Source organism: Sphingopyxis indica (assembly GCF_900188185.1).
GTDB lineage: Bacteria > Pseudomonadota > Alphaproteobacteria > Sphingomonadales > Sphingomonadaceae > Sphingopyxis > Sphingopyxis indica.
This window is the reverse complement of record NZ_FZPA01000010.1, coordinates 53930-111600: the sequence shown is the minus strand read 5'-3', so window position 1 is coordinate 111600 and position 57671 is coordinate 53930. Positions and strand designations below refer to the sequence as shown.

Annotated in this window: 45 protein-coding genes (1 of these 45 cut by a window edge); 19 read left to right on the top strand and 26 right to left on the bottom strand. The window is 67.9% G+C overall.

The window, feature by feature from the left end; translation table 11 throughout:
- From CHB69_RS13820 to CHB69_RS13810, 3 genes are all read left to right on the top strand, one after another.
- Positions 1-24: the 3' portion of a phosphoribosyltransferase gene (locus CHB69_RS13820; protein ID WP_089216602.1), read on the top strand. It extends 555 nt beyond the left edge of the window; 24 of the gene's 579 nt are visible here — the last part of the coding sequence; its start codon lies beyond the left edge, outside the window; it ends in the stop codon at positions 22-24.
- Positions 17-1042, top strand: coding sequence for an adenosine deaminase (locus CHB69_RS13815; RefSeq protein ID WP_089216601.1), 1026 nt, complete (start codon positions 17-19; stop codon positions 1040-1042). Before CHB69_RS13820 ends, CHB69_RS13815 begins: the two co-directional genes overlap by 8 nt.
- Positions 1043-1302: 260 nt before the next feature.
- Positions 1303-2775 carry a peroxidase family protein gene (locus CHB69_RS13810; protein ID WP_089216600.1) on the top strand — a complete coding sequence of 491 codons (1473 nt, stop codon included), beginning with the start codon at positions 1303-1305 and terminating at the stop codon, positions 2773-2775.
- A 78-nt stretch (positions 2776-2853) separates the two neighbouring features.
- Here CHB69_RS13810 and CHB69_RS13805 read toward each other — a convergent pair whose 3' ends face one another.
- From CHB69_RS13805 to ung, 8 genes are all read right to left on the bottom strand, one after another.
- Positions 2854-4941: a TonB-dependent receptor plug domain-containing protein gene (locus CHB69_RS13805; RefSeq protein ID WP_089216599.1), complete on the bottom strand. Its 2088-nt coding sequence runs from the start codon at positions 4939-4941 to the stop codon at positions 2854-2856.
- Positions 4938-5684: a hypothetical protein gene (locus CHB69_RS13800; protein WP_141133990.1), complete on the bottom strand. Its 747-nt coding sequence runs from the start codon at positions 5682-5684 to the stop codon at positions 4938-4940. Before CHB69_RS13800 ends, CHB69_RS13805 begins: the two co-directional genes overlap by 4 nt.
- Positions 5685-5806: 122 nt before the next feature.
- Positions 5807-7540 (bottom strand): M56 family metallopeptidase, encoded by a 1734-nt coding sequence (locus CHB69_RS13795; RefSeq protein WP_089216597.1) that lies wholly within the window; start codon positions 7538-7540, stop codon positions 5807-5809.
- Positions 7537-7914: a BlaI/MecI/CopY family transcriptional regulator gene (locus tag CHB69_RS13790; protein ID WP_089216596.1), complete on the bottom strand. Its 378-nt coding sequence runs from the start codon at positions 7912-7914 to the stop codon at positions 7537-7539. Before CHB69_RS13790 ends, CHB69_RS13795 begins: the two co-directional genes overlap by 4 nt.
- 184 nt (positions 7915-8098) lie before the next feature.
- On the bottom strand, positions 8099-8389 hold the full coding sequence (locus CHB69_RS13785; RefSeq protein ID WP_089216595.1) for a hypothetical protein: 291 nt from the start codon (positions 8387-8389) through the stop codon (positions 8099-8101).
- 46 nt (positions 8390-8435) lie between these two features.
- Positions 8436-8897: a YaiI/YqxD family protein gene (locus CHB69_RS13780; protein WP_089216594.1), complete on the bottom strand. Its 462-nt coding sequence runs from the start codon at positions 8895-8897 to the stop codon at positions 8436-8438.
- A complete protein-coding gene (locus CHB69_RS13775; RefSeq protein WP_089216593.1) occupies positions 8894-9652 on the bottom strand; it encodes a sulfite exporter TauE/SafE family protein in 759 nt (252 codons plus the stop codon). The genes CHB69_RS13780 and CHB69_RS13775 overlap by 4 nt, the downstream gene beginning before the upstream one ends.
- Positions 9649-10362: a uracil-DNA glycosylase gene (gene ung / locus CHB69_RS13770; protein ID WP_089216592.1), complete on the bottom strand. Its 714-nt coding sequence runs from the start codon at positions 10360-10362 to the stop codon at positions 9649-9651. Before ung ends, CHB69_RS13775 begins: the two co-directional genes overlap by 4 nt.
- 230 nt (positions 10363-10592) lie before the next feature.
- Between ung and CHB69_RS13765 the strand changes: the two genes are divergently transcribed.
- The 5 genes from CHB69_RS13765 to CHB69_RS13745 all read left to right on the top strand — a co-directional run bounded on the left by CHB69_RS13765 (position 10593) and on the right by CHB69_RS13745 (position 21171).
- Positions 10593-10913: a phosphoribosyl-ATP diphosphatase gene (locus CHB69_RS13765; RefSeq protein ID WP_170935568.1), complete on the top strand. Its 321-nt coding sequence runs from the start codon at positions 10593-10595 to the stop codon at positions 10911-10913.
- Between the two features lie 8 nt (positions 10914-10921).
- Positions 10922-11299 carry a histidine triad nucleotide-binding protein gene (locus tag CHB69_RS13760; protein WP_089216590.1) on the top strand — a complete coding sequence of 126 codons (378 nt, stop codon included), beginning with the start codon at positions 10922-10924 and terminating at the stop codon, positions 11297-11299.
- Positions 11300-11377: 78 nt separating this feature from the next.
- Positions 11378-17218, top strand: coding sequence for an alpha-2-macroglobulin family protein (locus CHB69_RS13755; protein ID WP_089216589.1), 5841 nt, complete (start codon positions 11378-11380; stop codon positions 17216-17218).
- A 165-nt stretch (positions 17219-17383) separates the two neighbouring features.
- Positions 17384-19510: a penicillin-binding protein 1C gene (pbpC, locus tag CHB69_RS13750; protein WP_089216588.1), complete on the top strand. Its 2127-nt coding sequence runs from the start codon at positions 17384-17386 to the stop codon at positions 19508-19510.
- Positions 19511-19617: 107 nt separating this feature from the next.
- On the top strand, positions 19618-21171 hold the full coding sequence (locus CHB69_RS13745; protein WP_089216587.1) for an amino acid permease: 1554 nt from the start codon (positions 19618-19620) through the stop codon (positions 21169-21171).
- Positions 21172-21476: 305 nt separating this feature from the next.
- Here the strand turns inward: CHB69_RS13745 and CHB69_RS13740 are convergent, their stop codons facing one another.
- From CHB69_RS13740 to CHB69_RS13710, 7 genes are all read right to left on the bottom strand, one after another.
- The gene (locus tag CHB69_RS13740) at positions 21477-24761 is read right to left on the bottom strand and encodes an error-prone DNA polymerase (RefSeq protein WP_089216586.1); all 3285 of its coding nucleotides are present in this window, start codon (positions 24759-24761) and stop codon (positions 21477-21479) included.
- The gene (locus CHB69_RS13735; RefSeq protein ID WP_089216585.1) at positions 24758-26296 is read right to left on the bottom strand and encodes a Y-family DNA polymerase; all 1539 of its coding nucleotides are present in this window, start codon (positions 26294-26296) and stop codon (positions 24758-24760) included. Before CHB69_RS13735 ends, CHB69_RS13740 begins: the two co-directional genes overlap by 4 nt.
- Positions 26199-26987 (bottom strand): ImuA family protein, encoded by a 789-nt coding sequence (locus CHB69_RS13730; protein ID WP_089216584.1) that lies wholly within the window; start codon positions 26985-26987, stop codon positions 26199-26201. The genes CHB69_RS13735 and CHB69_RS13730 overlap by 98 nt, the downstream gene beginning before the upstream one ends.
- A 277-nt stretch (positions 26988-27264) precedes the next feature.
- Complete coding sequence (locus CHB69_RS13725) at positions 27265-28659, bottom strand: efflux transporter outer membrane subunit (protein ID WP_089216583.1); 1395 nt, start codon at positions 28657-28659, stop codon at positions 27265-27267.
- Complete coding sequence (locus CHB69_RS13720; RefSeq protein WP_089216582.1) at positions 28656-31850, bottom strand: efflux RND transporter permease subunit; 3195 nt, start codon at positions 31848-31850, stop codon at positions 28656-28658. Before CHB69_RS13720 ends, CHB69_RS13725 begins: the two co-directional genes overlap by 4 nt.
- 6 nt (positions 31851-31856) lie before the next feature.
- Positions 31857-33032, bottom strand: a complete 1176-nt coding sequence (locus tag CHB69_RS13715) for an efflux RND transporter periplasmic adaptor subunit (RefSeq protein WP_089216581.1) — start codon at positions 33030-33032, stop codon at positions 31857-31859.
- A 116-nt stretch (positions 33033-33148) separates the two neighbouring features.
- The gene (locus CHB69_RS13710) at positions 33149-34036 is read right to left on the bottom strand and encodes a LysR family transcriptional regulator (RefSeq protein WP_089216580.1); all 888 of its coding nucleotides are present in this window, start codon (positions 34034-34036) and stop codon (positions 33149-33151) included.
- A 104-nt stretch (positions 34037-34140) separates the two neighbouring features.
- Between CHB69_RS13710 and CHB69_RS13705 the strand changes: the two genes are divergently transcribed.
- The 8 genes from CHB69_RS13705 to mmsB all read left to right on the top strand — a co-directional run bounded on the left by CHB69_RS13705 (position 34141) and on the right by mmsB (position 41275).
- Positions 34141-35634, top strand: coding sequence for a CoA-acylating methylmalonate-semialdehyde dehydrogenase (locus CHB69_RS13705; RefSeq protein WP_089216579.1), 1494 nt, complete (start codon positions 34141-34143; stop codon positions 35632-35634).
- 195 nt (positions 35635-35829) lie between these two features.
- Positions 35830-36354 (top strand): hypothetical protein, encoded by a 525-nt coding sequence (locus CHB69_RS13700; protein WP_089216578.1) that lies wholly within the window; start codon positions 35830-35832, stop codon positions 36352-36354.
- A 29-nt stretch (positions 36355-36383) separates the two neighbouring features.
- The gene (locus tag CHB69_RS13695) at positions 36384-36689 is read left to right on the top strand and encodes an I78 family peptidase inhibitor (RefSeq protein WP_089216577.1); all 306 of its coding nucleotides are present in this window, start codon (positions 36384-36386) and stop codon (positions 36687-36689) included.
- Positions 36682-37077, top strand: coding sequence for a RidA family protein (locus CHB69_RS13690; protein WP_245836797.1), 396 nt, complete (start codon positions 36682-36684; stop codon positions 37075-37077). Before CHB69_RS13695 ends, CHB69_RS13690 begins: the two co-directional genes overlap by 8 nt.
- Positions 37074-38243 (top strand): acyl-CoA dehydrogenase family protein, encoded by a 1170-nt coding sequence (locus CHB69_RS13685; protein ID WP_089216575.1) that lies wholly within the window; start codon positions 37074-37076, stop codon positions 38241-38243. The genes CHB69_RS13690 and CHB69_RS13685 overlap by 4 nt, the downstream gene beginning before the upstream one ends.
- A gap of 133 nt (positions 38244-38376) precedes the next feature.
- Complete coding sequence (locus CHB69_RS13680) at positions 38377-39423, top strand: enoyl-CoA hydratase/isomerase family protein (RefSeq protein ID WP_089216574.1); 1047 nt, start codon at positions 38377-38379, stop codon at positions 39421-39423.
- A 72-nt stretch (positions 39424-39495) separates the two neighbouring features.
- Positions 39496-40278, top strand: a complete 783-nt coding sequence (locus CHB69_RS13675; RefSeq protein WP_089216573.1) for an enoyl-CoA hydratase-related protein — start codon at positions 39496-39498, stop codon at positions 40276-40278.
- A 121-nt stretch (positions 40279-40399) separates the two neighbouring features.
- Entirely contained in the window at positions 40400-41275 is an 876-nt protein-coding gene (gene mmsB, locus CHB69_RS13670; protein ID WP_089216572.1) for a 3-hydroxyisobutyrate dehydrogenase, read from the top strand.
- A gap of 164 nt (positions 41276-41439) precedes the next feature.
- On the opposite strand, the gene CHB69_RS13665 is transcribed toward mmsB, so the two are convergent.
- From CHB69_RS13665 to CHB69_RS13615, 11 genes are all read right to left on the bottom strand, one after another.
- Complete coding sequence (locus CHB69_RS13665) at positions 41440-41673, bottom strand: hypothetical protein (RefSeq protein WP_089216571.1); 234 nt, start codon at positions 41671-41673, stop codon at positions 41440-41442.
- Positions 41674-41825: 152 nt separating this feature from the next.
- Entirely contained in the window at positions 41826-43859 is a 2034-nt protein-coding gene (locus CHB69_RS13660; RefSeq protein ID WP_089216570.1) for a 3-hydroxyacyl-CoA dehydrogenase NAD-binding domain-containing protein, read from the bottom strand.
- A 24-nt stretch (positions 43860-43883) separates the two neighbouring features.
- Entirely contained in the window at positions 43884-45086 is a 1203-nt protein-coding gene (locus tag CHB69_RS13655) for a serine hydrolase domain-containing protein (protein ID WP_089216569.1), read from the bottom strand.
- Between the two features lie 107 nt (positions 45087-45193).
- Positions 45194-45997 (bottom strand): SDR family NAD(P)-dependent oxidoreductase, encoded by an 804-nt coding sequence (locus CHB69_RS13650; protein WP_089216568.1) that lies wholly within the window; start codon positions 45995-45997, stop codon positions 45194-45196.
- Positions 45997-46773: an SDR family NAD(P)-dependent oxidoreductase gene (locus CHB69_RS13645; RefSeq protein ID WP_089216567.1), complete on the bottom strand. Its 777-nt coding sequence runs from the start codon at positions 46771-46773 to the stop codon at positions 45997-45999. The genes CHB69_RS13650 and CHB69_RS13645 overlap by 1 nt, the downstream gene beginning before the upstream one ends.
- Entirely contained in the window at positions 46770-47837 is a 1068-nt protein-coding gene (locus CHB69_RS13640; RefSeq protein ID WP_089216566.1) for a phosphotransferase family protein, read from the bottom strand. The genes CHB69_RS13645 and CHB69_RS13640 overlap by 4 nt, the downstream gene beginning before the upstream one ends.
- Positions 47834-48925, bottom strand: coding sequence for a Zn-dependent alcohol dehydrogenase (locus tag CHB69_RS13635; protein ID WP_089216565.1), 1092 nt, complete (start codon positions 48923-48925; stop codon positions 47834-47836). Before CHB69_RS13635 ends, CHB69_RS13640 begins: the two co-directional genes overlap by 4 nt.
- 111 nt (positions 48926-49036) lie before the next feature.
- On the bottom strand, positions 49037-50329 hold the full coding sequence (locus tag CHB69_RS13630) for an acyl-CoA dehydrogenase family protein (protein WP_089216564.1): 1293 nt from the start codon (positions 50327-50329) through the stop codon (positions 49037-49039).
- Positions 50330-50441: 112 nt separating this feature from the next.
- Positions 50442-51899, bottom strand: a complete 1458-nt coding sequence (locus tag CHB69_RS13625) for an MFS transporter (RefSeq protein ID WP_089216563.1) — start codon at positions 51897-51899, stop codon at positions 50442-50444.
- A complete protein-coding gene (locus CHB69_RS13620; protein ID WP_170935562.1) occupies positions 51896-53347 on the bottom strand; it encodes an MFS transporter in 1452 nt (483 codons plus the stop codon). The genes CHB69_RS13625 and CHB69_RS13620 overlap by 4 nt, the downstream gene beginning before the upstream one ends.
- Entirely contained in the window at positions 53344-54201 is an 858-nt protein-coding gene (locus CHB69_RS13615) for an SDR family NAD(P)-dependent oxidoreductase (protein WP_089216561.1), read from the bottom strand. Before CHB69_RS13615 ends, CHB69_RS13620 begins: the two co-directional genes overlap by 4 nt.
- A gap of 171 nt (positions 54202-54372) precedes the next feature.
- Here CHB69_RS13615 and CHB69_RS13610 point away from each other — a divergent pair, with 171 nt between their 5' ends.
- The 3 genes from CHB69_RS13610 to CHB69_RS13600 all read left to right on the top strand — a co-directional run bounded on the left by CHB69_RS13610 (position 54373) and on the right by CHB69_RS13600 (position 57665).
- Positions 54373-55554, top strand: a complete 1182-nt coding sequence (locus tag CHB69_RS13610) for an acyl-CoA dehydrogenase family protein (RefSeq protein ID WP_089216560.1) — start codon at positions 54373-54375, stop codon at positions 55552-55554.
- A 137-nt stretch (positions 55555-55691) separates the two neighbouring features.
- Positions 55692-56810 carry an acyl-CoA dehydrogenase family protein gene (locus CHB69_RS13605; protein WP_089216559.1) on the top strand — a complete coding sequence of 373 codons (1119 nt, stop codon included), beginning with the start codon at positions 55692-55694 and terminating at the stop codon, positions 56808-56810.
- A 51-nt stretch (positions 56811-56861) separates the two neighbouring features.
- Positions 56862-57665 carry an SDR family oxidoreductase gene (locus tag CHB69_RS13600; RefSeq protein WP_089216558.1) on the top strand — a complete coding sequence of 268 codons (804 nt, stop codon included), beginning with the start codon at positions 56862-56864 and terminating at the stop codon, positions 57663-57665.
- Positions 57666-57671: the final 6 nt, after the last annotated feature.

Genomic DNA, 57671 nt, shown 5'->3' with positions numbered 1-57671 from the left:
GAGGCGGCGCGCACCGATGGCTGACGGCTTCGCCTCGCCCGCCGAGCGCGCCGCCTTCATCGCCGCGCTCCCCAAGGCCGAGCTGCACCTTCATATCGAAGGCTCGCTCGAGCCCGAGCTGATGTTCGCGCTTGCGCGCCGCAACGGCGTCGCCATCCCCTTCGCCTCGGTCGAGGAGGTGCGCGCCGCCTATGCCTTTTCGAACCTCCAGGATTTCCTCGACATCTATTATCAGGGGATGGGCGTCCTCCAGACCGAGCAGGATTTCCACGACCTCACCGCCGCCTATCTCGACCGCGCCCGCGCCGACAATGTCCGCCACGCCGAAATCTTCTTCGACCCGCAGGGTCACACCGCGCGCGGCGTCGCCTTCGGCACCGTCATCGCGGGCATCACCCGCGCGCTCGACGACGCGCGCGAACGCCACGGCATCACGTCGAAGCTCATCCTCTGCTTCCTCCGCCATCTGAGCGAAGAAGAGGCCGAAGCGACGCTCGACGAAGCGCTGCCATGGCTCGACCGCATCGCCGGCGTCGGGCTCGATTCGTCCGAAGTCGGTCATCCGCCGTCGAAATTCGCGCGCGTCTTCGCGCGCGCCCGCAGCCTCGGGCTCAAACTCGTCGCGCACGCAGGCGAGGAAGGCCCGCCCGAATACGTCCGCGAAGCGCTCGACGTGCTGAAGGTCGACCGCATCGACCATGGCAACCGCAGCCTCGAAGACCCCGCGCTCGTCGCGCGCCTCGCGTCCGAAGGGGTGTGCCTCACCGTCTGCCCGCTCTCGAACGTCAGGCTCTGCGTCGTCGGCGCCATCGCCGACCATCCCCTGAGGGCGATGCTCGACGCCGGCCTCCACGCCACCGTCAACTCCGACGATCCCAGCTATTTCGGCGGTTACGTAAACGCCAATTACCAGGCGGTCGCCGACGCGCTCGACCTGTCGCGCGCCGAGTTGGTCGAGCTCGCGTGCAACGGCTTCACCGGTTCCTTCCTCGACGCCGAAGAACAGGCGCCGCACCTCGCCGCAATCGACGCTCTCGCCTGAGGGGCGCCGCGCCTTCGCTAAGGCGAATTTAACCTGTCGAGCCGTGCGAACGCTGCGGCAAACCGCAGCGTGATGACGCATTGATGCTATCCGGGCCGCCGGACGCGGCGTAATTTTCCGCCCCAGGGTTTGCCAAAAAATCGGCATCGTCTTTCCGCCCGGCCCGCGAACGGTCGCCGGCGGCCGACCGGTGCTGCGCCTGTGTCCGTTTCAACCCGACAAGCCGCCCGCGGATCAGCGTCCGCGGCGAAGGAGAAGCCATGCCTACGCATCATGGAATGAAGCACTTCACCGGGCTGCACCATCTGTGCGAGCACAGCGTCAACCGCGCCGACCGCTTCGGGCGGATGTTCCCCCACGCGCCGCCGCTCTATGTCGATCCGCGCGACCTTGCGGCGATCGCCGACAAGAACGGCCCGATGAAATCGACCGGCCCGGCGAAGAAGACGAGCGGCATTCCCGTCGGTCACATCTTCTTCGGCCAGTTCATCGACCACGACATCACGCTCGACCTGACGAGCAGCTTCGCCCGGCTCGATCCGGCCGAGGCGACGATCAATTTCCGCACCCCGACGCTCGACCTCGACAGCATCTACGGCGACGGCCCCGACGGCTCGCCCTATCTCTACCACAATGTCGCGGGGGGCGGCGCGGGCAGCGAATATAATGGGGTCAAGATCCTCACCGGCGCCGACATGCCCGGCGCCACGGCGCTTGCCGCGCAGGATCTCGCGCGCTCGGCGCACGGCCGCGCGATCATCGGCGATCCGCGCAACGACGAGAACCGCGTCATCTCGCAGATGCAGCTCGGATTCATCCGCTTCCACAACCGCGTCGCCGAAACGCTCCATGCCAAGGGGCTCGCGGGGCACGATCTGTTCGAGCAATGCCGCCGCACGGTGACGTGGCATTATCACTGGGTCGTGGTGAATGATTTTCTGCGCGCGATGGTCGGCGCGCCGCTGCTCGCCGACATTTTTGCGGGCGGCCGCAAAATCTATCGCCCCGACGATTGTCCTTTCGGAGAGGAGGCCGGGCCCGACCCCTTCATCCCCGTCGAATTCGCGGTCGCGGGCTTCCGCTTCGGCCATTCGATGATCCCGCAGCGGATTCAGGTCCAGGCCGGCAAGCCCGCGCTCGACGTCTTCGGCGCGACGCTCGGCTTCGGCTTCAGCCCACTCGGCGACGCCAAGGCGGTGGTCGAATGGCCGCAGCTGCTCGATCTCGGCAGCGCCAGCACCGACCGCGCCGACAAGCTCGATACCAAGCTCGCCGCCGACCTGCTCGACCTGCCCTTCGTCGGCGCCGGCGACGTCAAGTCGCTCGCGCTGCGCAACCTCTTGCGTGGACAGGCCTTCCGCCTGCCGTCGGGCGAATATGTCGCGCACGCATGCGACCGGCCGGCGAACGAGATCGCCAAGGTGACGAACAAGGCGCAGGCGCTTGCCGCCGCGGCGAGCCCGCCGGCGACGCTGGCGGGCGCGACGCCGCTCTGGCTCTATATCCTGACCGAAGCCGCCGAGATCGGACGCGAGACGAGCCCGGGCACTTTCGACAAGGGCGAGGGGCTCGGCCCCGTCGGCGGGCGCATCGTCGCCGAAACGATCATCGGGCTGCTCGAACTCGACGACCGCGCGTGGCTCGGCAGCAACCGCGCCTGGTCGCCCGCGCTCGCCGACGACAAGCTCGGTCCGAACGGCGTCTTCACCCTGCTCGACCTGCTGACCTTCTAAGGGGGCGGTCAACGCCGCCCCGCCGGGCCTTTCGGCCCCGGCGGGGCGTGCGCGCCCGTCGCCCTTGGGGTCAGGACCCTAGAATTTCCCTCGCACCGAAAAGGCGAAGATCGGCCCGATCAGCCGGTCGCGGCTTTCGTGGAACAGCACCGCACTCGCGCCGCGCACCCCTTCGTAAACCGTCCGCTCGCGCCGCGACCGCGCATTGATCGCATTGGCGAAGGTCGCGCGCACCGTCAGCCCCATCACATCCTTGTTCTCGACGAAAATCGAAGCAAAAACAGGTCCTTCCCACGTCCGGTTGGCTTCGTTGCGGCGATAGTTCGGCTGATAATGGCCGTAATCGGCCGCGACGCCCCACGCCCAGTCGCTCGCGGGAATGTCGTGCCGCAACGAGAAGTTGGCCGACTGGTCCTCGAATCCGCTCCACGACCTTTTCTCGCCCGTGAAGGGGTCGATCAGGCTCGATGTCTCCAGATCGACGCTCGCGTCGATCTTCATTCCCTTCAGCCCGGCGGGGTCGAGGTTGATCGTCGCCGACACCACGACCGCCGCCGCCGACGCCTTGGGGATATTGCCGACCGATTCGCCGCCCGCCACCGGCACGATATCGACGAAATCCTCGGCATCGACATAGACGAGCTGGACCTTGGTCGACCCCCATTTGCCGAGCGACATGTTCGCCTCGAACTCATAGCGCCAGTCCTGCTGCGGCCTCAGCTCGTTGTTGCCGCTGTTGTTGTTGCCGTCGCCCAGAAAGGCGCGCGCGAGAAAGTCGTAGAAATCGAGCTGCTGCACCTCGCGCTTGATCTTCAGCGACAGGTCGATCCCCGTCTCGGGCGTCCACGCGAGCGTCAGCGATCCCTTGGGCCGGAAGAAGCTGCGTTCGAGCCCGTTCATGCCGGTCTGGGTCAGCGTCGAATATTCGGCGCCGCCGACCAGCTGGACCGACAGGTTCGGCGCGAGCGTGCGCCCGAAGCTCAACAGCGATTCATAGCGATCCTCGCTCACCCCGCCGGTGCCCTCGGGGAAAGGCAGCTCGACGAAATCGCCCGCGGGGTCCAGCGTATAGAGCCGCGCGACATTGCCCAGCCTGTTGAACGCCGCCTCGGCGGACCATTGCCAGTCGCCGCCCAGCATCTTCCACTGATATTCGCCGCGCCCGATCGTCTCGCCGACGTCGCCGACCTGCGTAAAGCGGTCGCCGGTCGCTGGCGAGCCGTCGACGGGCGCGAGCACCACTTCCTGCGAATAGGGCTCGTGGCTGAAGCTGCGCAAGGCGATCAGCTTCAGCTTGCCGGGGCCGAGCGCGAACTGGAAATCGCCGCTCAGCTCGTAATTCCATGTATCCTCGGTCGTGCGGATCGTGCGGACGCGGTCGGGACCCGTGGGCGACGTCCAATAGCCATCCTCGTCATAATGATACCATTCACGCTGATAATGCGCCCCCAGATGGCCGATCGCCGCGCCCGCCGGGTCCCAGGTCAGCCGCCCCGACAGCTTGGGGGTGTCGTAATGCGTGTTCCAGATATCCTTGCGCCGCTCGATGACGGTCCCCGCGCCATCGGTGATCACCGTGCCCCCGCCCGCGCCGCTGCGCGAGCTGTTGTCGTTGCTCAGCCCCACCTCATATTCGATGTCGCCCTTGCGCCCCGAAACCGAAATGTCGCCGCGGGTGAAAAGCGGATCGGTATAGTGCGGGCGGAACTCGGGCTTCCACGAAAACTGGCCGGAGAAATTGTCGGCGCGAAAGACCACATTCGCGACCTGCCCCGACAATCCCGGCAGATCGAGCGTCGCGCCGTCGACGATCTCGATCCGCTCGACCGCCGTCGCGGGGATGCGCGTCAGCAGCGTGTCGATGCTGTCGGCCTTGGTCGAAGGGCGCGCGCCATTGAACAGCACATTGCCCGTCGCCTGCCCCAGCCCGCGCACTTCGTCGCTGTCGCGGATCGAAAAGCCGGGCACCTGCACCAGCATGTCGCGCGCGTTCTTGGGCGCATAGCGCGCGAAATCGGCGGGAACATAGACCTGCCCCCTCGCGCCGGTCGTCGTCGCGGCCTCGCCGTCCGAGGGCGGCGGCGCGTCGCCCGTCGATTCCTGGGCAAGGAGGGGAGCGGCCGAAAGCGAAAGGGCAATCGCGATCAGGCTGGCGGCTCGCTTCACCGGCCGCCCTCCGACGCTTCGTTCATCCGCCGCGCATAGTCGCCGGTGACGCCGAGCGCCTTCATCGCGACAATGTCCTCGGCCGACAGGTCGTCATAGCCCGCATCCGCAAGCTCGCGGACATAGGCGGGGTCGATCCCGAGCGCGCGGCACGCGACCGCGTCGTCGATCGACGCGAGCGTCATCGGCGCCGCGCGCAACGCGCGGACATAGGCGGGCGTCACGTTTAGCGCTGCGGCTGCAATCAGATCGTCGCCCTCCTCGGGCCGCACCCCCGCCGCAGTCAGCCCGTCGGCAAGCTCGATCGTCGCATCGACGAGCAGCATCGCGAGCAGGTCGCGGCGCCGCTCGGGCGCCAGTCCGCGCGCCGCAAGCGCCTTCTCGAAACCGGGATCGGAGGTGAAGCGGCAATCGCCGTCGCCCTCGTAGCGCCGCGACAGGCGGCCACTGCAATCGAGCGTCCCCGCTTCGTGCATGACCGCAAAGGAAACCGGGCCGGCGCCGCCGCCGAGCAGCTGCTTCGCGGCGTCGGTTTCGGGCCGCGACCCGTCGAGCGCCAATGTGCTGCTCGAATTCTCGCGGCGCACCCGCAACCGCGGCTCGTCGCCCGCGCCGCGATCGGGCGGCAATATGTCCCAGCGGATATCGGTGAGCGTCAGCGGCGCGCCGGCCGGCTGCATCGGCGCGGCGGTGGCGAGGGCGGACAACATTGCCAGGCCAGTGGTTACGATCAGGGCTTTCATGGCATATCTCCTCGGGGCCGCGGAGCACGGGCGAGCGCCATCGCTCGCCGCCTCGCGCGGCGTTTCGGTTCATTCGTCAGGCTTGGGTGGCGGCGCGTCCGGTCAGGCCGGGCGCACCGGCGTCAATCGTTCGTCGCTTCGGGCGGCGCGGGTGGCAGCGGCGGGCCGGGCGGCGCGGCCGTCGCGGGGCTCGCGGGCGGCTTCACCGAATAGCGGGTCATCCTGCCGTCGGGTCCGCGCATCTCGATCACCGTATCCTCGCCGACGCCCAGCGAGGCGGCGCCGGTCGCCACGCCCACCGCACCCGACACCGTCCGCGCGATATCGAGCCCGCCGCCGACCGCGCGATGCGCGATCGCATCGTCGGGGTCGTCGAGGCGGATTCCTGCCTTGCGCATCTCGCGGACATAATCGCCGGTCACCCCGACCGCGCGCAGCCCGCTCAGATCGTCGATCGTCACATCGGGGAAATAGCGCTTCATCTCGCGCGCATAGCCGGTGTCGATCCCCATCGCCGAGGCGCCGATCAGATCGTCCATGCTGGCATCGGGAAACACCGCGCGCATCCGGTTGAGATAGGCGGGGCTCGCCCCGACCGCCTTCGCAGCGATCGCCGTGTCGGCGTCGATGTCCTGGCCGCCCTTGCGCATCTCGCGCACGTCGTCGGGCGTCACCCCCATCGCCTTCATCCCGACCAGCGTATCGACCGGCAGCTTGCCCTTGCCGGCAGCGGCAGCCGATGCAGGCCCGGCGGCGGCATCGCGGGCCGCCGCCGGCGCGAGCGCGGCCACCGGGGACGGGCCATGCTCGCGAATTTCGTCCAAAGGCCGCGAGGCGGTCGCCGAAAAGGCGGCGAGCGGCAAGGTGACGCCGGCGAGGAAGGCGAGCGTCAGCGCGATCCAGCCCGGCCCCGCCGGCCCGCGCTTCGCCCGCGCGTCGAGCACGCGGGTGATCCGCCGCTTCAGACTGTCCTTGCCCGGCGCGACCCCATGCGCGGCGATCAGCGCCCCCTTGTTGTCGTGGCGCGCCGCGCCGACGAGCAGGCTCGCATAATCGGGGCCGTCAATATCGGCGAGCAGCACTGCATCGTCGGCGGCTTCCTCGCGCAGCTGGTGGCTTTCGCGCGCCAGCAACCACACCAGCGGATTGAACCAGAAGAGCGCGCAGGCGAGCCGCGCGCCGAGCAGCTTCGCCCAGTCGAGCCGCGCGACATGCGCCAGCTCGTGCGCGATGATCGCCTCGGCCTCGCCGACCGCCTGCACCGCGTGCGGGCTCAGCACGATCGTCGGGCGGATCACGCCCCAGCTGATCGGCGAGCGCAGTTCGTCGCTGACGAGCAGCGCGGTGCCATGCTTGAACCCCATGCGCCGCTGCGCCTCGGCGAGCGCCGACAGCCACGACGGCTGCACCAGCACCTCGGCGCGCCCGCGCATCGCGAACAGCCGGACGACCGCGATCAGCATCGTCAGAAACAACAGCGCGAGCGGCAGCGCATAGACCCATGGCGCGAGTTCGGACGCCGACGGCAGCGACGCCCAAAGGGACGGCCGCGCCACCTCGCCGGCCGCCGGCGCCGACGCCGCAGCCGCATCGACCGTCGCCGCGACACTCGTATCCGCGGCCGCCACAACCGCCGGCGCCGTGCCGGCGACCCACGCCGCGGGCAGCGGCGTCCATTGGGGCAGCAGCAGCGTCGCCGCGGGAAGCGTGAGCAAGGCCGCGAGCCCGACATGCGCGATCATCGACCGCTCGGCCGCCGAGCGCGAGCGCGCAAGCCGCAGCAGCGCCAGGGCGAGGCTCGCGACCAGCACCGACTTCCAGGCGAGGCCAAGCAGCAAGGATGTCGTGATCGTCATTTCGTCCTCCCTTCGCGCGCTTCGGCGATCAGTCGCTCGATCTCGTCGAGTTCCTTGTCGCTCATCTTGTCCTGCATCCCGAGCAGCGCCGCCGCGGCGCTCGTCGCCGATCCGTTGAAAAAGACGCGCACGACCTGGCCCAATGCCGATTTGCTCGCGGTCTTCTCCTCGACGCTCGGCGCATAGAGAAAGCCGCGCTCGGACGCCTCGCGCGCCACGAAGCCCTTGCCCTCGAGCCGCTTGAGCATCGCGCGGATCGCCGATCCCGACAGCTCGTCGCTCAGCGACGCCGCGATCTCGGCGACGGTCGACGCGCCTCTTTCATACAAGATATCGACGATTTCGCGCTCGCGCGGCGGCAGACTGGACAGCATCGAATCACTCCATGCGCTACATTTGTAGCCTAGCTACATTTGTAGCGCATGGATGGCAAGCAGTTTTATTCGGCTGATACGGCGTCCGCTGCGACACGCAGCAAAAGACCCTCCCGCCGAGGGTCGCAAACGGCGGGAGGGTCCGCCGGACCGCGGGAAACGGCCCGGAAAGAAATGGTGAGAATCAGGCCGCTTCGCGCACCTTCTGCACCGCAGGGAGCAGCAGGCCGATCAGGATGGCGATCGGGTTGGTCGTGATCGACATCGAGCCCGCCTGCGTCGGCGTCGTCGACTGCGCCATGGCGGGGGTCGCCGACAGCGCGATCGTCAGGGCCATGGCGGGGGCAAGGATCAGCTTCTTGGTCATCGTTTCTTCCTCTCGAAAATCATTGGGGTCATTCAAAAGCCGGATCGGGTCGGTCCCGATGCCCGCCTTTTGCCGCAGCGCGCGCGGCATTGCGGTGATCGCGATCACTGGCGCGCAGAAAATCCACAAAATAATGAAAAGAAAGGAAAAAAATTTACGCCTGGCGCTTGAGCCGCACCAGCGCGGCATCGAGCGCTTGCAGGAAGCGCGAGCGATCGGCCTTCGAAAAAGGCGGCGGGCCTCCGATTCCATCGCTCATCCCCGAACGCAAATCAGCCATGATCGCGCGCGTCGCGATCGCGGGACCGATCGAGGCGGCGGTGAAGGGCTTGCCCGTCGGCGCAAGCACCGTCGCCCCCGCTTTCAGCGCGCGGTCGGCGAGCAATATGTCGGCGGTGACGACGATGCTGCACGGCGTCGCGGCATCGGCGATCCAGTCGTCGGCGGCATCGAAACCGTCCGAGACCAGCACCCGCTCGACGAGCGGATGGTCGGGGACGCGCAGCCGGCTGTTGCTGACGATCTTCACCGGCACGTCATGGCGCCACGCGACGCGATAGATTTCGTCCTTCACCGGGCAGGCGTCGGCATCGACGAGGATCACCGGCACCGTCATCGGCCAAGCCCGTCCCACAAGAGCTTCGCGCCAAGCAGCACCATCAGCGCATAGATCAGGACATAGAAGCGCTCGGGATTCATCGCCTTCATCCAGCGCACCGTCAGCAAGGTCGAGACGATCGCGAGCGGCATCAAGAGCAGCGCCGCGACCACGACCTCGCGCGGAAAGGCACCGAGCGCCAGATAGGCGGGCACCTTCATCCAGTTGACGATCGCGAACAGGATCGCGCTCGTCCCGATGAAGGCGAGATGCGGCAGCTTGCGCGGCGTCACCCACATCTGGAACGGCGGCCCGCCGGCGTGCGCGATCTGGCTGGTCAGCCCCATGATCGCGCCGAAGATCGTCCCGACCCAGCCCGGCGAGCGCGACGCCGCGACGATCCGCCCGCCGCGCTCGACCCACAGGCGATAGAGGCCGAAAGCGAGGGTGATCGCGCCCAATGCCGCCATCAGCTGCGCTTCGTTCACCCGCTCGGCATAGACCCAGCCCGCCGCGACGCCGGCCGCGGCGCCGGGCAGCATCCAGCCGATAATCCAGCCGTCCCACGTCTTGCGGAACGCCCAGACGCTGATCACGTCCTGCACGATCAATATCGGCAGCAGCAGCGCCGCCGCGGTCGCGGGCGGCAGCACGAGCGCCGCGAGCGGCGTCGCGAGCGCGCCGACCCCAGCGAGCCCGCCCTTCGCCATGCCGAGCAGAATCACCGCCGCGATGAGCACCGCGAGCGTCACCGGGTCGGCGAGGATGTTCATGTAGCGGCGGTCTCGGGAGTCTCGGGGAGCCGCCAGTCGATCGCACCGCGTCCGTTCGCGGTCAGGAAATCATTGGCCTGGCTGAACGGCCGCGAGCCGAAAAATCCATTATGCGCCGACAGCGGCGAGGGGTGCGGCGCGCGCAGGATCAGGTGCGGGGTTCCGGGTCCGAGCGCGGGGACATTCGCCGCCTTGCGCTGGGCATGGCTGCCCCACAGGATGAAGACCTTGGGCGCCGGATCGGCGGCGACCGCCGCGACCGCGGCGTCGGTGAAGCGCTCCCAGCCCTTGCCCTGGTGCGACGCGGCCATCCCCGCCTCGACGGTCAGGCAATTGTTGAGCAGCAGCACGCCCTGGTCGGCCCAGCTCTTCAGATAGCCGTGCCGCGCCGGCGGAATGCCCAGGTCGCTCTGCATTTCCTTGTAGATGTTGACGAGGCTCGGAGGGGTGCGCACGCCGGGCTGGACCGAAAAGCACAGCCCGTGCGCCTGCCCGGGGCCATGATAGGGGTCCTGCCCCAGAATCACGACGCGCACCTCCTGCGGCGGCGTCGCGTCGAGCGCCGCGAACCAGTCGCGCGGGCGCGGATAGATGCGCTTGCCCTTCGCGCGCTCGGCCGCGAGGAACGCCTTCAGATCGGCCATATAGGGCTGTTCGAACTCGCCGCCGATCGCGGCGAGCCAGTCGGGATGGAGCTTGACCTCGGCCATGCGGCTTTCGACCAGAGCCGCGCGGCCTTGTCCAGTGGCTTGTCGGCGGCTAGGTCATCCCCGAAGAGGCGGACTTCAGGCTCCGTTCGTCCTGAGGAGCCATTGAGCTTGTCGACATGGCGTCTCGAAGGACCGCAGCGCGGCGCCGGGTCCTTCGAGTCGGGTCTTCGCCACGCTCAGCCCCTCCTCAGGACGAACGGGAATCCGGTTGAGGAGCGGCAATAATGACTATAGGCCCGACGTTGATGCAGCTCGAAACGGTGGTGAAAGACCGCCTCGCCGCCGCCGACGCGGGCGCCTCCTATGTCGCGAGCCTTGCTGCGAAAGGGCGCGGCAAGATCGCGCAGAAGCTAGGCGAGGAAGCGGTCGAGACCGTGATCGCCGCGCTGACCGAGGATGATGCGGCGCTCACCGGCGAGGCCGCCGACCTGATCTTCCACCTGACCGTGCTGCTGTCGGAGCGCGGGATCGGCTGGGACGCAGTCGCCGCCGAACTCGCGCGGCGCCACGGCACTTCGGGCCACGCCGAAAAAGCCGCCCGCAACGACTAGGAGAGCCCATGCCGATCGACGCCACCCTTCCCTATGACGACAGCAACATCTTCGCGCGCATCCTGCGCGGCGAGCTGCCGTGCAGGAAAGTCTATGAGGACGAGCATGTCCTCGCCTTCCACGACATCAACCCGCAGGCGCCGGTCCATATCCTCGTCATTCCCAAGGGCGCCTATGTCAGCTGGGACGATTTTTCGGAACGCGGCAGCGACGAAGAAATTGCCGCGCTGATCCGCGCGGTCGGCAAGATCGCGCGCGATCAGGGGCTCGTCGCGCCGGGTTATCGCGTGCTCGCCAACGTCGGGCTCGACAGCCACCAGGAAATCGCGCATCTTCACATACATATCTTCGCGGGCCGGCCGCTCGGACCGATGCTTGCGCGTTGACAAGCGAACGACGAACCGTGCATAAATAGCGGCGAAATACAGACTCTCGGGTCGCGCGAAGCCAGGGAGACGCCAGCGATGAGGAACAGGGGACGCGCGCTCGTGGGCGCATTGGCCGGGCGGCTGCGGCTTGCGCTGCTGTTGCCGCTGATGGTCGCGGTCGCCGCGGCGGGCAGCGACAGCGTGCCGCAGGTGACGCTCGCGACCCCCGGCAGCTCGGGCAGCGGCGACGGCACGATCACGCGCTTCACCCTGCGCTTTTCCGAAGACATGGTCCCGCTCGGCGACCCGCGCGCGCGCGCGCCCGCCACCAACGACTGCAAGGTCGCCGAGACGAGCCGCTGGGTCGACACGCGCACCTGGGTGCTCGAATTCGACGCGCCGCTCCCCGGCGGCAAACGCTGCCATGTCGAGCTGCGCCCCGACCTCGTGACGGCGCGCGGCGTGTCGGTGGTCGGCAACGACCGTTTCGCGATCGACACCGGCGGCCCGTCGGCGCGCGCCGTGCTCGCCGGCGGCACCTATGAAGGGATCGAGGAGGACCAGATCTTCCTCGTCGCGACCAACGTCGCCGCCGACCGCGCCTCGGTCGGCCGCTACGCCTATTGCGCGGTCGACGGCATCGGTGAGAAGATCCCGGTCGACGTGCTGCCGCGCGAGACCGCGACGCAAATCCTGACCGGCCTCGGCGAAAACGACTGGAAGCGCCGGTCCTTCGCCTATGACGCCGGCCTGCCCGACCGCCTGCCCGCCGCGGGTGCCGACCGCGACGCCGCGCTCGACCGCATCGTTCCGCTGAAATGCCGCCGCCCGCTGCCGCCGGGGCGCGAGATGGCGCTCGTCTGGGACGCGCGCATCCAGCAAGCGGGGGTCCCCGGCCGCACCGCGGGGCGCGACCAGCGCTTCGACTATGACGTGCGCCCCGCCTTCACCGCCAAGATGGCGTGCAACCGCGTCAACGCACAGGCGGGCTGCAATCCGATCGAGGACGTCCGCCTCTCCTTCGCCTCGCCCGTTGCGCGCAACACCGCGCTCGCCGCGGTGCTCACCACCGCCGACGGCAAGCGCCTGACCCCGCAGGCGAGCGACGACGACAAGAACGATCCCTGGCTCACCGAAGTCCGCTTCGCCGGCCCGCTGCCCCAGAATGTCGACGCGACGCTGAGCCTGCCCGCGGGCGTTCGCGACCAGAGCGGCCGCACCCTCGCCAACGCCGCCAACTTCCCGCTGACCTTCCGCATCGACCGCGCCCCGCCGCTCGTCAAATTCGCCGCGCCCTTCGGCATTTTGGAGGCGAGCGAGGGCGGCGTGCTGCCCGTCACCGTGCGCGGGGTCGAAGCCTCGCTGGTGCAGAAGAACCTCCAGATGCCCGCGCGCACGCTGCGCGTCGGCGACGACGATGCCGCGATCGCGCGCTGGCTGAAGCGCGTCGACGACGCGGGCGACAGCGACTATCGCCGCGAGCCCGGCCCGGACGGCACCGAAATCACGGTCAATTACACCGGCAGCGAATCGGTGTTCGGCGATGGCGCCCCGGCGGGCGGCACCCGCCGCGACCTCACCCTCACCCCGCCCGGCGGCGGCAAGGCGTTCGAGGTCGTCGGCATCCCGCTCGCGCAAAAGGGCTTCCATATCGTCGAGATCGCGAGCCCCGAACTCGGCGCCGCGCTGCTGGGGCGCAAGGCGACGCGCTATGTCGCGACCGCCGCGCTCGTCACCGACATGGCGGTGCATTTCAAATGGGGCCGCGAAAATTCGCTCGCCTGGGTGACCCATCTCGCGAGCGGCAAGCCCGTCGCGGGGGCGGAGATTCGCGTCACCGACAGCTGCACGGGGCGCCTGCTCGCCAGCGGCACCGCCGACGAGGCCGGCCGCCTCGCCTTCCCCAAGGGGCTGCCCGAGCCCGAGACCTATTCGAGCTGCGAGGACGACCCCGACCCGATGGACAGCGAGGGCCATGCGCTGATGGTCACCGCGCGCGCGGGCGATGATTTCAGCTTCACCCTCACCGACTGGGGCAAGGGTATCCGCCCCTATGACTTCGACCTGCCCTATGGCTGGTCGGAACGCGAGGACATCGTCCACACCGTCTTCGACCGCGCGCTCGTCAAGGCGGGCGAGACGGTGCATATGAAGCATATCCTGCGCCGTCCGGTCGGCACCGGCTTCAAGATTCCCGAAGCGATGGCGGGGACGCTGCGCCTGCGCCACCGCGGTTCGGATACCGAGTTCGAAATGCCCTTCGCGATTGCCGCGAGCGGCAGCGGCGAAACGGCGTGGGACGTCCCCAAATCGGCGCCGATGGGCGATTACGACCTCGTTTTCGTCACCAAGGACAAGAAGGGCGAGGAACAGACGCGCTGGAGCGACCAGTCGATCCGCGTCGACGAATATCGCCTGCCGACGATGAAGGCCGAGGTCACAGGGCCAAAGGCGCCGCCGGTGCGCCCGGCGAGCGTGCCCTTGTCGCTGTTCGCCGGCTATCTGTCGGGCGGCCCCGCCCCCGGCCTGCCGGTCGAGCTCAGGACCAATTTCTATCCGAGCTGGTCGCCGCCGGAGGATTATGAGGGCTGGGATTTCGACGGCCAGCCGGTGAAGGAAGGTATCGTGCGCCTCGACGACGACGGCGACGTGCCGCGCGCCGACATGCCGCTCGCGCGTTCGGTGCCGCTGACCTTGGGCGCCGATGGCACCGCGAGGACCAATGTCGTCGTCGACGAACCGATCGGCGAGCCGACGGTGATGGCGGTCGAAATGGATTATGCCGACGCCAATGGCGAGACGCTGACCGCGAGCCGCCGCATCACCCTTTATCCCTCGGCGGTGCGGCTCGGGCTCAAGACCGACGGCTGGCTGATGCGCGACGACGATCTGCGGCTCAAATTCGTCGCGCTCGACCTTGCCGGCAAGCCGATCCGCGGCCAGCGCATCGACGTCGCGCTCTACAGCCGCGAGGTCATCACCGCGCGGCGCCGTCTGATCGGCGGCTTCTACGCCTATGACAACCAGATGCGCACGACGAAGCTCGCCGCGCGATGCAGCACCTCGACCGACAGGCTCGGCCGCGCGAGCTGCGCGATGGCGCCCGGCGTCTCGGGCGAGGTCACGGTGGTCGCGACGACGAGCGACGCCGACGGCAACGAAGCGCGCGCGGTGCGCTCGGTGTGGCTCGCGGGCGACGACGACTGGTGGTTCGGCGGCGACAATGGCGACCGCATGGACGTGATCCCCGAACGGCCGCGCTACGCCGCGGGCGACACCGCGCGTTTCCAGGTCCGCATGCCCTTCCGCGAGGCGACCGCGCTCGTCACCGTCGAACGCGAAGGCGTGCTGTCGAGCTTCGTCACCCCGCTTTCGGGCACCGACCCGGTGGTCAAGGTCAAGCTGCCCGCGACCTATGCCCCCGACGTCTACGTCTCGGTGATGGCGGTGCGCGGGCGCGTGACCGGCGAGGAAAGCTGGCTGCGCAAGATGAAGCGCGCGGTCGGCTTCGAAATCGAAAAGAGCGAGAACGCCCCCCCGACCGCGCTCGTCGACCTCGCCAAGCCGAGCTACCGGCTCGGCATCGCGCGGATCAAGGTCGGCTGGGAGGGCCACCAGCTCGCCGTCAAGGTCAGGACCGACAAGCCAAGCTATGCCGTGCGCGACACCGCGAAGGCGAGCATCGAGGTCAGGACGCCGGACGGCAAGCCCGCGAAGGACGCCGACGTCGCTTTCGTCGCGGTCGACGAGGCGCTGCTCCAGCTCGCCCCCAATGAAAGCTGGAAGCTGCTCGACGCGATGATGGGCGCGCGCACGCTCGACGTCCTCACCTCGACCGCGCAGATGCAGGTCGTCGGCAAGCGCCATTACGGCCGCAAGGCGCTCGAACCCGGCGGCGGCGGCGGCGGCGATCTTTCGGGGCTGACGCGCGAGGATTTCCGCCCGGTCCTGCTCTGGAAAGGCCATGTCGCGCTCGATGCCAAGGGGCGCGCGCGCGTCGACGTCCCGCTCTCCGACAATCTTTCGGCCTTCCGCCTCGTCGCGATCGCGACCGGCGGGGCGCAATATTTCGGCACCGGCGAGGCGAGCGTGCGCACCGTGCAGGATCTCGGCCTTTTCGCGGGGCTCCCCGAGCTGGTGCGCACCGGCGACCTGTACGATGCGCGCTTCACGCTCAGGAACGGCACCGACAAGGCGATGACGGTCACCGCGACCCCGTCGCTCAGCCCCGCGATCGCGACCGGCGAACCGCTCACCGTCACCATTCCCGCGGGCGGCGCGGTGCCGATCAGCTGGACGATGAAAGCGCCCGATGCGCCCGGCAAGCTCATATGGACGATCGAAGCCGCGTCGAAGGACGGCAAGCAGCGCGACCGCCTCGTCTTCGACCAGATGATCGAGCCCGCGGTGCCGATCGAGACCTGGGCCGCGAGCCTGCTCCATGTCGGCGCCGACACCGGCCTGCCGATCGCACCGCCCGCGGGCGCGCTGGCGGGCGGCACTGTCGACATTGCGCTCTCCGATACGCTCGCGCCGCCGCTCGCGGGGGTGCGCGCCTATATGGCGGCCTATCCCTATGACTGTTTCGAGCAGGCGACCTCGCGCGCCGTCGCGCTCGGCGACCTGGGACGCTGGCAGGCGCTCGCGGGCGCGATGCCGACCTATCTCGATGACGACGGGCTGCTGCGCTACTGGCCGAGCGAGCGGCTCCAGGGATCGCCCGAGCTTACCGCCTATGTCCTCGCGATCACCGCGGCAAACGGCTTCGCGATCCCCGAGGCACCCAGGGCAAAGATGGTCGCGGCGCTCCAGGCGCTCGTCGAGGGACGGCTGACCCGCAAGGGCTATGGCCCCTATGACATCCGCCCGGTGCGCATCGCGGCGCTCGCCGCGCTCGCGCGCAATCGGGCGTCGAGCGCCGATCTGATCGCGGCCGCCGACATGGCGCCCGAGGACATGGCCACCGGCACGCTCGCCGACTGGCTCGTTGCGATCGACGCGACGCCGGGGGTTCGGGGTGCGCCGCGCCTGCGCGCCGCGGCCGAGGCCGAGCTTCGCAAGCGGCTCGTCTACGAAGGCACGCGCCTCGACCTCGTCGACGATGCGCGCGCGCCGTGGTGGATGATGGCGAGCGGCGACGAAATGGCGATCAAGACGCTCGACGCCGTGCTCGGCCGCAAGGGCTGGGAGGACGACGCCGGGCGGCTGATGACCGGCGTCGCGCAGCGCCAGCGCCGCGGCCATTGGGACACCACCCCCGCGAATGCGTGGGGCGCGACGGTGGTGCGCCGCTTCGCCGAGCTTTACCCCGCAAGCGCGATCACCGGCACGACGCGCGTGTCGCTCGGCGGCAGCAGCGCGGCGCAGGCCTGGCCCTTGCGCGCCGACACCGAACCGCTGCGCGTACCGCTGGTCGCGGGACCGCTCAGCCTGCGCCACGACGGCGGCGGATCGCCATGGGCGACGGTCAGCGTCAGGGCGGCGGTACCGCTCAAGGAGCCGCTGAACGCCGGCTACCGGATCAAGCGGACGATGAGCATCGTCAAAGCCGCCGATCCGAAGCGGCTCGTGCGCGGCGACGTCGTCAAGGTGCGGATCGAGGTCACCGCGAGCGCCGGCCGGACGTGGGTCGTCGTGAGCGACCCGGTCCCGCCCGGCGCGACGATCGTCGGCAATCTCGGCGGCCAGTCGCAGATGCTCGGCCAGCAAGCCGAAGGCGAAGGCTGGCAGCCGAGCTATGTCGAACGCCGCAAGGACAGCTGGCGCGGCTATTTCGGCTGGATGCCCGCGGGCACCCACGCGGTCGAATATGTCGTGCGTTTGAACGGCTCGGGCCGCTTCACCCTGCCGCCGACGCGCGTCGAAGCGATGTATTCGCCCGCGATCCGTGGCCAGTGGCCGAACGGCACGATGACCGTCGCGGGATCGGCGGAATAGACCAACCCCCTCCCCTTCAGGGGAGGGGCAGCGAGACTTGGCAGCTTGCTGCCTGGTCGCAGCGGGGCGGGCCGCAACGCCAGCACCATCCCGCAAGCCCCACCCCAACCCCTCCCCCGAAGGGGAGGGGCTTTGAACGAGCAATGGACGGCGCCGAATCACATCATGCACCCCCCCAAACGCCGCCTCTTCGACGCCTTCGCGTGGATCGCGTTCGCCGCGCTCATCCTCGTCACCGCCGCGCATCTCGTCACCCGCCCGCCCGTGATGCCCGCCTATGCCGACGTGCGCGCGGCGTGGAAGCCCAGCGAGGCGTGGCTCTACGACCGCAACGGGCGCCTCCTCGATACCGAGCGCGTCGATTTCCAGCGCCGCCGCCTCGCGTGGGTGCCGCTCGGAGAGATCAGCCCCGCGGTGCAGGATGCCGTGGTCCGATCGGAGGACCGGCGCTTCTGGTCGCACGGCGGGGTCGACTGGCTCGCGATCGCCGGCGCGCTGCGCGCGCGCTGGACCGGCGGTCCCTCGCGCGGCGCCTCGACGCTCGCGATGCAGCTCGCGGGCTTCCTGTCGCCCGACATCGCGGCGCCGGGACGGCGCGACTGGCTGACCAAGATCCGCCAGATGCGCGCCGGGCAGGCGCTCGCGTCGCATTGGACCCGCGCGCAGATGCTCGAGGCCTATCTGAACCTCGTTCCCTTGCGCGGCGAGGCACAGGGGATCGGCGCGGGCGCGAACAGCCTGTTCGGCAAGCGTCCCGCCGACCTGACGCGCACCGACGCCGCGCTTTTCGCCGGGCTGCTGCCCGACCCGGCGGCGGGGGCCAAGGCGCTCGGCGCGCGCGCCTGCCGCATCGCCGCGGCCGCCGATTGCGGCGCGATCGAGGCCGCAGCGGCGACGCTCGTTTCGGGCGAGCGCGCGGCACGGCTCGACCCGGCGCTCGCCCCGCACCTCGCGATCCGCCTGCTCGACGCGCCCGGCAAGCGCGTCACCACGACGATCGACCGGCGCGCGCAGCAGATCGCGATCCGCGCGCTGCGCCGTCAGCTCAAGGGGCTCGGCGCGACCCGCGTGCGCGACGGCGCGGTCGTCGTCCTCGACAACCGGACGGGCGACGTGCTCGCCTATGTCGGCGGGGTCGGGCTCGGCTCGACTGCCGCCGCGGTCGACGGCGCGAGCGCGCGGCGGCAGGCGGGCTCGACATTGAAGCCGCATCTTTATGCGCAGGTGATCGAAAAGCGCTGGCTGACCGCCGCCTCGATCCTCGACGACAGCCCGGTCCAGCTCGACACCGCCTCGGGCCTCTATGTGCCCAAAAATTACGATCACAGCTTCAAGGGGCCGGTAACGGTGCGCAAGGCGCTCGCCAGTTCGCTCAACGTCCCTGCGGTGCGCACCCTTGTCCTCGACGATGTCCAGCAATTCCGCGACCGCCTCTGGGCCTTGGGTTATCATGGGCTGGTCGAGGACGGCGACTATTACGGCTTCAGCCTCGCGCTCGGCTCGGCCGAGGTCAGTCTGGTCGAACAGGCCAATGCCTTTCGGACCCTCGCCAATCAGGGCCGCTGGTCGCCGGTGCGCTTCGTGAAGGGGGCACCGGCAGGCGAGCCGCGCCGCATCGTCGGCGCGGGCGCCGCCTTCATCGTCGGCGACATCCTCTCCGACGCGACCGCGCGCACCGACGCCTTCGGCGCCGACAGCGCGCTGCGCCTGCCCTTCTGGGCGGCAGCGAAGACCGGCACATCAAAGGCGATGCGCGACAATTGGTGCATCGGCTGGTCGGATCGCTACACCGTCGCGGTGTGGGTCGGCAATCTCGAGGGCGATTCGATGCACGCCGTCTCGGGCACATCGGGCGCGGCGCCGGTGTGGCGCGACGTGATGCTGGCGCTGCACGAAGGGCGCCCCGGCACCGCCCCCGCGGTGCCCGATGGCGTCGAGGCGCGCCGCATCGCGCTCCCCGGCACGCGCGAGCCGCCGCGGCGCGAATATTTCCTTGCCGGCACCGCGCAGACCGAAATGGCCGCAGCGCCCGAAGCCGCGCGGCGCCCGCGGATCACCAGCCCGGTGAGCGGCAGCGTCTATGCGATCGACCCCGACATTCCCGCCGATCGCCAGCGGCTCGGCGTCGCGGTCAGCGGCGCGGTGGTAGGCCATCGCCTGCTTCTCGACAAAAAGCCGCTCGGCGACGCCGATGCCGGTTTGCAGATCGTGCCGCGCCCCGGCAGCCACATCCTCGCGCTCGTCGATCCCGGCGGGCGGACGATCGACCGGGTGCGATTCACGGTGCGATAGAGCGCGTGTCACACCGCTGAAATTAAGTTGCGCTGAGCGAACGAGCGGCTAGTCTGCCCCGCCAGGAGACGGGCGCCCTTCCGGCGGCCCGACAAGGGGACATTCGCATGATATTTGGTCGCGTCAAACCACTCGACGCCATTCTCGCCACGGCCGAGAAGAAATCGCTCGCGCGCACGCTCGGACCCGTTCAGCTCACCCTGCTCGGGGTGGGCGCCATCATCGGCACGGGCATCTTCGTCCTGACCGCCGAAGCCGCGCAAAAGGCCGGGCCCGCCATGATGTGGAGCTTCGTCGTCGCGGGGCTCGTCTGCGCCGTCGCCGCGCTCTGCTATTCCGAAATCGCGTCGATGGTGCCGGTCTCGGGCTCGGCCTATACCTACACCTATGCGGTGATGGGCGAGCTGCTCGCGTGGATGGTCGGCTGGGCGCTGATCCTCGAATATGCCGTCGCGGCGAGCGCCGTGTCGGTCGGCTGGTCGGGCTATTTCGTCGGACTGTTGCAGAGTTGGGGGATAAGTCTTCCCCACGCGCTCGTCGTCGGGCCCTATGCCGGCGGCATCGTCAACCTGCCGGCGCTGTTCATCGCACTGCTGATCACCGGCCTGCTGATGATCGGCACCACCGAAAGCGCGCGCGTCAATGCGGTGCTGGTGGCGATCAAGGTCACCGCGCTCACCGTATTCATCGCGCTGACCCTGCCGGTGATCAAGGGCGCCGAGTTCGAACCCTTCATGCCCAACGGCTGGTTCGGCAACGGCAATGGTTCGGGCCTCGGCGTCATCGGCGCCGCGGCGTCGATCTTCTTCGCCTATGTCGGCTTCGACGCCGTCTCGACCGCCGCCGAGGAGACCAAGAATCCACAGCGCAACGTGCCGATCGGCCTGATCGGCAGCCTTGCGATCTGCACCATCTTCTACCTGCTCGTCGCCGCGGGCGCGATCGGGACGATCGGCGCGCAGCCGGTCGCGGGGCCCGCGGGCGAAGTGCTCCAGCCCGGCACGCCGATGCTCGCCAGCCAGTGCCAGGCACTGATCGACGCGGGCCGCGAGCCGCTCGTCTGCTCGCGCGAAGCGCTCGCCCATGTGCTCCGCTCGATCGGCTGGGAACGCATCGGCGACCTGATCGGCGTCGCGGCTTTCCTCGCGCTGCCGTCGGTCATCCTGATCATGCTCTTCGGCCAGACGCGCATCTTCTTCGTGATGGCGCGCGACGGGCTGCTGCCCGAAAAGCTCGCGACGATCCACCCGAAGTGGAAGACGCCGCACGTCGTGACGATGATTACCGGTGTCGCGGTCGCCTTTTTCGCGGCCTTCCTGCCCGTCGGCCAGCTCGCCGATATTTCGAACTCGGGCACGCTCTTCGCCTTCTTCATGGTCGCGATCGCGGTGCTGATCCTGCGCCGCACCCAACCGGACCGCCACCGCCCGTTCCGCACCCCGCTCGTGTGGGTCGTCGCGCCGCTCGCGATCCTCGGCACGGTTGGCCTCTATGCGAACCTGCCGTTCGAATCGAAGATGGTCCTGCCCGTGTGGGGCGGCATCGGCCTGCTCGTCTATTTCGCCTATGGCTATCGCAAGAGCCATGTCGGGCGCGGGCTGGTCGAGGTGCATGAAGCCGATAGCGACGCACCGCCGCAGCCGGTTCCGCCGATCGAGTGATCGGTCCGAAGACGGATATGGGAAAGGGGGCTTCGGCCCCCTTTCTTTTTGGATTTTCCGCTTGGGTTCAAATGGCGGGTTGCGGGCGGTTGCGGGCGTAATAAGCCCCTCCTCTTCAGAGGAGGGGTTGGGGGTGGTGGCGCGCGATAGCGTGCAAGACGCCATGCACCACCCCGCTGCGACTAAGCCAGCAAGCTGGCAAGTCTCGCTGCCCCTCCTCTGAAGAGGAGGGGTTTGGTCGAATGACAGCAAACCACCCCAAAGCCGTCACTCCAAGCGTCTCTGCGCTCCCCCCCAATCCTCGTTCAATGAAAATCGCGCGACTTCGGCAGGATGCGCACGTCGCGCGGATGGCCGTGGCGCTGCGCGTGGCCGCGGGGATATTGCGGATGGCGGACCTCGTCGGCGCGCGCGAGGTCGGGTTCGACCGGCCGGCCGCTTCCCAGCGCGTCGAGCATGGGGGTGCGGTCGACGACCCGGCTCGCCATCAGATGCACGACGCCCTCCTTGCTGCGCTGCACCTCGCCCTCGACCAGCATCAGCCGCGACGCCATCACCGCGCGGCGATAGCGTTCGAAATGGCGCGCCCAGAGGAGGATGTTGACGATCCCCCCCTCGTCCTCGAGCGTGATGAAGATCGCATTGCCCTTGCCCGGACGCTGGCGGATCAGCACCACCCCCGCGGTGCGGACGATGCGGCCGTTCTTCGCCGCCGCGGTCTCGAGGCAGCTCAGCACCCCCTCCTTCGCGAACGCCTCGCGCAAAAAGGCCATCGGATGGCCTTTCAGCGACAGCCGCGTCGTCTGATAGTCGGTGAGTATCTGCTCGACGCGCGGCATCGGCGGCAGCTGCGCATCGGCCTCGGCGCCCAGTTCGCCCGCACCGGCGGCATCGAACAGCGGCAAAACTCCCTGCCGCACCCGCCGCGCCTCCCACAGCGCAGGGCGGCGGTCGCGCCCCATCGAGCGGCACGCGTCGGCTTCGGCGAGCAGCCGCAAGGCGCGGGGTGGAAGCGCCGCGCGCCGCGCCAGCTCCTCGACGCTCGCGAAAGGCGCGCCGCGCGCCGCAACGACCGCCTCGGCCCACGCTTCGCGAAACCCGTCGATCTGCCGGAAACCGAGCCTGAGCGCGAGGGCGCCGTCCGCACGCCGTTCGAGGCTGTTGTCCCACCCGCTCGCATTGACATCGACCCCGCGCACCTCGACGCCATGCCCCTGCGCATCGCGAACGAGCTGCGCGGGGGCATAGAAACCCATCGGCTGCGAATTGAGCAGCCCGCAGGTGAAGACCGCGGGGTGATGATGCTTGATCCACGCGGAGACATAGACGAGCCGCGCAAAGGATTGGGCGTGGCTTTCGGGAAAGCCATAGCTGCCGAACCCTTCGATCTGCTTGAAGCAGCGCTCGGCGAAATCGCGTTCATATCCGCGCGCGACCATGCCGCCGATCATCTTGTCGCGGAACCTGTCGATCGTCCCCAGATTGCGAAAAGTCGCCATCGCGCGGCGCAGGCCGTTCGCTTCCTCGGGGCTGAAATCGGCGGCGACCATCGCCAGCTTCATCGCCTGTTCCTGGAACAGCGGGACGCCATAGGTCTTGCCCAGCACATCATGCAGTTCATCGGGCGGATGCGGCGGCGCGGGCTTGGGAAATTCGACCGGCTCTTCCCTGTTTCGCCTTCGCAGATAGGGATGCACCATATCGCCCTCGATCGGCCCCGGACGGACGATCGCCACCTGCACCACCAGATCGTAGAACTCGCGCGGTCGCAGGCGCGGCAGCATGTTGATTTGCGCGCGGCTTTCGACCTGAAAGACGCCGATACTGTCGCCCTTGCACAACATGTCATAGACTGCGGGATCATCCGCATCGAGGTCGAGTTTCAGCATCTTGTTCCCCAGCCCGTGCGTGCGCATCAGGTCGAAACATTTGCGGATGCAGGTCAGCATGCCGAGCGCGAGCACATCGACCTTCATCAGCCCCAGCGCGTCGATGTCGTCCTTGTCCCATTCGATGAAGGTGCGATCCTCCATCGCGGCGTTATGGATCGGCACCAGTTCGTCGAGCCGCCCTTCGGTCAGCACGAAGCCGCCGACATGCTGCGACAGGTGGCGCGGAAAGGTCAGCAATTCGCCGACGAAACGGTGCAGCCGCTCGATCTCGCCATTGTGCGGATCGAGCCCGGCCTCGACGAGCCGCTCCACCGGCACGTCGTCGCCCCAGCTTCCCCAGCTCGTGTCGGCGAGCCGCGCGGTCACATCCTCGCTGAAGCCCAGCGCCTTGCCGACCTCGCGGATCGTGCTGCGCGGGCGATAGTGGATGACGGTCGCGGCGATCCCGGCGCGCGCGCGGCCATAGCGGCCATAGATGTGCTGGATCACCTCCTCGCGCCGCTCATGCTCGAAATCGATGTCGATGTCGGGCGGTTCGTCGCGCTCGGCCGAGATGAAGCGCGAAAAAAGCAGCTCGTGCTTCATCGGATCGACCGAGGTGACGCCGAGCAGGAAGCAGACGATCGAATTGGCCGCCGAGCCGCGGCCCTGACACAGGATCGGCGGGTCCTGCGTTCGCGCGAAGCGGACGAGGTCGTAAACGGTCAGAAAATAATAGACATAGTTCCGCCTGCGGATCAGCCGCAGCTCGCTGCCGATCAGCGCGCGCACCCTGGGCGGCAGCGGCGTCCCATAGCGCTTTTCCGCCGCCGTCTTCACCAGATGGTGAAGCCAGGCAAAGGGTTTCCAGCCGGGCGGCACCGGCTCGTGCGGATATTCGTAGCGCAGGTCGTCGAGGCGAAAGCCGATGCGCGCGAGCAGCTTCGCGCTTTCGCCGACCGCCTGGGGACAGGCACCGAACAACCGCGCCATTTCGGCGGGCGATTTCAGATGGCGTTCGCCATTGGCGTGCAGCCGCCGGCCCGCTTTCTGGACCGTCGTGCCTTCGCGGATGCAGGTGACGATGTCGTGGAGCGGGCGCTGCGCGGCGGTGGCATAGAGCGCGTCATTGGTCGCGAGCAGCGGAACGCCGGTCGCCGCCGACAGCCGCCGGCGTTCGGCCAGCCGCCGCGCGTCACTCCCCGTTCGCGGCATCGTCACCGCCAGCCACACCGATTTCGGCCGCGCGCGCCTGAGCGTGCGAAGAAGCGCCGCGTCGCCGTCCATCGCGATCAGCAGCAGACCTTCGCAATGGTCGAGCAGATCGTCGAGGCGGAGGATACAGTCGCCTTTCTGTGCGCGCAGATTCCCGGTCGAAAGCAGACGGGTCAGCCGCCCCCAGCCGTGGCGATCGACCGGATAGGCGACGATGTCGGGGGTGCCGTCGGAAAAAACCAGTCGCGCACCCGTCACCAGCCTGAAATTCGCTGCCCGCGCGTCCTCTTTGACCTGCAGCTCCTTCAGGAACGCCCAGGCGCGCACCACCCCCGCGACGCTGTTGCGATCGGCGATGCCGATGCCGTCCATCCCGAGCGCGATCGCCTCGGCGACCATCCCGGCGGGGTGCGAGGCGCCGGCGAGGAAGCTGTAGTTGGTCGCGGCGACCAGTTCGGCGAAGCCGGGCTCGGGGCGGGGTTCGGGGCCGGACGCACCGCTCATGCGAACAGCCCGTGGATATACCAGCGCGGATCGGCCTTTTCGTCGTAGAGGCCGTGGCGGAACAGCCAGTAACGCCGTCCCTGCACATCCTCGACGCGGTAATAGTCGCGCGTCAGCCCCTTATTGTCGCGGCGGCGCCACCATTCGGCGGCGATCCGCTCGGGCCCTTCGTAGAGGCGCACCGCGTGGAGCGCGCGGCGCCAGCGAAAACGCTGCGGCGGGCCGTCGGGCACTTCGGCGATCACCTCGATCGGCTGCGGCGGGTCGAAGAGGTAGAAGGGGCGCAGCGGCGGCTCGCCCGCCTCTGGCTCGGGCCAGCGTTCGGGGCGCGGCGCGTCGGCGGCGGGCAGTTCGAGCTGCGCCTGTTCGGGGATATGCGTGTCGGCGGGGCAAAGCCTGCGCACCCGCCCGCGCCCGAGCCGCGTCGCGAGCCGGTCGGCGAGCGCATCGACGTCGCCCCTCCGCACCGCGCCGCCCTCGAGCTTCAGCTGGCTCACGCCGAGCGCCTCGAGGCGCGGCACGGCAAGGCGGATCATGTCGAAACCGAAGCCGGGGTCGATCGGATCGCGCAGCGCGTCGAGGCGCTCGGCGAAGAGCCGCATGACGGTCGCGACGTCGCGCACCGGCTGGCCGGTTTCGACCGCGATCGTTCGGGCGAGACCGTCGCTGCGAAAGAAGGTCGCGCGAAAGGCGCGCCCGCCCTTGCCGCGCTCGGCCATCTGGCCGGCGGCTTCGTCCATCAGATCGGCGAGCACCTCCATGGCGGGCGGCGTGCTCGCGAGCGGTTCGGCGAAGCGGCGTTCGGCGGCGACCGGCGGCGGCGCCACGCGCGGGTCGAGCGGGCTCGGCGCGTCGCCGAGGATGCGGCGCAGCGCAGTCGCGGCGCCCGTGCCGAAGCGCGCGGCGAGGCTCGCCATCGGCCGGTTCGCGAGGTCGCCGATCGTCTTGAGGCCGGCGCGGACCAGCGCGCGCGTCGCCTCTTCGTCGAGTTCGAGCACCGCGACGGGCAGGCGGCGGATCGCCGCGGCCTCGTCGGGGGCGGGCGGGGCCGGATGACGCGCGAGCGCGCGCGCTGCGTCGGCGGTCGGACCGAAGGCATGGCGCAGCGTCATTCCCAGCCGGTCGCAGCGCATCGCGGCATCGGCAACCAGTCCCGCCTCGCCGCCGAACAGATGCGCAGCACCGGCAATGTCGAGGATCAGCCCGTCGGGGGCGTCGAGCGCGACGAGCGGCGTGTAGCGCGCGCAGCCCTGCGCGATCCGGTCGAGCCATGCGGCGTCGGCGGCGGGGTCGTGCGGCACCACCGTCAGCGCGGGAACGCGCGCGCGCGCATCGGCGAGCGCCATGCCGGGAACGAGTCCCAGCGCTGCCGCTTCGGGCGCGACGCTCGCAAGGCGCAGCGCGCCGCGGACCGTCTCGGCAAAGACGAGCGGTGCGTCAGGCGGCCGCGGCGCCGCGCGGCTCCAGCGCTCGGCGGGGAGCCAGGGGAAGAAGAGCGCCAGATAGCGCCGGGTCGCGGAAGGCTTGGTCGTCACGGTTCCACTCCAGCCGCCAGCGCGCGCCCGCGGGGCCGGCGCGCCAGCGCAGCAATAAAAGGTCGAAGGCGGGCGCGCCCGGCGCGCGCGCCTCCAGTTCGCGAGAGGGGGCGGCCGCCACCTGCCAGCGCGTTTCGGCAACGCTCGGCACGGGCTCGGCGGCGATGCGCAAAAGGAACAGCGTCGTCCCCGCCTCGCGCGCGCCGAGCGCGAGGCGGCGTCCTGCGGTCAGGTCGAACGCAGGAAGCCGGCCATGGCTTTCGACCACCGCCGCCGCCGGCCCGGCGCAGCGCACCGCATCGTTGGCGGCGGCGAGCAGCGCTTTCGCGTCGCCCGTCTCGACAAGCAGCAACCGGTTCGGATCGCCGCCAAGCTCGGCAAGCCCGGGGGCATAGAAATGCCCGGCCTTGCGCCCCGCATCGGCGGTGCGCAGCCACAACAGCGGCGCCTCGCCTCCGCCGCGCAGCGCGAGCAGCGCGGCAAAGGCGGCGGCGCTCGCGGCGTCGAGCGGATCGGCGGCGAAAAATTCGTGGATGCGCCCCGCCGCGAGTCCGCCGCCGAGCGCCGCGTCGAATCGGTCGTGCCCGCTCGCCAGCCAGCGCTCGGACTGGCGGACGGACGGCGCGCCCGAAGCGGCGATCCGGGCGACGCGGCGGCGCAGCCCGGCGAGAGAGGAAGACGACTCGCGCATGACATGTTCTCTATATGTTCTATTAGCGCGCGAGTCCGGCCGCTTGTCAAGACGGAGCGATCATGGTCGCGACCGGCAAAGAGGGACTCGCACAAAGACACAAAGCCACAAAGGAATCTCGTATCGCGCCGCAGGCGCCCTCCTGCCCAGCCGCCATATCCTGCACTGCCTTGAAGGATAGTGGCTGCGCTGCGGACGGCGCTTCTTTGTGGCTTCGTGGCTTCGTGCGAATAAATTACACAACGCCCGCGTCCCGGCGCGAGGCGCAATCGGCGCGCTACGGCTCGCCCGCGCTTCCCGCCTCGCTGTCGCCGCCGAGCGCGCGGAACAGGGCGATTCGCGTTTGCGCGAGCAGCAGGCGCGTCGCGACCTCGCTGCTGCGCGCGGTATAGAGGCTGCGCTGAACGACGAGGCTGGCGAGGAAGCTGTCGATCCCGCCCTTGTAGCGGGCCTCGGTCAGCGCCGCGCTGTCGTCGGCGGCCTCGCGATTCGCCGCCGCCGCGCGGACGCGCTCGGCGATCGTGCCCTGCACCGCGAGCGCGTCGGAAACCTCGCGAAAGGCGGTCTGAATCGCGCCTTCATAGCTCGCGAGCGCGGCGTCGCGCTGCGCCTCGCTCACCGCGACAGCAGCGCGGCGGCCGCCGAAATCGAAGATGCTCGCGCTCGCGTCGGCGCCTGCCGACCAGCCGAACGAGCCGCCGTCGAACAGGCTCGACAGCGCATCGCTCGCAACCCCGAGCAGGCCGGTCAGCGAAATCGTCGGGAACAGCCGCGCGCGCGCCGCGCCGATATCGGCATTGGCGGCGCGCAGTTCATATTCAGCCTCGATCACGTCGGGGCGGCGGAGCAGGATCTGCGAGCTGACTCCGGCAGGCGGCAGCGCGATTCCCGGCACCACTTCGTCGAGGCTCGCGGGCAGCAGCGCGCGATCGACGTCGCCGCCGACGAGCAACCGGATCAGATTTTCGTCCTGCGCGATCGCGCTCGTCTGCACCGCGATCAACTCCTCGGCGCTCGCGAGGATCTGCTCGGCTTGCCTCAGGTCGGTGCGCGGCGCGATGCCGCCCTCCAGCCGCGCCCTGGTCAGCCGCACGCTCTCGCGCGCATTGACGGCGGTATCCTGCGCAATCGCGAGCAGGTCGCGGTCGGCGCCATAGCTCGCCCATGCGTCGGCGAGGTCGGCAATCAGCGCGAGGCGCACCGTGCGCGCCGCCGCCTCGGTCGCAAGCGCACGACCCCGTTCGGCCTCGGTCGCATTGGCGAGCCGCCCGAACAGGTCGAGCTCGAAGCCGGTGACGCCGCCCTGCAGCGAAAAATCGGCGCTGCCGTCGCTGCTATTGCTGTCCGAATAGCCGGCGCCCGCGCTCGCGCCAATCGCGGGGAATTGCGCCGCCCGGCTGACGCGCACCTGCGCGCGGGCCGCCGCGACATTGGCATAGGCGGCGCGCAGGTCGCGATTGTTCGCAAGCGCCGCCTCGATCAGCGCCTGCAACCGCGGATCGGTGAAGATCGCCTTGTAGGAGAGCAGCGGCAGCGCCGCCTCGCTCGCCGCCAGATAGGCGTCGCCGACCGGCCAGCTTGCGGGCACCGGCGGCGCCGGGAGCACCGTCTTCGGTGCGAGCGAACATCCGGCGAGGACGAGCGGCGTCAACAAAAGCAATGCGCGCCTCATGCCGGCACCTCCGCCGCATCGCCGCCGCGGCCGAAGCGCTGGCGGAGCGCCGCCAGCCCGTCGCGCACCCCGCGCCGCACAAGCACGAAGAAGAGCGGGATGAAGAAGATGGCGAGCAGGGTCGCGGTCAGCATCCCGCCGATCACCGAGGTGCCGATCGCGACACGGCTGTTCGCGCCCGCGCCGGTCGCGACCGCGAGCGGCAGCACGCCGAAGATGAAGGCAAAGCTCGTCATCAAAATCGGGCGCAGGCGGATCTTCGCCGCGGCGATCGCCGCCTCGATCACGCGCTTGCCCTTGCGTTCTTCCTGCTCGGCGAATTCGATCATCAGGATCGCATTCTTCGACGCGAGCCCCATCGTCGTCAAAAGCCCGATCTGCATATAGACGTCATTCTCCAGCCCGCGCAGCGTCACCGCGAGCACCGCGCCGACCAGCCCGAGCGGGATGACGAGCAGCACCGCGACCGGGATCGACCAGCTTTCGTAAAGCGCCGCGAGGCAGAGGAAGACGACGAGAAGCGACAGCGCATAGAGCAAGGGCGCCTGTCCCGACGACAGCCGCTCCTGATAGGAGGCGCCCGACCAGGCGACGCTGGTGCCCGGAATCTCGGCCGCCATCCGCTCCATTTCGTCCATCGCCTCGCCCGAGCTCACGCCGGGCGCGGCCTGCCCCGAAATTTCGAACGCGGGCACCCCCTGAAAGCGCGAGGTGCTGCTCGGCGTCGTCGACCAGCCGATGTGCGAAAAGGCGGAGAAGGGCGACATGCCGCCGTCTGCCGAGCGCACATACCATTGCCCCAGGTCGTCGGGGCTCGCGCGATAGGGGGCGTCACCCTGCACATAGACGCGCTTGACGCGCCCCTTGTCGATGAAGTCGTTGACATAGCGCCCGCCCCACGCGGTCGACAGCGTCGTGTTGACGTCGCTGTTCGACAACCCATAGGCGGTCAGCCGCTGCGTATCGATGTCGATCTTCAGTGTCGCGACGTCGGGCAGGTCGCTGAGCCGCACCGAGGTCAGCTTCGGATTGGCTTTCGCCATCTCCAGCAACCGGTCGCGCGCCGCCACAAACTCGTCGCGCGATAGGCCGCTGCGGTTCTGCAGCTCCATCGTGAAGCCCGACGTGTCGCCGAGCCCGCGCACCGCGCCGGGAACGAGCGCGAAGATGTCGGCGTCGCGCAGCCCCGACAGCGCCTGCCGCGCGCGCTGCGCGATCGCGTCGGCGCTGTTCTCGGGACCGGGCCGGTCGTCCCAGTGAACGAGGTTGACATAACCCTGGCCGGTATTCTGCCCCGACGCGCCGCCGCCCCCGCCGCCGGCGATCAGGAACAGCGCCTGGGTGTTCGCCTTTTCCTGCGTCAGCAGATATTTCTCGATCGCGTCGCGCACCTCGAGCGTGCGCGCCTGCGTCGCGCCGGCAGGAAGGCGGAACTGGATCGCGACGCGCCCCTGATCCTCGTTGGGCAGGAAGCCGCTCGGCAAGCGCCAGAACAGCAGCACGAGCAGCGCGAGCGCGAGCGCATAGATGCCGAGGAACAGCCATTTGCGCTCGACGACCTTGGCGACGCTGCCCGCATAGCCCGCGCTCGCGCGCTCGAAGCGCGTGTTGAAGCCATGCTTGGCGCGCTCATAGACGGTGTGGAGCCGCGGGAAGCGGTGCGGGCCATCCGCCGCGGCCCCATGCGCCTTCGGCTTGAGCAGGGTCGAGGTCAGCGCCGGGCTGAGGATCAGCGCGACGAGCACCGACAGCGCCATCGCCGAGACGATGGTGACCGAGAATTGGCGATAGATCACCCCGGTCGAACCGCCGAAAAAGGCCATCGGCAGGAACACCGCCGACAGCACGAGCCCGATCGCGACGAGCGCGACCTGCAATTCCTGCATCGACCGGATCGTCGCCTCGCGCGCGGTCATGCCGGGATTTTCTTCCATCAACCGCTCGACATTTTCGACGACGACGATCGCATCGTCGACGAGCAGGCCGATCGCGAGGACGAGCCCGAACAGGGTCAGCGTGTTGATGCTGAATCCCGCGATATAGAAGACGCCGAAAGTGCCGAGCAGCACCACCGGCACCGCGATCGCGGGGATCAAGGTCGCGCGCCAGCTTTGCAGGAACACGAACATGACGAGCACGACGAGCAGGATCGCCTCGAACAGCGCCTTTTGCACCTCGCTGACCGACAATTTGATGAAATTGGTCGAATCATTCGCATAGGCATAGTCGAGCCCCTCGGGCATCGTCTGCGCCAGCTCGTCCATCCGCGCCTTGACCAGTTCGGCGGTTTTCAGCGCGTCGGCGCCGGGCGACAGCGAAATCGCCATGCCCGCGCCCGGATGGCCGTTGACGCGGGTGATGACGGCATAGCTTTCGGCGCCGATCTCGACCCGCGCGACATCCTTGATCCGCACCGTCGATCCGTCGGACAGCGTCTTGAGCACGATATTCTCGAACTCTTCGGGGGTCTGGAGCCGCGATTGCGCGGTGACCGTCGCGTTGAGCATCTGGCCTTCGGGCGCGGGCAGGCCGCCGACGTCGCCCGCCGCGATCTCGCTATTCTGCGCATTGATCGCATTGATCACGTCGCCGGGCATCAGCGACACCGCGGCCAGCCGCTGCGGGTTGAGCCAGATGCGCATCGCGTGCGGCGACCCGAAGACATTGACGTCGCCGACCCCGTCGACGCGCGACAGCGGGTCCTGGATGTTCGAGGTCAGATAGTCGGACACATCCTGGTTCGACCGCGTGTCGGTGGTGTCGAACACCGCGACGAGCAGCAGCGAATCCGAGTTCGACTTGGTGACGCGCACGCCCTGGCTCTGCACCTGCTGCGGCAGGCGCGAGATCGCCGACTGGATCTGGTTCTGCACCTGCACCTGCGCGATGTCGGGGTCGGTCCCCTTGGCGAAGATGACGCTGATGCTCGCCTGCCCGCGCGAGCTCGATTGCGAGCTGAAATAGAGCAGGCCGTCGATCCCGGTGAGCTGCTGTTCGAGCACCTGCGTGACGCTGTTCTCGATCGTCTCGGCCGACGCGCCGGGATAGTTGGCGCGGATATTGACCTGCACCGGGGCGATGTCGGGATATTGCGCGATCGGCAGCGAAAACAGCGCGCCGAGCCCGCCGAGCATGACGATGATCGCCAGCACCCATGCAAAGATCGGCCGGTTGATGAAGATGCGCGACATCGGCCGCTACTCGCCCTTCGCCGCTTTGCCGCCCGCCGCCCCCACCTTCTGCGCGCTCGCCGCCGGCACGGGCCTGACCGCCGCGCCGCTGCGCAAATTGCCGAGCCCCTGCGTGATGACGCGCTCGCCCGGCTTCAGCCCCGACGAGACGACCCAGTTCGCCCCCGCGGTGCGCTCGGTGACGATCTTGCGCCGCTGCGCCTTATTGTCCTTGCCCACCACATAAACGAAGGCGCTGCCATCGAAGTCGCGCTGCACCGCCGGCTGCGGGACGAGCATCGCGTCGGGCTCGACCGCCTGTTCGAACAGTGCGGTGACGAACATGCCCGGCAGCAGCACCCCGTTCGGATTGGGAAAGCGCGCGCGCAAGGTCACCGTCCCCGTCGCCTCGTTCACCGTCACCTCGGAAAATTCGACCGTGCCGGGCAGCGCATAATCGCTGCCGTCCTCGAGCCGCAGCCGCACCGCGGTGCTTCCGGGCTGCGTTCTGCCGTTCGCGAGCGAGCGGCGCAGCGCGGTCAGTTCGGCCGCCGATTGCTGGATATCGACATAGATGGGGTCGAGCCGCTGCACGATCGCGAGCGGATCGGCCTGCGTCGCGCTGACGAGCGCGCCGGGGGTCGCGAGCGAACGACCGATGCGCCCGCCGATCGGCGCGGTGATCGTGGTGTAGCGCAGGTTGATCCGCGCGGTATCGAGCGCGGCGGCATTTTGCGCGACCGCGGCGCGCGCGACGCGGGCGGCGGCGAGCGCGTCGGTATAGTCCTGCTCGGCGATCGCCTGCATCTTCGCGAGCGGTTCGTAGCGCTTCGCCTTTTCTTCGGCGCCCATGGCATTGGCCCTGGCGCTCGCCAGATTGGCTTCGGCCTCGGCGACCGCGGCGCGATAGAGGCTCGCGTCGATCTGGAACAAGGGCTGGCCGGCGCGCACGAAGCTGCCTTCGGTGAACAGCCGCTTGCGGATCAGCCCCGTCACCTGCGGCCGCACCTCGCTCGTCTCGAAGGCGACGGTGCGCCCGCCGAGTTCGCTCGTGATCGGCACCGCCGCGGCCGCAACCGTCACATAGCCGACTTCGGGGGTCTGAGGCCCGCCCTTGTCCGCATCGCCGTTCGCGCAGGCGCCGAGCGTCAGCAACATCGCGCACAGGGCTCCGGTCAGGCGCGGCGGCCGCTTGCTGGGCATGGTCGATCCAACTCTTGTCGATCCCGGGGAGGGCGGAAGAGGGCTCTATTCAACGGATTGACCGGTCGCCGCAAGGAAAATGGGCGGCTTGCGACAAAGTGCGACAATTTCGTTTTTCAGCCCGGGACAAGCAGCGCGCGGCCTTTATGCACTTCGGCGTCGAGCCAGTCGATGAAGGCGCGGATGCGCGGCTGCGGCGCGACGTCGCGGTGGAGCGCGAGCCAGAAGCTGCGGCGGATCGTCTGCGAGGCGCGCACCCGTACCAGCGCCGGGTCGCCCGCGGCGAGGAAACAGGGGAGCACCCCGACCCCCGCACCGCCCGCGATCATCCGTCGCTGCGCAAGGATCGACGAGGATCGCACCCCCGCGCGCAATCCCGGCTCGATCTCGCCCAGATAGTCGAGTTCGGGGGCATAGAGGATGTCGGGAACATAGCCGACGATCGGGATCGCAGCGCGCGACAGCGCCGTCGCCTCGACTGCGCGCTGCCAGTCCAGCCGGTCGGCGGGGGCATAGAGGCCGAGGCTGTAGTCGGCGAGCTTGCGCGTGATGAGCGGGCCTTTGCGCGGCCGCGCGAGCAGCACCGCCATATCGGCCTCGCGCCGCGAAGGATTGAGGAAACCCGACGAGGCGACGAGGTCGATCTCGATTTCGGGATGCGCCGCAACGAAGCCCGCGAGCCGCGGCGCGACAAAATGGCCGCCGAAGCCTTCGGACACGCTGATCCGCAGCTGCCCCGACAGCGCCGCGCCGCCGTCGCCGCCCGCATGGATGCGCGCCGCGGCGGCCGCCATCGCCTCGGCATGCGGGACGAGCGCGCGCCCCGCCGCGGTGAGAAGGAATCCGGCCGGCGCGCGCTCGAACAGCGTCTGCTGCAACTCGGCCTCGAGCCCGCTGACGCGGCGGCTGACCGTGGTAGGGTCGACGTGCAGCGCCTGACCCGCTCGCGCAAGCGTGCCGTGCCGCGCGACCGACAGGAAATATTGCAGCTTGTCCCAGTCCATTGCCCTGCAAATATGCAGCTTCAAACTGCAAGTCTATCCCTTGCAATCGCGCGCGCCTTGGTCTGTGGCATAGGACAAGGTCATAGACGGGAGACTCAAGGCGCATGCGACAGATCGACCATTTCATCGTCGGCGGTGCCGGCCGGGCGGCGCGCAAGGGCGCAATCTTCGATCCCAACAATGGCGGCGTGCAGGCCGAGGTCGCGCTCGGCGATGCGGCGGTGCTGGACAAGGCGGTCGCCGCCGCAAAGGCGGCGCAGCCCGCGTGGGCCGCGGTCAATCCGCAGCGCCGCGCGCGCGTGATGTTCGAATATAAGCGCCTCGTCGAAGCCAATATGGACGAGCTCGCCGCGCTGCTGTCGAGCGAGCATGGCAAGGTGATCGCCGACGCGAAGGGCGACATCCAGCGCGGCCTGGAGGTCGTCGAATTCTGCTGCGGCATCCCGCATGTGCTGAAGGGCGAATATACGATAGGCGCCGGCCCCGGCATCGACGTCTGGTCGATGCGGCAGCCGATCGGCATCGGCGTCGGCATCACCCCGTTCAACTTTCCCGCGATGATCCCGTTGTGGATGGGCGCGGTCGCAACCTCGGTCGGCAACGCCTTCATCCTGAAGCCCAGCGAGCGCGACCCGTCGGTTCCCGTCCGCCTCGCCGAACTGATGCTCGAAGCCGGTATGCCCGAGGGAATTTTCCAGGTCGTCCACGGCGACAAGGAGATGGTCGACGCGATCCTCGACCATCCCGACATCGGCGCGGTCAGCTTCGTCGGCTCGTCGGACATCGCGCATTATGTCTATGAACGCGGCGTGCGCGCGGGCAAGCGCGTCCAGGCGATGGGCGGGGCCAAGAACCACGGCATCGTCATGCCCGACGCCGACCTCGACCAGGTGGTCAGCGACCTGACCGGCGCCGCCTTCGGTTCGGCGGGCGAACGCTGCATGGCGCTGCCGGTCGTCGTCCCGGTCGGCGAGGACACCGCCGAGCGGCTGCGCGACAAGCTGGTTCCCGCGATCGAGGCGCTGCGCGTCGGGGTCTCGACCGATGCCGAAGCGCATTACGGCCCGGTGGTGACCGCCGCGCACAAGCAAAAGGTCGAAGGCTGGATCGCCAAATGCGCCGAGGAAGGCGCCGAGCTGGTCGTCGACGGCCGCAGCTTTTCGCTCCAGGGGCATGAAGACGGCTTCTTCGTCGGCCCGACGCTCTTCGACCATGTCACCCCCGACATGGAAAGCTACAGGGAAGAAATCTTCGGCCCCGTGCTCCAGATCGTCCGCGCGCCCGATTTCGAAACCGCGCTCGAACTGCCCTCGAAGCATCAATATGGCAATGGCGTCGCGATCTTCACGCGCAACGGCCACGCCGCGCGCGAATTCGCCGCGCGGGTCAATGTCGGCATGGTCGGCATCAACGTGCCGATCCCGGTGCCGGTGGCCTATCACAGCTTCGGCGGCTGGAAGCGCTCGGCGTTCGGCGACACCAACCAGCACGGCATGGAAGGCGTCAAATTCTGGACCAAGGTCAAGACGGTCACCGCGCGCTGGCCCGACGGGTCGCCGGACGGCGGCAACGCCTTCGTCATCCCGACGATGGGCTGAGCGGGCGCGCGCCATGAAACCGCGTCCGGCCATCGGGCATTTCTCCTGCGAAGGAGACAAAGGATGAACAGTCACACCGACGCCGCTTCAACAAAGCCCCTCTCCTTCAGGAGAGGGATTGGGGTGGGGCCCCGAAACCTTGTGCAAGGCCGATGGGCCCCACCCCCAACCCCTCCCCTGAAGGGGCGGGGCTTAATGTTGGCCACAATCTTGCTTCTGGCCGCGTGCGGCGGCGGCCATGACGAGAAGCAGGAAACGGCACCCGAAAACACCTCCATCCCCGGCGAACCCGCAAGCGCGGTTCCCGCCGAGGGGGCGCCCGCCGACGCCGACCTTTCCTATACGCCCGACGCGTCGGCGAAGCCGCCCGCGAAGCCCGATGCCGGCATCGGCACCGGCGACAAGGCGATCCCCGCCGCGATCCAGGGGCGCTGGGCGCTCAAGGAAGAGGATTGCACCGCGCGCCCCGGCACCGACCTCACCGCGCTGGTGATCGACGCCAAGACGCTGCGCTTCTTCGAATCGGCGGGCGACCTTGCGCATGTCCGCGAGCGCGGCGCGAACCGCATCGTCGCCGATTACAAGTTCGGCGGCGAAGGCGAGACATGGGACCGGCTGATGCTGCTCGGCCTCGCCGACGGCGGCAAGACGCTCGTGCGCCGCGATTATGGCGAGGGTGCCGCCGCCGAGCCGCTGCGCTATAGGCGGTGCGTCGCCTGAGGGGCGGCAGAAAGAAAGGGAGATAGACGATGGATATTCGCTTGCTGACGATCGCCGCCGCCCTGCCGCTGGCCGCCTGTGCGGCGCCCGGCGAATCGCCCGGCGACATGGGACCGCCGCCGCCCGCCGAAATGACGTGCAACGCCGACGCGGTGCAAAGCCATGTCGGGCAGACCGCGACCCCCGATCTCGGCGCGGCGATCCTGAAAGAATCGGGCGCGCGCACCCTGCGCTGGGGCCCGCCGCGCTCGGCGATGACGATGGACTATCGCCAGGACCGGCTGAACATCTTCTATGACGACGCCTATAAAATCGAGAAAATCACCTGTGGCTGACCGCCGCAATCACGCCTCCGCATCGCCCTATGAACCCGTTTTCGGCTACAGCCGGGCGGTGCGGATCGGCGAGCGGATCATCGTCGGCGGAACCGCGCCGATCGAGCCCGACGGTTCGTCGACCGCCGGCGACGCGGGTGTGCAGGCGGCGCGCTGCCTGACGATCATAGCGGAGGCGCTCGCCGCGCTCGGCGGCTCGCCCGCCGACGTCGTGCGCACGCGCATGTTCATCACCGACCCCGCCGACGCCGACCTCGTCGGCCGCGCGCACGGGGCTGTGTTCGGCGATGTCCGGCCCGCGGCCACGATGGCCGTCGTCGCGGGCCTGCTGCGCCCCGAATGGAAAGTCGAAATCGAGGCCGAGGCCATAATAGAGACAGGGAAATGACCGACCAGTTCCAGCTGACCGACGACCAGCGCGCCATTCAGGAGATGGCGCGCAAGTTCACCGCCGATGCGATCACGCCGCACGCCGCCGAATGGGATGAAAAGCAGATATTCCCGCGCGATGTGATCAAGGCGGCCGCCGAGCTGGGCTTCGCCGCTATCTATGTCAGCGAGGAATCGGGCGGCATCGGCCTCGGCCGGCTCGAAGCCGCGCTGATCATGGAGGCGATGGCCTATGGCTGCCCCGCGACCAGCGCCTTCGTCTCGATCCACAATATGGCGAGCTGGATGATCGACCGTTTCGGCGGCGACGCGGTCAAGGCGAAGTTCCTGCCCGGCCTCGTCACGATGGACCAGATGGCGAGCTATTGCCTCACCGAGCCGGGTTCGGGCTCCGATGCCGCGGCATTGAAGACGACGGCGAAGCTGGAGGGCGACCCCGGATCGGGGTCCGGGGCAGGCCATTATGTCGTCAACGGCACCAAGCAGTTCATTTCGGGCGCCGGGGTCAACGACCTCTATGTGACGATGGTCCGCACCGGTGAGCCGGGACCGAAGGGCATTTCGTGCCTCGTCATCGAAAAGGACATGCCGGGGGTCAGCTTCGGCGCCAAGGAGCGCAAGCTCGGCTGGAACGCCTCCCCCACCGCGCAGGTGATCTTCGACAATGTGAAGGTGCCGGTCGAAAACCGCGTCGGCGCCGAGGGCGACGGTTTCCGCTTCGCGATGGCGGGGCTCGACGGCGGGCGGCTCAACATCGGCGCCTGTTCCTTGGGCGGCGCGCAGCGCTGCCTCGACGAAGCGATTGCCTATACCAAGGACCGCCAGCAGTTCGGCCAGCCGATTTCGGACTTCCAGAACACCCAGTTCATGCTCGCCGACATGGCGACCGACCTCGAGGCGGCGCGCGCGCTGCTTTACATGGCGGCAGCGAAGGTCACTGCGAACGCCCCCGACAAGTCGCGCTTCTCGGCGATGGCGAAGCGGCTCGCGACCGACAATGGCAGCAAGATCGTCAACGACGCGCTCCAGCTGTTCGGCGGCTATGGCTATCTGAAGGATTATCCGATCGAGCGCTTCTGGCGCGACCTGCGCGTCCATTCGATCCTCGAAGGGACGAACCAGGTGATGCGGATGATCGTGGGAAGGGATTTGCTGCGCCAATGATGAAAATAACGATGCTTCGAGACGCCGCTTCGACAGGCTCAGCGGCTCCTCAGCACAAACGGATTTTATTTTTCGCCGTTCGTCCCGAGGAGGGGCTGAGCCTGGCGAAGACCCGTCTCGAAGGACCTGCTGCATGACCGAAGACGTCATCATCGCGAAAGAAGGCCGCATCGGCCGGATCGCGCTCAACCGCCCCAAGGCGATCCACGCATTGAACCTCGCAATGTGTCGGGCGATGATCGACGCACTCGTCGCGTGGCGCGATGATGCCGCCGTCGAAGCCGTCATTATCGAGCATAGCGAGGGCCGCGGCTTCTGCGCCGGCGGCGACATCCGCATGTTGGCAGAGAGCGGCGCGAAGGACGGCGTGGAGGCGCGCGCCTTTTTCCACACCGAATATCGCCTCAACCACCTGCTCTTCACTTATGCAAAGCCCGTCGTCGCCTTCATGGACGGCATCACCATGGGCGGCGGGGTCGGCATTTCGCAGCCGGCGAAATATCGCGTCGCGACCGAGCATACGCGCTTCGCGATGCCCGAGACGGGGATCGGCCTCTTCCCCGACGTCGGCGGCGGCTGGTATCTGCCGCGCCTCGAAGGGCGCGTCGGCCAATATCTCGCCCTCACCGGCGCGCGGCTCGACGGCGCCGAATGTTTGGCGCTCGGCATCGCCACCCATTATCTGCCGTCCGAAAAGCTCGCCGAGGCGAAGGCGCGCATCGCCGCGCACCCCGACCGCATCGGCGGTATCTTGGGCGAGCTCTCGGCCACTGCGCCACATGCGGCGGTGATGGACCATCTCGACAAGATCAACCGCCTGTTCGCGAGCGACCGCTACGAGGACATCCTCGCCGCGCTCGAGGCCGACGGATCGGACTGGGCGCAAAAGGAGCGCGACACGCTCGGCACCAAATCGCCGCAGACGTGCAAGGTCGCGCTGCGGCAGCTGAAGGAAGGCGCGGCGATGCCCGACTTCGCCGCCGAGATGGCACAGGAATATGCGATCGGCGCGCGCGTCGTTCAGATGCACGACTTCCTCGAAGGCGTGCGCGCGCTGATCGTCGACAAGGACAATAGTCCCAAATGGGACCCGCCAACCCCCGAGGCGGTCAGCGACGCATGGATCGACGCGATCTTCGCGCCGCTGCCCGATGAGGAGACGTGGACCCCGCTACCCTAATTTTGTCACCCCGGAGTTGATCCGGGGTCCAGTCAGCCTCGCCGGCATGACGATCATCAGGAGATCATCAGAATGACCTACGAAACCCTCCTCGTCGAACAGCGCGGTGCCGTCACGCTCGTCACCCTCAACCGCCCGCAGGCGCTCAACGCGCTCAATTCGGGTGTGCTCGACGACCTGATCGCCGCCTTCGCCGCCTTCGAGGCCGACGACAGCCAGCGCTGCGCGGTGCTCACCGGTTCGGGCGACAAGGCGTTCGCCGCGGGCGCCGACATCAGGGAAATGGCCGACAAGCCCGCCGCCGATTTCTACCTCGAGGATTTCTTCTCGAAATGGACGAGCGACTTCGTGAAGAAGGTTCGCAAGCCGTGGATCGCCGCGGTGAACGGCTTCGCGCTGGGCGGCGGCTGCGAACTCGCGATGATGGCCGATTTCGTCATCGCATCGGACAAGGCGAAGTTCGGCCAGCCCGAAATCAAGCTCGGCGTCGCCCCCGGCATGGGCGGCTCGCAGCGCCTCACCCGCGCGGTCGGCAAGGCGAAGGCGATGGAAATGTGCCTCACCGGCCGGATGATGGACGCCGAAGAGGCCGAACGCTCGGGCCTTGTCGCGCGGGTGGTGGCGCATGAGGCGCTGGTCGAGGAAGCGGTGAAGACCGCGACGGTGATCGCCGCGATGCCCCCGATGGCGGCGATGGTGAACAAGGACATGGTCAACGCCGCGTTCGAAACGACGCTCGACCAGGGCCTGATCTACGAGCGCCGCCTGTTCCAGATCCTCGCCGCGACCGAGGACAAGGCCGAGGGCATGGCCGCCTTCATCGAAAAGCGCGAAGGCGTGTGGAAGGGGCGGTGATTTCAGTCCCCCTCCCGCTTGCGGGAGGGGTCAGGGGAGGGCGTGTTCGTCCTCCCGGCAATGTGCAATATACGGGACAGGCCCTCCCCCGGCCCCTCCCGCAAGCGGGAGGGGAGCAGATATGAAAATCGCCATTATCGGACTCGGCAATATGGGCGGCGGGATGGCCGCGAACCTCGCGAAGGCGGGGCATGACGTCCGCGCCTTCGACCTCAGCGAAGAGGCGCTGGCGCGCGCGGTCGAAGCCGGCTGCCAGCGCACCTCGTCGGCGGCCGAAGCGGTGACCGGCGCCGAGGCTGTCGTCACCATGCTCCCCGCGGGCAAGCATGTCGCGGGCGTTTATGAAGCCGACGTCTTCCCCAATGCCGCACCCGGCACCTTGCTGCTCGATTGCTCGACGATCGACGTCGCCACCGCGCGCGCCAATATCGAAGCTGCGACGGCGAAGGGCCTCGTCGCGGTCGATGCACCGGTTTCGGGCGGCATCGCCGCCGCCAACGCGGGCACGCTGACCTTCATGGTCGGCGGCACCGGCGGCGCCTTTGCGCGGAGCGAGCCGATCCTCGGCGCGATGGGCAAGGCGGTGATCCATGCGGGCGAGGCGGGCGCAGGACAGGCGGCGAAGATCTGCAACAACATGCTGCTCGGCGCGTCGATGATCGCGACGTGCGAAAGCCTTGCGCTCGCGCAGAAGCTGGGGCTCGACCCGCAGAAATTCTTCGACATCGCGAGCGTGTCGTCGGGGCAATGCTGGTCGCTGACCAGCTATGCGCCGCTCCCCGGCGTCGGCCCCACGACCCCCGCCGACAACGACTATCAGGGCGGGTTCGCCGCGGCGCTGATGCTCAAGGATCTGCGGCTCGCGATGGAAGCCGCAGCGAGCGTCGAGGCGCAAGTCCCGATGGGCAGCCGCGCGCGCGAGCTTTACGAAGCCTTCGTCGCGGCCGACGAGGGCGGCCATGACTTTTCGGCGATCATCCGGACGTTGCAGGGCTGAATGAGGGACCAGGCAAGGGCCGCCTCGAAATCTTCGTCATCCCGGACTTGATCCGGGATCCATTCGAGCCGACGGGGGGAACTGGATCCCGGATCAAGTCCGGGATGACGAGAGTGTTTGGATCGGCTCCAGCTCGAGAGTCGATATCGGCCGTCGTGGATCGTTCAATAAAAGTCCGCCGTCTCGCCGCCGTCGCGGCGCGTGGTGCGATGCACCTGCCGCGGCGCCTTGGCATCGCCGCTGCGGATTTCGAGCTTGCCGTTCACCCGCCGAACCTCGGCCGGCGCGACGATGCGCGCGCGGGCGACGCCGACGGCGCTCGCCTGCGGCGCCGGCGTGGCGGCCGGTGCGGCGGCGGCGAGCAGCATCAGGGCAGCGGCGAAGGGCATGGCGTCCATGCTCTGCCCTAACGGCGGGTCTTGCCAGTGCTTTAACCTTCAATCGCAACTTTTCGCCCGCGCCGGACGCAGGACGCCGACAAACGAAGGGCCGCCTGCCCCGCATCGGGACGAAATTAAGCCCCTCCCCTGAAGGGGAGGGGATATTGGGATCAGAACCCGGCTTTCGCCGCGGCCTTTTCCTTGAGCAGCGGCGCCACCTCGAAACCATGTTTTTCCAGCGCCGCGGCGATCTTGTCGGTGCCTTCGAGCCCCGCCCAGAACATCGGGCCGCCGCGATAGACCGGCCAGCCATAGCCATAGATCCACACGACGTCGATGTCGCTCGCGCGCTGCGCCTTGCCTTCCTCGAGGATCAGCGCGCCTTCGTTGACCATCGGATAAAGCGTGCGCTCGACGATTTCCTGGTCGCTGATCTCGCGCTTTTCGACCCCGGCCTTCTGGCGGAACTCCTCGATGATCTCGGCGACGCGCGGGCTTTCCGACGGGTTGCGCTTATCATCGTAGTCGTAAAAGCCCGCCTGCTTCTTCTGGCCCCAGCGGCCCTCGGCGCATAGCGCGTCGCGGATGCTTTCGATCCGGTTCGGGTCGCGGTGCCAGCCGATGTCGACGCCGGCGAGGTCGCTCATCTGGAACGGCCCCATCGGCATGCCGAAATCGACATGCACCTTGTCGACCTGCGCCGGGGTCGCGCCTTCGAGGAGCAGCTTCTGCGCCTCGATCTGGCGCGGCGCGAGCATGCGGTTGCCGATGAAGCCGTGGCACACGCCCGCGACCACCGCGACCTTGCCGATCTTTTTGCCCGTAGCCATCGCGGTCGCGAGCACATCGTCGGCGGTCTTGTCGCCGCGCACCACCTCGAGCAGCTTCATCACATTCGCGGGCGAGAAGAAGTGCATGCCGAGCACGTCGCCGGGCCGGCTCGTCGATGCGGCGATTTCGTTGACGTCGAGATAGCTGGTGTTCGACGCGAGGATCGCGCCGGGCTTCGCAATCTTGTCGAGCTTGCCGAAAATCTCCTTCTTGACGTCCATATTCTCATAGACCGCCTCGATGATGAGGTCGCAATCGGCGAGCGCCTCCAGCTCGAGCGATGGTGTGATCAGCCCCATCATCGACTCGACCTGCTCGGGCTTGAAGCGGCCCTTTGCGGCGCTTGCATCATAATTCTTGCGCACGACGCCGAGCCCGCGGTCGAGCGCCTCCTGCTGCATCTCGACGATCGTGCATGGGATGCCCTTTTGCAGAAAGTTCATCATGATGCCGCCGCCCATCGTGCCGGCGCCGATGATGCCGACCTTCTTCACGTCGCGCAGCTTGATGTCCTTGGGCAGACCGTCGATCTTCGCGGCCTGGCGTTCGGCGAAGAAGATGTGGCGCTGTGCCGCCGACTGGCTGCCCATCATCAGCTTCATGAATTCCTGCCGCTCGAACGCGAGCCCTTCGTCGAAGGGCAGGCGCGTCGCCGCCTCGACGCAGGCGAGATTGGCATAGGGCGCCTCGAAGCCGCGCCAGCGCTTGGCGTTCTTGGCCTTGAGCTGCTCGATCGCGGCGACGTCGCCGAACACCTCGCGCTCGCGCGTCGGGCGCGGGCCGTCGGCGATCCTGGCGCGCGCGAAAGCAATCGCGTCGGCGGCAAGGCTGTCCTCGCCCGCCAGTTCATCAACGAGGCCCATCTCCTTCGCCTTGGGCGCCGGAACGGGATCGCCGAGCGAGGTCATCGTCGCCGCGGCCTCGACCCCGACGACGCGCGGCAGGCGCTGCGTCCCGCCCGCGCCGGGAAGCAGGCCGAGCTTGACCTCGGGCACCCCGAGCTTTGCCGACGGCACCGCGACGCGATAGTGGCAGACGAGCGCGGTTTCGAGCCCGCCGCCGAGCGCGGTGCCGTGGATCGCCGCGACGACGGGCTTCGCCGCCGCCTCGATCATGTTGAGCACCGCGTTGAAATCGGGGCCGCGCGGCGGTTTGCCGAATTCGCTGATGTCGGCGCCGGCGATGAAGGTCGCGCCGTCGCAGCGCAGCACGATCGCCTTGACGCCGTCATCGGCGAGCGCGGCTTCGAAATGGGTCTTCAGCCCTTCGCGGACGTGCCACGACAGCGCGTTGACCGGCGGATTGTTGACGATGATGACGGCGACCTCGCCATCCTTCTGCATCGTGACGGAGTTGGGGGTTTCATCGGACATGGGAAAGCTCCTTGGTCTGGGTAATCAGTCGTCGATCGCAGCGTGGACGAGAGTCTTGACCTCGCGCCGCACGGGATAGGTCGAAGAGGGCATGAGCTGGGTCATGAACACCATGCAGATCTCCTCGACCGGATCGACGAAGAAGCCGGTCGAGAACATGCCGCCCCAATAGAAATCGCCCGCCGAGCCCGGGATGCCCGCGCGCGCCGGATCGAGCGTGACCGCAAAGCCGAGCCCGAAGCCGACCCCCGCATTTTCATCCTCACTGAAAATGCCAACGCTATGCTGGGTCAAATCGCCGCCGCCGACGAGGTGGTTCGACGTCATCAGGTCGAGCGTCTTGCGGCTGACGATCCGCACACCGCCCAGCTTGCCGCCGCCGAGCAGCATCAGGCAGAAACGGTGATAGTCGGCAAGCGTCGAAACGAGCCCGCCGCCGCCCGAATGGAAACTGCGATCCTTCGCCCAGCGGCTGCGCGCGCCGCTGTCGAACGGCTTCATCTTCGCCTTGGGGTCGAAGGCATAGCAGTCGGTCAGGCGATGCTGCTCGCCGGCCGGCACCTTGAATCCGGTGTCGACCATGCCGAGGGGTGCGAAGATGCGATCGTGCAGGACCTCAGCAAAGGGCTTGCCCTCGATCCGTTCGATCACCGCGCCGAGCACGTCGGTCGCCATCGAATAATTCCAGTGCGCGCCGGGGTCGAACTGGAGCGGAATCTTCGCGAGCGCCGCGATGAAGCTGTCCATCGTATAATCGGCGTCGAAATCGTCGATTTTCGTCTTGCGGTAAGCGGCGTCGACGGGGGTGCGTTCCTGAAAGCTGTAGGTCAGCCCCGCGGTATGGCGCAGCAGATCGACCATCAGGATCGGCCGCGCCGGCGGGCGGGTCAGAAAGGGGACATTGCCGCCGCCGGCGACGAACACGCCGGTTTCCCTGAATTCGGGGCAATATTTGACGAGCGGGTCGGACAGCGCGACCTTGCCCTCTTCGAGCAGCATCATGAAGGCGATGCTGGTAATCGGCTTGGTCATGCTCGCGATGCGGAAGATCGCATCCTCCTTCAGCGCCTCGCCCGGCCGCGCCTCGCCGATGCATGACAGATGCGCGATCTCGCCGCGCCGCGACACCAAAGTCGCCGCATTGGGCAGGCGCCCGCTATCGACATATTTGGCGCCGAGGAAGGCGGGAATGCGGTCGAGCCGCGCGGTGTCGAATCCGTGGGTCATCAATGTGTTCCGGTCATGGCTGTCTTCGATGGAAAAAGCCTGTGCTCCCGCGAAGGCGGGGACACACGGCTATCGCAGGGTTGCTCGATGTCGAAAATCACCATCTCCTAATGCGACGTCTGGCCGAGCAGCTGGCGCGTCACCGGGTGCGAGCTGGTAAGGCCGCCGTCGACCGCGATCGCCTGACCGTTGACATAGCTCGCCTGATCGCTCGCGAGGAACAGCGCGACATTGGCAAGCTCCTCGGGCTGCCCCGCGCGCTTCAGCGGATTGAGCTGGCCGATCTTGTGCGTCACGCCCTTTTCCTTCGCATAGTCGAAAGTCGGGCGCGTCATGCCGGTTTCGGTGAGGCCGGGGCAGATCGCGTTGACGCGGACATTAGCGGTCGTCATCTGCTGCGCCGCGGTCTTGGCAAGGTTTATCACGCCGGCCTTCGACGCCGAATAGGCGGCGGGACCCGCGCCCGAATTGAGCCCCGCGACGCTCGCGGTCAGCACGATCGCGCCGCCGCGCCCCTGGTCGACCATCGCCCTGCCCGCATGTTTCACCATCAGCGCGGGGCCGATCAGATTGACGCGCAGCGTTTCGGCCCAGCCCTCGGGCGTGATGTCGAAGATGCCGCCCATGTCGCCGATGATCCCGGCGTTGGCGAAGGCGATGTCGAGCCCGCCATAGGTGCCCTGCGCGGCCGCGACGAGCTTCGCGACATCGGCTTCGACCCCGGCGTCGATTTCGAGCGCGACGACTTCGCCGCCCGCGTCCTTCACCGCCGCCGCCGTGTCGTGTACCGCCGCCGTCTTGTCGCCGATGACGAGCCGCGCGCCCTCGGCGGCGAAGCGCAGCGCGCTTGCGCGGCCGATTCCCGAGCCGGCACCGGTAATGATCGCGATCTTGCCGTCCAATGCGCCCATCATGCGCCTCCCGAAATCGTGGCGCCGCCATCGCAGACGATGGTCTGGCCGGTTGTGAAAGCCCCCGCTTTCGACGCGAGGAAGACCGCGGCGCCCGCGATCTCGTGCGGCTCGCCGATGCGCTTGAGGCACGCGGCGGCGGTCGATCGTTTGAGCGTCTCGGGATTTTCCCACAAGGCGCGCGCCATCTCGGTGCGGATCAGCCCCGGCGCGATGCAATTGACGCGCACGCCGCTTTCCCCGAACTCGACCGCGAAGTTGCGCGCCATCTGCATGTCGGCGGCCTTGGAGATGCAATAGGCGCCGATGATCGGCGATCCCTTCAGCCCGCCGATCGAGCTGATGATCGTGATCGCGCCGCCGCCCTGTGCGATCAGTTCGGGCGCGACCATCGAAATCAGCCAGTGGTTCGACAGGATATTATTGTCCATGATCTTGCGGAACTGCTCGTCAGCGATGCCGAGCCCCGGGCCGTAATAGGGATTCGACGCCGCGTTGCAGACGAGCGTCGTGATCTTGCCGAAGGCGCGCCGCGTTTCGGCGACCAGATTTTGAAGATCCTCCTTCGAGGAAATGTTCGCCGCGACCGCGATCGCGGTGCCCCGCCCGTGTTTCGCGTTGATCGCCGCCGCGGTCGCGTCGCACGCATCCTGCTTGCGGCTCGAAATCACGACCTTCGCGCCCTGCTCGGCCATCGCTTCCGCAATGGCTTTGCCGATGCCGCGCGACGATCCGGTGATCAGCGCGACCTCGCCGCTCATATCGAAGAGATTCATGCGCCTGCCTTTCGTGCAAAATCCCAAGCGCGCTGCGCGAGCGGCCGCACGCGTTCGGACATTTCCTTCGCATGTGCCGACGAGGCGGTGCCGTCGATCACGCGCTTCTTGATGCCCTGCATGATGCCCGCGAGGCGGAAGAAATTATAGGCGAAATACCAGTTCATGTCGGGCACGCTGTCGCGCCCCGTCGCGGCGCAATAGCGCTCGACCACCGCGTCGAGCTCGGGAATGCCGAGGGCCGCGCGGTCGAGGTCCATCACCCCCGAGCGCCCGCCATTCTCGGTCACCCACGCCATCGCGACATAGGTGAAGTCGGCGAGCGGATCGCCCAGGGTCGACAGCTCCCAGTCGAGCACCGCGAGCACCTCTGCGCGGTCCTTTGCCCAGATCATATTGTCGATCCGATAGTCGCCGTGGACGACGCTGGTGCGCGTCTGTTCGGGCAAGGTCGCGGGAAGGAACGCGATCAGCTGCTCCATCTCGTCCATCGTCTCGGTTTCGGAGAGCTTGTATTGCCTGGTCCAGCGGTCGACCTGGCGCCCGAAATAATTGCCCGGCTTGCCATAGTCCGACAGCCCCGCCGCCTCGACATCGACGCCGTGCAGCGCGGCGAGCGTGTCGATCATCGCGAAATAGGTCGCGCGGCGGTTTTCGGGGGTCGCCCCCGGCATCGAGCCGTCCCAGATCGTATGGCCGTCGACCATCGCCATCACATAGAACCAGCTGCCGACCACCGCCTCGTCGGTGCACAGCCCATATTGGCGCGCGACCGGAAAGCCCATTTTGTGCAGCCCCGCCTGCACCTTATATTCGCGGTCGACCGCGTGCGCCGAGGGCAGCAGCTTGCCGAACGGCTTGCGGCGCAGCACATAATTGCCCGACGGCGAGGCGATCCTGTAGGTCGGGTTCGACTGGCCGCCGGCGAACTTGCTCTGCGTCAGCGGCCCTCTGAAACCCTCGACATTCGCCTCCATCCACGCGGTCAGCTTCGCCTCGTCGAGGATGTCGGCGCCCTCGGGCGCGACGGTGCCCGAAAACAGCTTCTGCGCGTCGATGCTCATTGGTCGAATACGATCACCGACCGCGCGGAATCGCCCTTCTTCATCTTGTCGAAGCCCTCGTTGATCTTTTCGAGCGGGATCGTTTCGGCGACGATCGAGTCGAGGTCGAGCAGCCCGCGCAGGTAGAAATCGACGAGCCGCGGGATGTCGACCGGGAAGCGGTTGCCGCCCATGATCGCGCCCTGCAATTTCTTGCCCGAAAGCAGGTCCATCGCGCCGAGCCCGACCTTTTCGGCGAGCGGCATCATGCCGAGGATCGTCGCGGTGCCGCCGCGGCGCAGCGATGCGACCGCAAGGCTGGCCGAGGCCGGACGCCCCACAGCCTCGATCGCATGATCGACGCCGCCCCTGGTCATCTCGACGATCTGCTTCGCGGCATCGTCGGCGAGCGCATCGACGGTGTCGGTCGCGCCGAGCTTTTCGGCGAGCGCGCGCTTTTCCGGCACCGGGTCGGCGGCGATGATGCGCCCCGCGCCGGCGATTTTCGCAGCGTTGATCGTCGCGAGCCCGACGCCGCCGCAACCGACGACCGCGACCGTTTCGCCCGGCGTCAGCTTGCACGCGTTGAAGATCGTCCCCGCGCCGGTCGTCACCGCGCAGCCGATCACCGCCGCACGGTCGAGCGGCATGTCGGGGTCGATCGCGACGCACGCATGTTCGTGGACCAGCATCACTTCCGAAAAGGCGGAAAGGTTCAGCATCTGGTTGACCACGCTGCCGTCGGGGCGCGTGATGCGCGGCGGTTCGCCGGGCGCGCGCCGCGTGTCGCCGCCCATGCATAGCGACATGCGCCCGGTGACGCAGAACTCGCAGTGACCGCAAAAGGCCGAAAGGCAGGTGACGACCGCATCGCCGGGCTTCACCGTGCGCACTTCGCTTCCCACCGCCTCGACGATGCCCGCGGCCTCGTGGCCGGGAATGGCCGGAAGGGGATGCGGATAGGCGCCGTCGATGAAGTGGAGGTCCGAATGGCACAAGCCGCACGCGGCGGTGCGGATGCGCACCTCGTGCGGGCCGGGCTTGTCGACGACGACCTCTTCGACGATGAGCGGCTTGCCGGGTTCGATCAGGACGGCGGCTTTGGTCATGATAATCTCCGTTCATCCCCCTCCCGCTTGCGGGAGGGGTTAGGGGAAGGGATGTTGAATGCGAACCGGGACAGGCCCTCCCCCGGCCCCTCCCGCTGACGGGAGGGGAGCTTAGCGCGAAACCCCGACGTCGCCCGACGAAAAGCCGGGGTCGTTCGCCGCCGGCGCGTGCTTGGCGAGTTCGATGCGCGCGATCGCGCGGGCATGGACCTCGTCGGGGCCGTCGGCGAGGCGCAGGGTGCGCTGATGCGCATAGGCGCTCGCGAGGCCGAAGTCGTCGCTGACGCCGCCGCCGCCGTGCGCCTGGATCGCATCGTCGATGATCTTCAGCGCCATGTTCGGCGCCTGCACCTTGATCGCCGCAATCTCGGCCGCGGCGGCCTTGTTGCCGACCTTGTCCATCATGTCGGCGGCCTTGAGGCACAGAAGCCGCGTCATCTCGATGTCGATGCGCGCGCGCGCGATCCGCTGTTCCCAGATGCTGTGCTCGGCGATCGTCTTGCCAAAGGCGACGCGCGACTGGAGCCGCTTGCACATCTTCTCCAGCGCTTCCTCGGCGACGCCGATCGTGCGCATGCAGTGATGGATGCGGCCCGGCCCGAGCCGGCCCTGCGCGATCTCGAACCCGCGCCCTTCGCCGAGCAGCATCGCATCCTCGGCATTGACGCGGACATCCTTCAGCTCGACCTCCATATGGCCGTGCGGCGCGTCGTCATAGCCGAAGACGGGCAGGTGACGCAGGATCTTGATCCCCGGCGTGTCCATCGGCACCGCGAGCATCGACTGCTGCTGGTGGCGCTTCGCACCGAAGTCGGTCTTGCCCATCACGATCGCGACCGCGCAGCGCGGATCGCCGACCCCCGACGACCACCATTTGCGGCCGTTGATCACATAATCGTCGCCGTCGCGCTCGATCCGCGTCTCGATATTGGTCGCGTCGGACGAGGCGACCGCGGGTTCGGTCATCAGAAAGGCCGAGCGAATCTCGCCGTTCATCAGCGGCTTCAGCCAGCGTTCCTTCTGCGCCGCAGTGCCGTAGCGATGGAAGACTTCCATGTTTCCGGTGTCGGGCGCCGAGCAATTGAACACCTCGCTCGCAAAACCGATCCGTCCCATTTCCTCGGCGCACAGCGCATATTCGAGGTTGGTGAGGCCGGGGCCTTCGAACTCGATCGTCTCGTCGACATGGTGGTGCGCGGCGCTGCGCGGCGGCATGAACAGGTTCCAGATGCCCGCCGCCTTCGCCTCGGCCTTCAGCTCCTCGACGATCGGGATCACCTTCCAGCGATCGCCGGCCTGATCCTGTTCCTTATAGGTCGGGACCGCAGGGCGCACCTTGCGCTCGATGAAGTCGCGCACGCGGCCCTGCCAGTGCTTCTGCCGCTCGGTGAGGTCGAAATCCATCGCTGCATCCTTTCCCTTTACGTTCACGTAAACCCTAGAACCGATTCGGGCGCCTTGCCAAGCCCCGCGACGCAGAAAATTGCCGGCACCTGCGCACCCGCGCAATCTTACGCTACGGCCGCTGCCCTTCGCTATCGCCCTGCGGTTGCAGGGTCGAGGCAAGCGCGGCGAGGCGTGCTTCGTGACTCGCCCGGTCGATCGCGTAACGGCGCAGTCCGATCGTCGCCATGATTCCGATCAAAATCATCAGCCCGGCGAAAATCCACGCCATCGCCGCCGCGTCGCGCGCCGGCCAATCCTCGGGCCGCAGCCGGTCGCTGAGCCCGACGAAGGCGACGAGCTGGCCGACGAGGAAGATGCCGAGCGCCTGCCCGAATTTCTGGACCATCAGATAGCCGGCGAAAAAGACGCCCTCGATTCGCGTGCCATGATCGACCTCGTGCGCCTCGACGATTTCGGCGACCATCGACGAGGTCGATATGGTCGCGACGATCAGCCCGAACAGCGACGCCGTCTGGAATGAGAGGAGCAGCGCCATCGACGTCCAGCTGCCGAGCTCGGGCCACCAGCCGAGGTTGCGCGCCGCATAGGGCAGAAAGGCGATCGCCCCGCTCGCCAGCGCCGCGCCGATCGCGCTGTCGCGCTTGCCGAAGCGGCGATGCGCGTGACCGACCGCGGCGAAGGCGCCGAACACCGCGATCGCGAGGCCCGCGGGATACCAGGCGAGCTGCGCGTCGCTCATCCGCCACACATAGAGCATCATATAATTGGTCGAGGCGATCGTCGTCGCATAGCCGGTGGTGACGAACAGCGCCCCGCTGACCAACGCGACGAAGGCGGGATTGCGAAAGGCGAGCGCTATGTCGGCGAACATCGCCTTGCTGTGGTGCGCGGCGGCGGGCGGCGGCGGCAGCGCGAGAATACGGCGCTGCTGCCCGAGCGCCGAGCCGAGCGTCGAGACGAGGATCAAGGTCGCGCCGAACAGGCCGAAGGCCGCATAGCCCGACGGATCGAGCAGCCCGTTCGTCGCCGGGTCGTCCGATTTCAGGAAATAGCCGTAAGCGAGCGCGACCGCGAGCAGCCCGCCGAGCCAGCCGAACAGGAAGCGAAAGCGCATCAGGGCGGTGCGCTCGTCATAATCGCGCGTCAGTTCGGCGACGAGCGAGATCGAAGGAATCTCGCACGCCGACACCAGCACGCGCACCGCGACGACATTGAAGAACAGGCCGAGCGCCGAATGCCGCGCGACGTCGGGCGACATCCACAGCAGCGCCCAGGCGATCGCCATCGGCAGCGCGGCGCCATAGAGCCACGGCAACCGCCGCCCGAGGCGCGAGCGCGTCGCGTCGGAGAGGCGCCCGATCAGCGGGTCGACCAGCGCATCGACGAACATCGCGCCGATCAGCACCAGCGACACCAGGCGCGGATCGAACCCCAGCACCTGATTGTAATAGATCATGAAGAAGGTGGTGAGCCCCGACTCCTTGATCCCCAAGGTGACGCTGCCCAGCCCGTGCGCGGCCTTGATCCGCGTCGGCAGCCTGCCGGGGAGGATGGCGGGGGCCGTCATCGCGGACCATCGGCGGTTGCGGCGGCCAGCGCGGCGACCCGCGCCTCATGGTCCGATCGCGAAATGGGAAAACGCGCGATAAATGCAATGCTGGCGACCGCGAAGAGGACCAATATGACGAGGAAATAGGTCGCCATATTGTCCAGCACCGTCTGGTCGACATGGCCGGGCTTGGCCTGCGCAGGAAAATTGGCGGCGCCGATGACCTGACCCGTCAGAAACAGCCCGACCCCCGTCGCGCATTTCTGGACGAAGAAATAGGCCGAAAAGAAAATGCCCTCCGACCGCTCGCCGGTCTGCTCCTGCGATGCCTCGACGATATCGGCCGCCATCGACTGGCCGAGAATCATCGACGCGACGGCAAAGGCATTCGAGATGGTGACGAGCGTGAAGAGCGACGGGATCAGGCGGGGATCGCCATTGGCGGGAAACAGGCCGCCGAAGCGCAGCAGATAGGGCAGCAGCGCGAAGATCAGCGCCAATATGCCCGCCGCGACTGCGCCGGTGCGCTTTTCGATATGCTTTTGCAACAGCCCGACGATCAGGAAAGCACCGAGCACGCCGACGAACAGGGTCGCCGAATAGGCGATGAAGCCCGCCTGCGGCATTTCCCAATAATAGCTGAGCAGATAGGTGGTGGCCGAAAAGGTCAGCCCCTGATTCACGAAGGCGAAGAGCGAGCTGCCGAGCAGAATCAGAAACGCCTTGTTCGACAGGATCGCTCCGATCTTCTGGAGCGTCGGGCCGAGCGGCAGATGCATCGGCGGCGTCGCATCGAGCCGCGCGATGCGGCGATGCGTCGTCCAGGCCGAAACGCTGGTCGCGACGATCATCAGCGCTGCCCCGGTCCAGCCATAAAGCTGATAGCCTTCGACATTGAGCTGTCCGACCGGATAGCGCTCGGTGGGGACGAGGAACACGCCGAAGGCCAAAGTGAGCATCAGCAGCCCGCCCGCCCAGCCGAACACGAAACGCCAGCGCGTCAGCGACGTGCGCTCGTCGTAATCGCTCGTCAGCCCCGGCACCACAGAGAGGGCGGGGATTTCGTAGCAGGAGACCGCCGCCCGCATCAGGAAGGCAAAGAGCAGCAGATAGCCGTAAAGCCAGTCGGAGTGAATCTGCGGCGGATGCCACAGCATCATCCATGCAAAGGCCATCGGCAGGATCGACGCATACATCCACGGATGACGCTTGCCCCAGCGGCTGTGCGTCTTGTCGCTCCAATAGCCGACCATCGGGTCGATGATCGCATCGAGAAACAGCGCGATCAGCAGGATCAGCCCGACGACGCGCGCGTCGAGGCCCAGAACCTGATTATAGAGCAGCATCAACAGCGTGGCGAAGCCATTGTCCTTGACGCCATAGGCGACCGATCCGAAACCATTGCCCAGCTTGATGCGCAGCGGCAGCCGTTCGGCCGGCGGCAACACCACCGCGGCAGCGGTCACGCGGGTGCCCCGGCCTTGGCGGCATCCTCCATCGCGACCAGCGCGTCGAACAGGCCCGGCGCCTCGGGGTCCCATGCATGGCGCTGGCCGATCGTCAGCCCGCCATCGACGAGCATGTGCGTGCCGGTCATGAAGCTCGCCTCGTCGCTCGCGAGATAGGCGACCGCGTTCGCAATATCCTCGGGCTGGCCGCCGCGCGCGACCGGCTGTGCGTGCGCGCTCATGTCGGCGATGATCGCCTTTGCCGCATCCTTGCTCGCATCGGGAACCTCGAGCGTCGAGGTGAAGATGTTGGTGTTGATGAAGCCCGGGCAGATCGCGTTCACGCGGATGCCATATTGCGCGAGGTCGGTCGCCGCGACCTTGGTGAGTTGCAGCACGCCCGCCTTCGCCACCGCATAGGCGGTCGGCGAATAGCCGGCGCCGAGCGCCGCGACGCTCGCGGTGTTGACGATGCTCGCCCCCTTGCGCCCCTTCATATGGGGCGCGGCATAACGGATGCCCATCGCGACCGATTTCAGGACCAGATTCATCGTCCAGTCCCAGCCTTCGGGGCTGATCTCGTCGATCGGGGCGCGGTCGCCGCCCGCGGCGGCATTGTTGAAGACGATGTCGATGCCGCCGCCGCGCTTCGCGGCCTCGTTCATCAGCGCCTCGATGTCCGCTGCGACGGTAACGTCGCAGCGCAGGAACTCGATTTTGCCGTTCGAGGCTTCGGCGAGCGCCTTGCCGCCCGCCTCGTCGATGTCGGCGGCGAAGACATGCGCGCCCTCGCCCGCCAGTTTGAGCACCGCCGCCTTGCCGATACCCGATGCCGCGCCGGTGACGACGGCGACCTTGCCTGCGAATCGCATCTTCCTTGCTCCCGTTTTCTTTTGCCACTCAGCTTAGGCGCGCTGCGGGGCGCGTCAACGCCCGGCAAGCGGACGCTACGGCGCCGTAGCGGCAGGGCGGCCCGCCCAAGTTGACGCTTGCGTAAACTTGCCGACTCCCCTTAATTTGGCGCCGGAAGAGGAGCCCTTGCGATGAGCGATCTGGATGCGTTCCGCGCCGAAGTGCGCAACTGGCTGGAAGCCAATTGTCCCCCCGAAATGCGCGAACCCGTCCGCGACGAGGACGATGTCTGCTGGGGCGGGCGCAAGTTCGAATTCAAGAATGACGCGCAGAAACAGTGGCTCGAGCGCTGCGTGGAAAAGGGCTATACCGTGCCCGACTGGCCCAAGCCCTATGGCGGCGCGGGCCTGACTCCCGAACAGACCAAGGTGCTCAAGCAGGAAATGGCGCGGATCAATGCCCGCCCGCCGCTCCAGAGCTTCGGCATCTGGATGCTGGGGCCCGCGCTGCTCAAATTCGGCACCGAAGAGCAGAAGGTTCATTATCTGAACCAGATCGCGCGCGGCGAGATCCGCTGGTGCCAGGGCTATTCGGAACCCGGCTCGGGCAGCGACCTCGTTTCCTTGCAGACCTATGGCGACGATCAGGGCGATCACTGGGTCGTCAACGGATCGAAGATCTGGACGAGCTATGCCGACAAGGCCGACTGGATCTTCTGCCTCGTCCGCACCGACAAGACGAACAAATATCAGGGCATCACCTTCATGCTCTTCGACATGGAGAGCCCCGGCGTTTCGACCAAGCCGATCCTGCTGATCAGCGGCAACAGCCCCTTCTGCGAAACCTTCTTCGACGATGTGAAGGTGCCGAAGGACCAGTTCGTCGGCGAGGTCAATCGCGGCTGGGACGTCGCCAAATATCTGCTCGGCCACGAACGCGAGATGATCTCGGGCGGCGGCGCCGGCGGCGACATGCTCAGCATCGGCGCGCTATTCGCGAAATCGCTCGGCAGGAACGAAGCGGGCGAGCTCGACGACCCGATCCTGCGCGCCGAAATGGCGGCGTTCGACACCGAGGTCTTCGCCTATCGCGCGATGGGCGAACGCTTCATGGACATGTGGAAGACCGGCCGCGCGCATCCCGCATCGTCGAACATGATGAAATATGTCGGCACCGAGCTCAACAAGCGCCGCTACGAGCTCGTCATGGCGGGCGGCGGCAGCGAAGCGCTCGAATGGGACAGCGAGGAAACCAAGGGCGGCGCGCGGGCGCGCAGCTGGCTTCGCACCAAGGCCAATTCGATCGAGGGCGGGACGAGCGAAGTCATGCTCAACGTCATCGCCAAGCGGATATTGGATTTGCCGGGGGCGTGAGGGTCCAACCTCCGTTCGTCCTGAGGAGGGACTGAGCGGAGGCGAAGGCCTGTCTCGAAGGACATATGCGCAACGGTCCTTCGAGACGCCGTTTCGACAAGCTCAACGGCTCCTCAGGACAAACGGAGTTTTGGATTATGCCGCTCTATCACAATGACGACCAGGCGATGCTCAAGGACAGCGTCGCCCCCTTCGTGGCCGAACAGGCGCCCGTATCGCATCTTCGCAAGCTGCGCGACAAGGCCGACGAAACCGGCTTTTCGCGCGACCTGTGGAAGCAGTTTACCGAAATGGGCCTGCCCGGGATGCTCGTTCCCGAAGCGCATGGCGGGCTCGGCATGGGGCATATGGAGGCCGGCATCGTGCTCGAGGAGATCGGGCGCAACCTGACCCCCTCGCCGTTTCTCGCGACCAGCGTCGGCGCGGTCGCGGCGCTGGCGCAGGCCGGCGGCACGCAGGCGGGGCGCTGGCTCCCCGCGATTGCAAGCGGCGAGGCGATCGTCGCGCTCGCGATCGACGAGGGGCCGAAGCACCGCCCCGACCGCGTCGCCACCACGGCAACGCGCAGCGGCAACGGCTTCCGGCTCGACGGCAGGAAGGATTTCGTCCTCCACGGCCATGTCGCCGACATGAGCATCGTGTCGGCCCGGACCGACGGCGGCATCACCCTGTTCGCGGTGCCGAAAGACGCCAGTGGCGTGACCGCCGACCCGCGCCGCCTCGTCGATTCGAGCCTCGCGAGCCACGTCCGCTTCGATGGCGTCGAACTCGACGCCGATGCGGTGATCGGAGAGGTCGATGCGGGCGAGGATGTGCTGAACGCGCTGCTCGCCGCGACGCGCACCGGCGCCGCCGCCGAAATGGTCGGTGTCGGCCAGGGCGCGATGGACATGACGGTGAATTACCTCAAGGAACGCAAGCAGTTCGGCAAGCTGATCGGCGAGTTTCAGGCGCTCCAGCACCGCGCCGCGCACCTCTATGGTGAAATGGAAGTCGCGCGCGCGACGGTGATGAAGGCGCAGCAGCTTCTGGATGAGGGCAGCGAGGGCGCGAAGCTGATGGTCTCGGTCGCCAAGGCGAAAGCCGGCCGCGCCGCGAACCTCGCGGTGCGCGAAGGCGTCCAGATGCACGGCGGCATCGGCATGACCGACGAATATGACATCGGCCTCTATATGAAGCGCGACCGCGCGCTCGCCGAATTTATGGGCGACGTGCATTACCACATCGACCAGGTCGCGCGGATGAACGGATATTGAGCGGCCCAAACCCCTCCCCTTCAGGGGAGGGGCTTTAAAAAGGACAGCGTTATGAACCTCCAAAGCATGTTCGGCCTCGACGGCCGCGTCGCGCTCGTCACCGGCGGGTCGCGCGGGATCGGCAAGATGATCGTCGAGGGCTTCCTCGCCGCGGGCTGCGCGCGCGTCTATATCTCGGCGCGCAAGGCCGAGCAGATCGACGCCGCGGTCGCCGACTTCGACACCCGCTATCCGGGACAGGTGATCGGGCTGCCGATCGACCTGTCGACCGTCGAGGGCTGCCGCGCGCTCGCCGCCGAGATCGGCAAGCGCGAAGACAAGCTCGACATCCTCGTCAACAACGCCGGCGCGGCGTGGGGCGAACCGTTCGAGGGCTTTCCCGAAAGCGGCTGGGACAAGGTGATGGACATCAACGTCAAATCGCCTTTCTTCCTGACGCAGGCGCTCCACGATCTGCTCAAGGCGGCGGCGAGCGCCGGCCGGCCGGCGAAGGTGATCAACATCGGCTCGATCGACGGTATGCGGCTCAATCCGTGGGAAACCTATAGCTATCATGCATCGAAGGCGGCGATCCTCTACCTCACCAAGCGCCTCGCGGCGCGGCTGGTGCAGGACCATATCATCGTCACCGCGATCGCCCCCGGCGCCTTCCAGTCGGACATGAACAAGGCGGCGCGCGATCATGGCGACGCGGTCGCGAAAAGCATCCCGGTGAAGCGCATCGGCGTGCCCGAGGATATGGCGGGCACCGCGATCTTCCTCGCGTCGAAGGCGGGCGACTATGTCGTCGGCGACACGATCGCGGTCGATGGCGGGCTGGTCCACGGCGATCTTAAGACCAGCATCGACGCTTAGCGCGGC

What these genes read in the sequence shown, in the direction of transcription:
- mmsB (WP_089216572.1), top strand. Translation starts at nt 40,400, where the DNA reads ATGAAAATCGCCATTATCGGACTCGGCAATATGGGCGGCGGGATGGCC.
- ung (WP_089216592.1), bottom strand. Translation starts at nt 10,362, where the DNA reads ATGGCCGAGGTCAAGCTCCATCCCGACTGGCTCGCCGCGATCGGCGGC.
- CHB69_RS13605 (WP_089216559.1), top strand. Translation starts at nt 55,692, where the DNA reads ATGCCGCTCTATCACAATGACGACCAGGCGATGCTCAAGGACAGCGTC.
- CHB69_RS13745 (WP_089216587.1), top strand. Translation starts at nt 19,618, where the DNA reads ATGATATTTGGTCGCGTCAAACCACTCGACGCCATTCTCGCCACGGCC.
- CHB69_RS13755 (WP_089216589.1), top strand. Translation starts at nt 11,378, where the DNA reads ATGAGGAACAGGGGACGCGCGCTCGTGGGCGCATTGGCCGGGCGGCTG.
- CHB69_RS13795 (WP_089216597.1), bottom strand. Translation starts at nt 7,540, where the DNA reads ATGACGATCACGACATCCTTGCTGCTTGGCCTCGCCTGGAAGTCGGTG.
- CHB69_RS13660 (WP_089216570.1), bottom strand. Translation starts at nt 43,859, where the DNA reads ATGTCCGATGAAACCCCCAACTCCGTCACGATGCAGAAGGATGGCGAG.
- CHB69_RS13775 (WP_089216593.1), bottom strand. Translation starts at nt 9,652, where the DNA reads ATGAACATCCTCGCCGACCCGGTGACGCTCGCGGTGCTCATCGCGGCG.
- CHB69_RS13710 (WP_089216580.1), bottom strand. Translation starts at nt 34,036, where the DNA reads ATGGACTGGGACAAGCTGCAATATTTCCTGTCGGTCGCGCGGCACGGC.
- CHB69_RS13760 (WP_089216590.1), top strand. Translation starts at nt 10,922, where the DNA reads ATGCCGATCGACGCCACCCTTCCCTATGACGACAGCAACATCTTCGCG.
- CHB69_RS13630 (WP_089216564.1), bottom strand. Translation starts at nt 50,329, where the DNA reads ATGGATTTCGACCTCACCGAGCGGCAGAAGCACTGGCAGGGCCGCGTG.
- CHB69_RS13600 (WP_089216558.1), top strand. Translation starts at nt 56,862, where the DNA reads ATGAACCTCCAAAGCATGTTCGGCCTCGACGGCCGCGTCGCGCTCGTC.
- CHB69_RS13665 (WP_089216571.1), bottom strand. Translation starts at nt 41,673, where the DNA reads ATGGACGCCATGCCCTTCGCCGCTGCCCTGATGCTGCTCGCCGCCGCC.
- CHB69_RS13725 (WP_089216583.1), bottom strand. Translation starts at nt 28,659, where the DNA reads ATGAGGCGCGCATTGCTTTTGTTGACGCCGCTCGTCCTCGCCGGATGT.
- CHB69_RS13715 (WP_089216581.1), bottom strand. Translation starts at nt 33,032, where the DNA reads ATGCCCAGCAAGCGGCCGCCGCGCCTGACCGGAGCCCTGTGCGCGATG.
- CHB69_RS13720 (WP_089216582.1), bottom strand. Translation starts at nt 31,850, where the DNA reads ATGTCGCGCATCTTCATCAACCGGCCGATCTTTGCATGGGTGCTGGCG.
- CHB69_RS13645 (WP_089216567.1), bottom strand. Translation starts at nt 46,773, where the DNA reads ATGAATCTCTTCGATATGAGCGGCGAGGTCGCGCTGATCACCGGATCG.
- CHB69_RS13800 (WP_141133990.1), bottom strand. Translation starts at nt 5,684, where the DNA reads ATGAAAGCCCTGATCGTAACCACTGGCCTGGCAATGTTGTCCGCCCTC.
- CHB69_RS13815 (WP_089216601.1), top strand. Translation starts at nt 17, where the DNA reads ATGGCTGACGGCTTCGCCTCGCCCGCCGAGCGCGCCGCCTTCATCGCC.
- CHB69_RS13615 (WP_089216561.1), bottom strand. Translation starts at nt 54,201, where the DNA reads ATGCGATTCGCAGGCAAGGTCGCCGTCGTCACCGGCGCGGCATCGGGT.
- CHB69_RS13705 (WP_089216579.1), top strand. Translation starts at nt 34,141, where the DNA reads ATGCGACAGATCGACCATTTCATCGTCGGCGGTGCCGGCCGGGCGGCG.
- CHB69_RS13790 (WP_089216596.1), bottom strand. Translation starts at nt 7,914, where the DNA reads ATGCTGTCCAGTCTGCCGCCGCGCGAGCGCGAAATCGTCGATATCTTG.
- CHB69_RS13700 (WP_089216578.1), top strand. Translation starts at nt 35,830, where the DNA reads ATGTTGGCCACAATCTTGCTTCTGGCCGCGTGCGGCGGCGGCCATGAC.
- CHB69_RS13695 (WP_089216577.1), top strand. Translation starts at nt 36,384, where the DNA reads ATGGATATTCGCTTGCTGACGATCGCCGCCGCCCTGCCGCTGGCCGCC.
- CHB69_RS13640 (WP_089216566.1), bottom strand. Translation starts at nt 47,837, where the DNA reads ATGAGCATCGACGCGCAGAAGCTGTTTTCGGGCACCGTCGCGCCCGAG.
- CHB69_RS13780 (WP_089216594.1), bottom strand. Translation starts at nt 8,897, where the DNA reads ATGACGGTGCCGGTGATCCTCGTCGATGCCGACGCCTGCCCGGTGAAG.
- CHB69_RS13610 (WP_089216560.1), top strand. Translation starts at nt 54,373, where the DNA reads ATGAGCGATCTGGATGCGTTCCGCGCCGAAGTGCGCAACTGGCTGGAA.
- CHB69_RS13650 (WP_089216568.1), bottom strand. Translation starts at nt 45,997, where the DNA reads ATGGGCGCATTGGACGGCAAGATCGCGATCATTACCGGTGCCGGCTCG.
- CHB69_RS13635 (WP_089216565.1), bottom strand. Translation starts at nt 48,925, where the DNA reads ATGACCAAAGCCGCCGTCCTGATCGAACCCGGCAAGCCGCTCATCGTC.
- CHB69_RS13680 (WP_089216574.1), top strand. Translation starts at nt 38,377, where the DNA reads ATGACCGAAGACGTCATCATCGCGAAAGAAGGCCGCATCGGCCGGATC.
- CHB69_RS13730 (WP_089216584.1), bottom strand. Translation starts at nt 26,987, where the DNA reads ATGCGCGAGTCGTCTTCCTCTCTCGCCGGGCTGCGCCGCCGCGTCGCC.
- CHB69_RS13810 (WP_089216600.1), top strand. Translation starts at nt 1,303, where the DNA reads ATGCCTACGCATCATGGAATGAAGCACTTCACCGGGCTGCACCATCTG.
- CHB69_RS13675 (WP_089216573.1), top strand. Translation starts at nt 39,496, where the DNA reads ATGACCTACGAAACCCTCCTCGTCGAACAGCGCGGTGCCGTCACGCTC.
- CHB69_RS13655 (WP_089216569.1), bottom strand. Translation starts at nt 45,086, where the DNA reads ATGACCCACGGATTCGACACCGCGCGGCTCGACCGCATTCCCGCCTTC.
- pbpC (WP_089216588.1), top strand. Translation starts at nt 17,384, where the DNA reads ATGCACCCCCCCAAACGCCGCCTCTTCGACGCCTTCGCGTGGATCGCG.
- CHB69_RS13685 (WP_089216575.1), top strand. Translation starts at nt 37,074, where the DNA reads ATGACCGACCAGTTCCAGCTGACCGACGACCAGCGCGCCATTCAGGAG.
- CHB69_RS13625 (WP_089216563.1), bottom strand. Translation starts at nt 51,899, where the DNA reads ATGACGGCCCCCGCCATCCTCCCCGGCAGGCTGCCGACGCGGATCAAG.
- CHB69_RS13740 (WP_089216586.1), bottom strand. Translation starts at nt 24,761, where the DNA reads ATGAGCGGTGCGTCCGGCCCCGAACCCCGCCCCGAGCCCGGCTTCGCC.